The organism is Pseudomonas sp. ef1, assembly GCF_007293365.2.
Classification (GTDB): domain Bacteria; phylum Pseudomonadota; class Gammaproteobacteria; order Pseudomonadales; family Pseudomonadaceae; genus Aquipseudomonas; species Aquipseudomonas siliginis.
In genome coordinates, this window is sequence record NZ_CM129815.1 from 1,835,471 (window position 1) to 1,892,656 (window position 57,186).

The window sequence follows — 57,186 nt, forward strand, 5'->3', positions numbered from 1 at the left end:
ACTTCGATAAAGAGCGAAAAGACTACTGGAAGGCGCGAGCCGAACAGATTGAGAATCAGCGCTGAGGGCGAATCTTATGAAAAAACTTGAACAACTCGTTGATCTCCATCAGGCCAACACCCGGCCAGTAGATACCGCCAGCATCCAGAATCTTGAGGAGAAACTGGGATTCGCACTGTCTGACGAATACAAGCGCTACCTGTCGGCTTTTGGAGTCATTGTCTTTGACGCCTACGAAACGTATGGCCTAGGCGTGCCTGACGACTATTACCTGAATGTCTTTGCCGCATTCTCGGACCTGGGCCGTGACCCGACCTACCCGAAAAATACTGTGCCACTGCTGGAGATTGGTGATGGTCAATACTACCTGTACGACAACCAGGCACGAAAACTTCTGATTTGGGCTACACCGAATGGCGGCATTGTGCGTGTCTTGGAAGACGGGCTGGAAGCCTTTTTGATCAAGCATGTCTTCGCAGGCTAGTTGAACGCAGTTTGCAGACATAGACGTTACTCTTTTTCGTACGGCTACGTGCTGCAAGTTCTATTCGATGAACAGTGTCTTTAGATGGCTGTATCGCTTGAGTCGGCTGCTTGGCACCCTGAGAGGTGGGGGAGCAAGCCCGATGCACAATCCAGGCAGACGACGGTCATGGTTTGGTGATTACTTATCACCTGTTGAAGCTACTTCGTTAGCGTATTGAGACGACCTTCGTGTCTCGGTTGCTCTGGATGGCCGAGATCGAAAGATTGCCGGTAGCTGCTTCTTGGATGTGTTCGCTCCACCACTTCATCATTGGACGCCTGCGCTCGATGTAGTCCGCTCGGTTATAGGCGCTGCGGACCTCGTCTTTATCGACGTGTGCAAGCGCTACCTCAATCAACTCAGGATCCCAGCCGTGTTCGTTGAGAGTAGTGCTTGCCATTGATCGCATGCCATGGCTCACCAACCGACCTTCGAAGCCCATGCGCTTTAGCGCCATGTTGGCGGTCTGGCTGTTGCAATGGGTCCGAGGGTCCCGGTCTGCAGGAAATACATACTCTCGGTGTCCGCTGTAGGGTTTGATTGCCTCCAGCAGTCCCAATGCTTGATCTGTGAGCGGCACGATATGTACGCGGCGTTTCTTCATGCGCTCAGCAGGAATCGTCCAGATCTTCTTCTCGAAGTCGATGTCGACCCAGCGCGTGGTTGCAGCCTCCGCTGGGCGAGTCATGGTATTGAGCTGCCATTCAATCAGACAGCGCGTAGTTCTTTTTATGCTGGCATTAGCAATTGCCACCATGAGCTCTTTCAGCTCATCTGGAGCAAGTGCCGCCATGTTTTTCTTTTTCGGCTTCTTGAAGACGGAGCGAATCCCGCTGAGTGGGTTCGCGTGTATCAGTCCTGAGTTGACCCCGTAAGTCATGATCTCATTGAGTCGCTGTGACAGCCGTTTAACGGTTTCAAGGCTACCTTTGGTTTCGAGTGGTCGAAGAAGGTTGATGACTTGTGGTGCGCTGATTGCTGAAATCTGTGTGGTGGCCAAGTCTGGAAAAACGTGCAGCGTCAACGAACGCCAGATGTCCTCGGCATAAGCTGGTGTCACCGCATCCTTCTTCAGTTCATACCAGGACGTCGCGACATTCTGGAATGTGTGCTCGGTTTCAGCTTGCTTTGCTTGCAGCACTGCATCCCGTTGTTCTTTGGGATCGAGGCCTTGGGCAAGTATTTCCCGAGCTGCAATGGAGCCTTTTCGTGCCAGCGCTAGCGAGACTTCAGGGAAGGTCCCGAGGCCCATGTTGATTCGCTTCTTCGTCACGGGGTGTCGATAGTTGAAGTTCCATAGCTTTGAGCCATTACTTCTCACTCGCATTTGAAGTCCGCCGCCGTCGAACAGGACGTAGTCCTTTTCAGCAGGCTTGGCAGATTTGATTTTGAGTTCAGAGAGGCGAACCGCTTGTGCGCACATTGGCATTCCAGGGTGGGGTTGGCATTCCAAAAATTAGCACTGTTGGGCTTGGAATGCCAATTGGAATGCCATAAAGGGTAGCTGCTCTTGGACGTTCGTGGACGCTGATGGCGCTGAAACCCGCGTATTCACTGGATTCCAGGCATAAAAAAAGACGTCCGTGGACGTCTTTAGATGATAAGGTGGTGGAGCCGGGGGGATTTGAACCCCCGTCCGCCAGTACTCCGCTGTCGGTACTACATGCGTAGCCGTGTCTATTAAGTTAACCCTCAGCGACCCGACGGGCAGGGTGCTTTGGGCGAGTTGTGTAAGTTTTAGCCGCTTCGTCCACAACGTACTGCACGGCGATTCTGTTCTATATGACAATCATTTCGGGTTTACAGACATCCCCTGATGATTGCTGGACCCGAAGGTACCAGGAGCATTGTCAGCTGCAATTAAGCAGCGAGAGCAACACCGTATTGGTCGTCATTGGCAACTATAAGTAGTTGCAACAGTGGATTTACGACTTCTGTTACCAAGTCGGCATGCACCTAGAGTTTCGCAACCGGCGTCGAATCCTAAACGGCCCCGAACTCATTGCCCGGTGAATCTGTTCGGGCAACAAGCGTGCACAGTGTACGTCAAAACGCTTGGCAGGCCAACCCGAAGGTTGGCCTGCGGGACATCAGTTACGCGTCGGGTTACGGATCTGCATCTTGCTGATGATGCCGTTGGTAACCTCGATGCATTCCTTGTCGTTGCCGGACGCCTGGGCCGCAGTGGCTTTTTCCTGTGCTTCCTTGATGTTATTCATGGAGCTTTCAGGAAGGGACGGCTGGCTGGTGACGAAATCTTTGATGCTTTGAAGATTCCCGGCGCAGAGGTCTTTGTCCGCCGCGAACACCGGCGAGGCCAGAAGTGCACCAGTGATAAACAATCCAGCAATTGCAGAATGCTTCATGGGTATCTCCTTGAACGATGGGGGCTCGGTGCTGCCGGACGGTTTGGCCGCGATGCCGAGGTCAAGACAAGCGAGGTCAGTATAGGACCTGTCTGGTTGACCGCTTCGCTGCGCAGGAATTCGGTTTTATTTGCAACGAATGTCAAAAGGCCAGATCGGTCGGCCAGGTGCCGATGCAGCCGACCTGTAAAAGGTCGGCGCATGAATCATTTTTTGGTGTCACCGGTAGCGTTTTGAATGTCCAGCAGGGTTTGCTGTGTTTCAGCGAGGCAGTCGTCAATCTTGCCTTGTGCTTTCAGGGCGCGGGCTTTGCTGACACTGGCCGATACGCGCGCATTCAGGTCTGTCGACGTCAGGTATTGGGATTTTGCGCTATCGATTCTCTGCAGATTGGCATCGCATAAATCGCCAGGTTTTTCAGCGGCGAACGAAGTGGACGCCATCATCGAGGCAGTGACAAACAGACCTAACATTACAGAGCGGTTCATGTGTATCTCCTTGAACTGAGGGTTCAGACTTCGCTGACCGTTGAACAGGCCCCGAATGGTCCGGGGCATGTGCAGTGGACTACCGCCTCGCTCAAGGGTTCTGATTTTTTCTTCAGCGGACTTTGGCCTGTGTCACCCGATCCACCAGATAAACCAGCCCGTGGTAGTCGATGCCACCGTGCTGGGTCAGGCCGATTTCGCAGGTGCGGCTGGTGGAAATGCCCTCGCTGCAGTGCTGCACGGCGTCCTTGAGCGTACGCAGCGAATGGCTGTTCAGCTCCGGTGTGGTGAAGCCTTTGTCGCCGGCAAATCCGCAGCAATGTATGCCTTCGGGAATCACCACGGTGTTGCTGCATTTGCGCGTCAGATCGATCAGCGCCTGGCTTTCGCCCAAGTGCTGAGTGCTGCAGGTCACGTGGACGGCAATCGGCGCTTCCTGGGGTGTGAAGTCCAGACGATCCAGCAGATGCGTACGGATGAAGCGCACCGGATCGTACAGATCCAGTCGTGTTTCGCCGATGTCCTGAACCAGGCGCAACGTACACGGGCTGGTGTCGCAATAGATCGGGTCGAGGCCGCCGCGACTGGCGTGGAGCAGTGCGCTGATCAGCTCCTGACGTTTGTGCTCGGCCTGCTCGGCGTAGCCTTTGGAGGCGAACGGCTGACCGCAGCAGAGGTTGTCCTGATTGTCGGGAAAGACTACCTGGTAACCGGCCTTTTCCAGCAGGCCACGGGTTTTGTCGTACAGCGACATCTGTTCTTTGTCGCCCGCCGCCGGGCCCATGACCCGCGACACGCAAGCTGCCAGATAAACCACGCGCGGGCGCTCGTCCGAAACGCTCGGGCTGAAGCGAATGGCTTTTTCCGGCTGTGGCATGGCCTTGGTCCACAGCGGCACCTGGCCTTTGGACAAGCGCGTCAGCGTCGCCGACAACTTCGCCAGACGCGGTGCGCCGAGCATCATCCGCGCGCCGTTGGCGACATGCAGGGTGAAGCGTGCGCCTTGCAGGGTTTTGGCGAAATTTCCTTCGATCCAGTCAGCGGTTTTCTGATGCGTGGCGTGGCGGCCACGGAGTTTTTTCACCAGCTCGCCGGTGTTGATGCCTACAGGGCAGCGTTGCGCACACAGACCGGTCGCGGCGCAGGTGTCGATGCCTTGGTAGTCGTAGGCTTTTTCCAGTTCGGTGGTGTCGACGCCGGCGCGCTTTTTCGCCTGGATATCGCGCCAGATGACGATGCGCTGGCGCGGGCTCAGGGTCAGGCCTTTCGAAGGGCAGACCGGTTCGCAGAAACCGCACTCGATGCACTTGTCCACAATCTCGTCCGCCGCCGGCAGCGGTTTCAGGTGCTTGAGGTGGATCTGCGGATCTTCGCTGAGCACCACGTCCGGATTGAGAATGCCGTTGGGGTCGAGCAGGCGTTTGAGCTGCCACATCAGTTGATAGGCGTCGCTGCCCCATTCCAGTTCCACGAACGGCGCCATGTTGCGGCCGGTGCCGTGTTCGGCCTTCAGCGAGCCGCCGAATTCCACGGCGACCAGTTGCGCGACGTCGTCCATGAACGCTTGGTAACGTGCGATTTCTTCCGGGCTGTTGAAGCCTTGGGTGAAGACGAAGTGCAGATTGCCTTCCAGTGCGTGTCCGAAAAGGATCGCTTCGTCGTAGGCATGTTTGTCGAACAGCTCGATCAGGCGATTGACGCCGATCGCCAGTTGTTCGACCGGGAAGGTCACGTCTTCGATGATTACTGTGGTGCCGGTTTTGCGCACGGCGCCGACGGCGGGGAAGGTGTCTTTGCGGATGGCCCAGAGGCGGGCGTTTTCCACCGGGTCTTCAGTGAAGTCGACCTGCTTCTCAACGGGGAAATCGCGCAGGGACGCCATGATTTGCGCCAGTTGTTCTTGCAGCAATGTCGACAAAGCGGCGCGGGATTCGATGAGCAGCGCGCAGGCATTTTCCGACAGCAGCTGTACGAAAGCGGGCATGCCTTTTTTGTCCTGCACCGAGCGCAGACTGCGCCGATCAAGTAACTCCACCGCTGACACCGGTTGGCTTTTCAGCACCGTGACCGCGTTGCAGCAGGTTTCGACATCGGGGAACACGATCAGCGCCGAGGCCTTGTTCGGGTGATCGATGACGGTGTCGTAAGTCACCGCGCTGATGAAGCCGAGCGTGCCTTCGGAGCCGACCAGCAGGTGGCTCAGGATATCCACAGGCTCGTCGAAATCCACCAGAGCGTTGAGCGACAGGCCGGTGGTATTTTTCAGACGGTATTTGTGGCGAATTCTTGCGGCCAGTTCGGCGTTGGCGCGGGTCTCGCGGCCTAATGTCGCCAAGCGTTCGAGCAGGTCGCCGTGGCTGGAGCGAAATGCCGCGACGCTGGCAGGGTCTTCGCTGTCGAGGCGCGTGCCGTCGGCCAGCACCAAGCGAATCCCGGCCAGGGTGTGATAGGTATTCTGCGCGGTGCCGCAGCACATGCCGCTGGCGTTGTTGGCGACGATGCCGCCGATCTTGCAGGCATTGATCGACGCCGGATCCGGGCCGATCTTGCGTCCGAACGGTGCCAGCCAGGCGTTGGCCTGCGCGCCGATCACGCCCGGTTGCAGGCGGATCTGCGTGCCCTGGCCGCGAATCTCGCGGGCATTCCAGTTATCCCCGAGCACGATCAGCACCGAGTCGCTGATCGCCTGCCCGGACAGGCTGGTGCCGGCGGCGCGGAAGGTCACCGGCACCTTGTCGCGCTGGGCCAGTTGCAGCAGCGCCACGACTTCGTCTTCGGACTCGACGCGGATCACCAGTTTCGGGATCAGTCGATAGAAACTGGCGTCGGTGCCAAAGGCCAGGGTCGACAGCGGATCGTCGAAGCGCCGCTCTGGCGGAATCAATCGCTCGGCATCACGCAGGAAAGCAGCAGGAAGACTCATTGATCCTCCAGAATCAGCACGACCAGATCTTTTGGGCCATGTGCCCCATACGCCAGGACCTGTTCAATATCGGCGGTTTTCGACGGGCCGGAGACCAGCAGCGCGTTGGTCGGCATGCCTTGCGCCCATTCGAACTCCTCTTGCACCTGATAGAAGTTGTCGCGGATTTCGCTGGCCTTGAGCAGGGCGAAATGCACCGGCGGCACCAGACTCATCAAGCGCGGTTCTTCACGGGTTGGCCAGATGATCAGGCTGCCGGTCGCCGCGATGGCACCGAGGGTGCCGGTGAGGCTGGCCGGGGTGTCGTTGAACAGTTCGGCTTTCCACTCTTCCATCGGCCGGTCGTAGGATTTCAGTGCAGGCAGCTCGGGATTATTCGCCCAGTGCTGTGTGATGCGTTGCCCGTGGGTTGTTGTCGGAGCGATCAGCAGGCTCGGCAATTGGCGGTCGCGCAGCAGTTGCGCCAGTAATGCCGGCCACTCGGCGCCCGAGGTCAGGTGGATTTCGGTGTGCACCGCTTCCATCAGTTTGCGCAGTTGCGGGATGCGTTGCTCGGCGCTGTAGGTGTAGGGCTGGGTGACCAGATCGACATCAAAGGTGTCGGCGATCGGCGTGGTGCCGGTCAGACTTTTCCGCAGCTTGCCGAGGATATTTTGCTTGGCGCTCATCGACGCTCTCCCTGTTTGGCCAGATGCTCGCGGGCCATGTCATGCAGCGAACGCGCGGCCGGTTTTGGCGCGCTGTGGTTTTGCGTCCATGGGCCGACATTGCTCGGCGTAAGGGCGCGCAGCCGCGTGGCGAAAAAAGCGAACAAGCGGTACAGCGTCGGCGAGCTATTGAGTCTGGCCCAGGCGTTCCAGATGAAGCGTTCCTTGCGCGAATACTTGCTGCCCTGACCGCGCATCACCTGATTCGGCGCGTCCGGAGCTTTGACGTTTTCCTCACGCAGACGGCGCAGGATCGCCGGGATCGGAATCTTCACCGGGCAGACTTCACCGCAGGCGCCGCACAGTGAGGACGCGCTAGGGTGGTCCGGGACCTTGGCCAGGCCGACCATATGCGGGGTGATGATTTTGCCGATCGGCCCCGGATAGACCTCGCCATAAGTGTGGCCGCCCACTCGCGTGTATACCGGGCAATGATTCATGCAGGCGCCGCAGCGGATGCAGTTCAGGGTCTGGCGCAATTCACTGTCGGCGAAGGCCTGGCTGCGACCGTTGTCGAGCAGCACCAGATGCACTTCCTGCGGGCCATCGAGTTCGTGTTCCTTGCGCGGGCCGGAGATCATGTTGACGTAAGTGGTGATCGGAATGCCCAGCGCCGAGCGCGTCAGCAATGACAGCAGCGGCACCACGTCGCGCAGGTTTTCCACGACTTTTTCGATGCCGGTGACGGCGATGTGCACCGGGGGAACGGTGGTGGTCATGCGCCCGTTGCCTTCGTTTTCCACCAGCAGCAGGGTGCCGGTTTCGGCGACGGCGAAGTTGACGCCGGAGACGCCGATGTCGGCTTCGAAGAATTTCTGCCGTAGGACCCTGCGACCGATCTGAATGAGTTGGTCAACGTCCTTGGTGTATTCCACGCCAAGTTTGTCGTGGAACAAGGACGCGACCTGACCGGCATTCTTGTGGATCGCCGGCATAATGATGTGTGAAGGCTTCTCGTGGTCGAGCTGGACGATGTACTCCCCCATGTCGGACTCCAGACATTCAATGTCCCGAGCCTCGAGGAAATGGTTCATCTCCATCTCTTCGCTGACCATCGATTTGCCCTTGATCACTTGCCGCGCCTCGTGAGCGCGGATGATCGACAGGACGATGCCATTGGCTTCGTCCACCGTTTCCGCCCAGTGCACTGTCACACCGTTGCGGGTCAGGTTCTGTTCCAGTTGCTCGAGCAGGTCGGGCAACTTGGACAGCGCGCGAGCCTTGATCGAATTGCCCAGTGCGCGCAAGTGTTCTCTTTCGTGGGCATCGCTGAAAGCCGCTGCCCGCTTGGTCATCAGTGAATCCATGGCAGTGCGGAAGTTGTTCCGCAGCTGCTGATCACCCAGGGCGTTGTGTGCCCGGGTGCGGAAATCTTCTTCTACGGCGACCGTAGGAATAATCGTCGAGGTGCTCATTGCGCACCTCCGGTTCGCTGCCAGAGGAAGCTCGCCAGATGTTGCCCGCGCAACGCTTCCTGCTGTTTCTCCAGCGCGCCGTTGATGTTCATCAAGCAGCCGCAGTCGGCACTCAGTACCTTGTGTGCGCCGGACTCTTTCAACGCACGGGTCTTGTCAGCCACCATCGCGCCGGAAATGTCTGGCATACGGACGCTGAATGTCCCACCGAAGCCACAGCATTCGCTTTCGTGGTCGTGATTGACCCGCTCCACATTGCTCAACTGCGCCAACAACTCGCGGCCATGCAGGTGGGTGTTCATTTCGCGGCGTGCCGAACACGAGGTGTGCAGCGCGACTTTCACCGGTTCGCCGCTGTCCTTGAGCTGCACCTTGCAGACGAACAGCAGAAACTCGGCCAATTCATAGGTGCGAGCTGCAAGGGCCTGCACCTGTTTCAACGTTTCCGGCTCGTCCTTGAACAAGTCGGCGTAATGCTCACGCAGCATGCCGGCGCAGGAACCCGAGGGCACCACCACTGGATAATCCCCGGCAAACAACGCCAGTTGCGAGCGCGCTACCGTCCGCGCCTGCTCGGTGTAACCCGAGGTGTAGGCCGGTTGGCCGCAGCAACTCTGCCCCTGCGGATACTCGACCCGGATCCCTTCGCGCTCCAGCAGATGGATCGCGTCCATCCCGGCTTCGGGGTAGAACAGGTCGACCACACACGTGCCGAACAGGTAGACCCGCGACGGTTTCTCGCTGGGGTATTGCCGAGGTTCGGGCAGTGGCGGTGCCACGCGGGTCGCGTTCGGCACGGCGTTGTAAAAAAGCTCGCTCATCAGGCGTGTCTCCGGGTAGGCCCGGTTATCCGTCTGCTGCGGCTGCCGAATATAAAGCGCATTGCTTTCAGCAGCCTTACAGACCCGGTGGTGAATTGCTGACGCCGGATCACGGGCCGGCGTCGGTTATTTCCATACTTCTTGTAGTCTTAGTGCACCAGCATGCCGGTGAACCAGTAAGCCTGAGCCAAGGTGATCAAACCGACAATCGTTGCAAAGAATAGGCTGTGCTTGAGGGTGAAGCGGAACAGATCCGATTCCTTGCCGACCAGACCGGTCGCGGCGCAGGCCACGGCGATCGATTGCGGCGAGATCATTTTGCCGGTCACGCCGCCGCTGGTATTGGCCGCCACCAGCAAGGTGTCGTTGACGCCGATCTGGTGGGCGGTGGTCGCTTGCAACGAACTGAACAGTGCGTTCGACGACGTATCCGAACCGGTGAGGAACACGCCCAGCCAACCGAGGAATGGCGAGAAGAACGGAAACGCCGCACCAGTACCCGCCAGCACCAGGGCCATGGTCGAGGACATGCCGGAGTAGTTGGTGACAAAGGCGAACGCCAGCACCATGCCGATCGACAGGATTGGCCAGCGCAGTTCGTAGAAGGTCTCTTTCAAAGTGGTCAGACCAGTTTTGAAATTGATCTTCAGTACCAGCATCGAAATCAGCGCGGAGAAGAAAATCGCCGTGCCGGTGGCGGAAATCGGGTCGAGTTTGAATACCGCTGGAATGGCGGTCGGGTTGGCCACGATTGGCGCAGTCTTGATCACCAGTTGATCAAGGTGCGGAATCGCGAAGTTGAACACCCAGCTGTACATCGAGCCGCCGGCAGCGAACATGGCTTTGAAAGGCTTCAGCGTCCAGATCGTCACCAGCACAGTGAGGATCAGGAACGGCGACCACGCCTTGAAAATTTCCCCGAGGCTGTAGGGCGAAGCCACGGTAGTGCGCTTCTGGCCGAAACCGCCGACGCTGGCGCTGACCACCGAAGCGGATACGGCGCCAACGATGTGCTGGCCGGCGGCGCGACGTGGTTGCCAGACCTTGAGGAACAGGGTCAGGGAAATCAGGCTGGCCAGTGCCGAGGTGATGTCCGGCAGTTCCGGGCCGATGAAGTTGGAGGTGAAGTATTGGGTAATGGCGAAACTCAAGCCTGCCACCAGCGCGGCCGGCCAGGTTTCGCGCACACCGCGCAGGCCGTCCATCATGAACACCAGCCAGAACGGCACGAACAGCGACAGCAGTGGCAACTGGCGACCGGTCATGGCGCCGATCTTGAAAGCGTCGATGCCAGTGACCTGACCCGCAACGATGATCGGAATCCCCAGTGCGCCGAACGCCACCGGAGCGGTGTTGGCGATCAGGCACAGGCCGGCGGCGTACAGCGGATTGAAGCCCAGTCCTACAAGGAGTGCGGCGGTAATCGCGACCGGCGCGCCGAATCCGGCGGCACCTTCCAGAAATGCGCCGAAGCAGAAACCGATCAGCAACACCTGCAAGCGCTGGTCATCGGTAATCGACAGGACCGAGCTGCGGATGACCTCGAACTGACCGCTCTTCACCGTCAGCTTGTAGAGGAACACCGCCGCGACAATGATCCAGGCAATCGGCCACAGACCATAAGCGAAACCATAACCAGCGGCGGCGAACGCCATGTCCACTGGCATCTGGAAGGCGAAAATCGCCACGGCAATCGAAAGCGCGAGGGTGATGCTGCCGGCCACATGGCCTTTGAGACGGAACACCGCCAGGGCGAGAAAGAAGAACACGATAGGAATGACGGCCGCGAGAGCGGAGACGCCAAGACTGCCGAGCGGACTGTAGAGCTGTTGCCAGGTTTGCATGGTGGGGTGGCCCCTAATTGTTGTTGGTCAGGCACTGTGAGCAATCTTGGATAATTGGTAAGACCAATTTACAAGCGCTGTCGGCTAGGGTAAAAGCCTTGATGTCGGTGTGTCAATTTGCCGCTCTGAAACTTTCGTCGAAGATGCGGTGCAGAGGGCAACTGATCCGCTTTGGCGAAGTGGCGTCTGGCAGGTGTCGGCGGCGCGCGGATAGGCCAGAATAGACACCCCGGCGAGCGGTCGGGATCGTGGAGAAATGAGTTATGGGCTTTGATCAGATACGTCAGCGCCGTTTGTCTGACGATATTGTCGAGCGCCTCGAGGGGATGATCCTCGAGGGCACGCTGAAGTCGGGCGAGCGGCTGCCGGCCGAGCGCACGCTGGCCGAACAATTTGGCGTATCACGCCCGTCGTTGCGCGAGGCAATTCAGAAACTGGCAGCCAAAGGTTTGTTGGTCAGTCGCCAGGGCGGCGGCAATTATGTGGTGGAGGGTCTCGGATCGACGTTCAGCGATCCGCTGTTGCAATTGCTTGAAAGCAATCCCGAAGCGCAGCGTGATTTGCTCGAATTCCGGCACACCCTGGAGGCATCGTGTGCCTACTACGCCGCTTTGCGCGCCACCGATGTCGATCGTGAGCGCCTGACCGCTGCGTTCGAAGAGCTGCAGGATTGCTACTCGCGCCATGAAGAAGTCAGCCGGGCGGAAGAGGGTGCGGCGGATGCCAAGTTTCATCTGGCGATTGCCGAAGCCAGCCACAACGCGGTGTTGCTGCATACAATTCGCGGACTGTTCGATCTGCTCAAGCGCAATGTCGTGACCAACATTGGCGGCATGTACAAACAGCGCACGGAAACCCGCGACATGCTGATCTCGCAGCACCGGGAATTGTATCTGGCGATTATCGAAGGGCGTGCGGAGCAGGCGCGGGAAGTGTCCAGCCGACATATTTTGTATGTGCAGGAGGTGCTGGAAGAGGTGCGTCAGGAGGTGCAGCGCATGGCTCGGGCGGAGCGGCGCAAGGGGATGTGATCAGGTGTGTTTGTGTTGATGCTGAAATAGCTTTCGCGAGCAGGCTCGCTCCCACCTTTGAAATGCATTCCAAGGTGGGAGCGAGCCTGCTCGCGAATTGGCGCTAAAGGAGGAAGATCAGTCTTCCTTGCCCTTGTTGCGCACCGCACGCTGCAATTCACGACCGGCATCGCGCTCGCGCTCGGTGTCACGCTTGTCGTATTCCTTCTTGCCCTTGCCCAGAGCGATCTCGCACTTGACCATGTGCTTGCTCCAGTACCAGGACAGGCAGACGCAGGCGTAACCCTTTTGCTGCACGGCGGCGGCGAGCTTGTCCAGTTCGCGGCGGTTGAGCAGCAGTTTGCGTGTGCGCACCGGGTCGGCGATGACGTGAGTGCTTGCGGTCATCAACGGCGTGATGTGGCTGCCGAGCAACCATGCTTCGCCGTCCTTGAGCAGCACATAGCTGTCGACCAGCTGCAACTTGCTCGCCCGCAGACTTTTTACTTCCCAGCCGGCCAGGACCAGACCAGCCTCGAACTTGTGCTCGATGAAGTAATCGTGTCGCGCCTTTTTGTTCTGCGCGATGGTCCCTGTTGGGTGTTTCTTCTGTTTAGCCATAGGGGCGGCATTATATGGAGTTGTTCGGCTGTCGGCTACGGTGTTGCTGCGTGCTTGAGCAGGTTGAGTGAATCCCGGACAATGCGGCCTCTTTTTCTAACGCTTGGGCGTGATAAACGATGTCGACAGACAAGGTTTCTGTCCACGGCAGTTGGGCTAGCCGCTGGGTATTCATACTCGCCGCGACCGGTTCGGCCGTGGGACTGGGTAGTATCTGGAAGTTCCCCTACATGGTCGGGGTCTACGGCGGCGGCGCCTTCGTGCTGATGTTCCTGGCGTGCATCGCACTCATTGGCGTGCCGGTCATGCTCGCGGAAACCCTGATCGGCCGGCGCGCCCGGCAAAGTCCGGCGAATGCCCTGAAGGTGCTGGCACTGGAAGCCGGACACTCGGCCAAATGGTCGTGGGGCGCGTTTGCCGGGATGATCACGGCCCTGCTGATCCTGTCTTTCTACAGTGTGGTCGGCGGCTGGTCGCTGGATTACATCGTCGACATGGGCCGTGGCGATTTCCAGGGCGCGACGGCCGATCAGGTCGGCGCCTATTTCGGCAATGTCATCTCCAATCCATGGCGCCTGACACTTTGGCACACGATTTTCATGCTGCTGTCGGCCTTCGTGATCGCCAAAGGCGTGGTCGCCGGGCTTGAACGCAGCCTGCGGATCATGATGCCGCTGCTGTTCGTGATGATTCTGGTGCTGCTGGGTTACAGCATGACCACCGGGCATTTCATGGAAGGCGTGCATTTCATGTTCGACTTCCACCCGGAAAAAGTCCTCGACGGTCTGCTGCCAGCGATGGGGCACGCGTTCTTCTCGCTGAGCGTTGGCGTCGGTTCGATCATGATCTACGGCGCCTACATGCCAAAGAACACCTCGTTGTCGGGCACGGTGGTCGGTGTCGCGCTGCTGGATACTTTTGTATCGCTGGTCGCCGGTCTGGCGCTGTTTCCGATTGTGTTCGCTGCTGGCCTGAACCCAAGCGAAGGTCCGGGACTGATGTTCGTCAGCCTGCCATTTGCTTTTGGTAATGTATTTTTCGGCCAGTTGATGGGCGTGGTGTTCTTCGTGCTGGTCGCGGTGGCGGCGTGGAGTTCGGCGATTTCGCTGCTTGAGCCAATGGTGGCTTACCTGGTTGAACGCACTAAAATCAGCCGCATCTGGGTGACGTTCTGGCTGGCGTTCACGTGCTGGTTCGTTGGTCTGGGCACGGTGTTTTCTTTCAATATCTGGAAGGAAGCCAAGTTTTTCGTGAACGAAGGCGGGGCGTTCAGCCTCTATCAATGGGGTGCGCAGAGCGGTCTCGACTTCTTCGGCGTGATCGATTTCTTCACCTCGCGGATCATGTTGCCCCTCGGTGGCTTGTGTTTCGTGCTGTTTGCGGGATGGGTGATGGGGCGTGAAGCGGTGCGGGATGAATTGTCTATCCGTAACCCGGTTCTGTTTGCTCTGTCCCTGTTCTTGATGCGCTACGTGGCGCCTATCGGCATTCTTGTAGTCTTTGCCGCTCAGCTCTGGAAGTAACGCTTACATGACGACACATATCCAACGATCCGCGCTTCTGCCGTACCCGGCGCAATTTCTCTACGACCTGGTCAACGATGTCGCGCGGTACCCGGAGTTTCTGCCGTGGTGCTCGGAGGCTGAAGTGCTGGAAAGCTCGCCGGAACACATGCGCGCCAGTGTCGGCGTAGCGAAGGGCGGCCTCAGTCAGCATTTCGTCACGCGCAATACGCTGGTGCCGGGGCAGTCGATCGAGATGAATCTTGAGGAAGGCCCGTTCACTCAGTTGCACGGCATCTGGGTATTCAAGGCGCTGAACGAGAAGGCCTGCAAGATCAGTCTGGATCTGTCGTTCGATTATGCCGGGCCGCTGGTGCGCGCAACTCTGGGGCCATTGTTCAATCAGGCGGCCAATCAGTTGGTGGATGCTTTCTGCCAGCGCGCCAAGCAGATGCATGGTTGAGCCGGTGATCGAGATAGAAGTCGTGTACGCAGCGGTTGATCGCCAGGTTATGCGTGCGATCAGCGTGGCTGAAGGCGTTAGCGTTCGGGCTGCGGTGCACGAATCGGGCATCGCGGCAGAGTTTCCTGAGCTGAATCTGGCCCAGTGCCCGCTGGGGATTTTTGGCAAGGTCGTGACTGACGCGGATTCTCGCCCTGTTCAGGCGGGCGATCGCATCGAAATTTATCGACCGCTGCTGGCTGATCCCAAAGAGGTTCGACGTTTGCGTGCGGCCAAGGCTGCCGAGGCCAAAGCACGCAATTCTTGATCAGGCCAAACGGCAGGCAATAAAAAACCCGGAATGTCCGGGTTTTTTATTGCCTCGCCTATTACTGCGGCGAGGTGTCCAGCGGCTCTGGTGTCGGAACCGGTACGGTTTCCACGCCATCGACGTCCTTCTGGATCTGATCCAGCAAAGAGCCTGGTTTGGCTGGTTTTTCAGCTTCTGGCTTGTCGGCGTTTTCAGCAGGCGCGGTCACGGTAGTACCGCTGTCCTTGCCGAGAATGGCTTCATCACGGCTCACGCCGGGCATGAAGTCACCGGACAGGCTGACAAGCTGGTCGTTGGAATTGAAGATAACGCTGATTCGTTCCTGCTGGCGTTCACCGCCACCCGGTTGCAGGCTGTACAGATAATCCCAGCGATCGGCATGGAACGTGTCGGCAAGCAGAGGGTTGCCCATGATAAACCGTACTTGCGGCCGGGTCATTCCCGGGCGTAACTGGTCTATCATGTCCTGCGTGACGACATTGCCCTGCTGGATGTCGATTTTGTAAACCCCGGGGAATGAACAACCGGCGAGTGCGAGCAGTCCCACAAAGGTGAAACTGGTTAGCAAGAGCTTGGTGTTTTGCATCGGTGGGCGACTTCCACTATCTTGGCTGGGACAACGTAAACGCCGATCATACCCGCATTAAGAGAAGCTGCGAAGCAGCATCGCGAGAAAGCTGACCATGGTTGAAAATAGCGAACTACGCAAAGCCGGCCTCAAAGTGACCCTGCCACGGGTCAAGATCCTGCAAATGCTCGACTCTACCGAGCAGCGCCACATGAGTGCCGAGGACGTCTACAAGGCGTTGATGGAAGCTGGTGAGGACGTTGGTCTGGCCACGGTTTACCGTGTACTGACCCAGTTCGAAGCGGCCGGCCTCGTGGTCCGCCACAACTTCGACGGCGGCCACGCGGTCTTCGAACTGGCTGACGGTGGCCACCACGACCATATGGTCAACGTGGAATCGGGTGAAGTGATCGAATTCTTCGACGAAGAAATCGAAAAACTTCAGAAATCGATCGTCGAGAAGCATGGCTTCGAGATGGTTGATCACAACCTGGTGCTGTACGTACGCAAGAAAAAGTAAGCATGTCGCGCGAATTTCACATTCGCGAAACGAACGAAGGCGACCCAAGGGTCGCCTTCGTGCTTTCTGCTATTTGTTAAGCCTTGGCGGTCACCACCATTTTTTTCGCGTGAGCCAGGGATTCCTTGGTCAGATCGATGCCGCCGAGCATGCGCGCGACTTCTTCGATTCGCTCGTTCTTCGTCAGCTTCGCGACAGCGGTGTGAGTCGCCTTCTCGTCGCGAACCTTGTGCACGAACAGATGCTGATGCCCTTGCGCCGCCACTTGCGGCAAGTGCGTCACGGTCAGGACCTGGCCGCGATCACCGAGACGGCGCAGTAACTGGCCGACAATCTCGGCAGTCGGACCGCCAATACCTACGTCCACTTCGTCGAACACCAGCGTCGGCACGCGGGAGGTCTGGGCGGTAATGACCTGAATCGCCAGACTGATCCGCGACAGCTCACCGCCGGAGGCGACTTTTGCCAGCGCCTTGAGAGGTTGACCGGGGTTGGCACTGACCAGCAGTTCGACCTGTTCCAGACCATTCGGCAGCAACTCGTCGCTGCTGTTGGCTTTCAGTTCGATGGTGAATCGGCCGCCGGGCATGCCCAGGCGCTGGATTTCCTGCTCCACCGCACTGGCGAGACTGCCGGCCGCCTGATGACGAAGGTCGCTCAGCTCGCGGGCTTTCTCCTGATAGTGGCGGGCATAGGACGCCAGTTCTTCACCCAGACGTTCGACGGATTCATCATTGGCGTTCAGGGTTTCGATTTCATCGAGCAGCTTCTGCTGCATCTCGCCGACTTCGGTCGGTTGAATCCGGTGTTTGCGCGCCAGGGTGTAGATCGCGTCGAGACGCTCTTCCAGGTATTGCAGGCGAGCCGGGTCGGCATCAAAGTTGTCGAGGAAGCGGTTGAGCTCGCCGACCGCTTCTTCTACCTGAATCTGTGCGCTGGTCAGCAGACTGCTGGCTTCACCCAGCGCACCCACCGAACTGTTTACGCTGGAAAGTCGATTGAGGCTGGCGGTCAGCGCATTCAGCACATTCCCGGAGTCGCTTTCGCTGCATTGCTCGACCACTTGCCGGCAAATGCCCAGCAAGGTTTCGGCGTTGGTCAGGTTCTTGTGTTCCTGCTCCAGTTGCTCCAGTTCATTTTCGCCGAGGCCGAGGTTCTCCAATTCCTCAAGCTGATAGCTGAGCAACTGATGACGTGCGCGTTGTTCGTCGCCGGAGTTGGACAGCCGCTCCAGTTCCTGGCGGGTCTGGCGCCAGCGCTGCGCGGCAAGCTGCACCTGACGCGCCAGGTCGGTGGCGCCGGCGTACTCGTCGAGCAGGCGGCGATGAGTATCAGTTTTCAGCAGCGACTGATGTTCGTGCTGGCTGTGGATATCGATCAGCAGCTCGCCGAGGGCTTTGAGGTCGCCAAGCGGGCAGGGCGTGCCGTTGATATAACCGCGCGAACGACCTTCCGAGGTGATGACCCGGCGCAGGATGCACGGCCCGTCGTTTTCCAGATCGCGCTCGGCCAGCCAGGCGCTGGCTTCAGGGATATCAGCGAGATCGAAGGTGGCGAGAATGTCGGCTTTATCAGCGCCCGGGCGAACCACGCCGCTGTCGGCGCGATCACCCAGGGTGAGGCCCAGGGCATCGAGCATGATCGACTTGCCGGCGCCGGTTTCCCCTGTGATCACGCTCATCCCGCGATCAAGTTCGAGATCGAGATGTTCAACGATGGCGTAGTTGTGTACGGACAGGTGCACCAGCATAAAGGCAGCTCCCAGGCTTGAGGTCTGGTTATTTATACAGTGTTTTGTTCAGGCCTGACAATGCCCGCCCTTAGCTCGATTTGCTTGATCGAAAAGTTTTCTTAGCGCATTCAAGAATGAGTATTCAGCACTTTTTTGTAGGGACAATTGTTTTCAGCCCTTGAAGCCTGATTTTGCGGCCCCATATATCGGGGCAGAAGCGCGAGTCAGGCTCGCGGACGAAATTGAAAGGAGAATTCTATGGCTGACGAACAGACAGTAGATACGCAAAACCCAGATGCCAATCAGGCGCCCGAAGGTTCGGGTGACGACCTGGCGACCCGTGTGCAAGTGCTCGAAGAGCAATTGGCCGCCGCGCAGGATCAGTCTCTGCGTGTTGCTGCCGATCTGCAGAACGTTCGCCGCCGTGCCGAGCAGGACGTCGAGAAGGCGCACAAGTTTGCCTTGGAAAAATTTGCCAGCGACCTGCTGCCGATCGTCGACAGCCTGGAGCGCGGCCTCGAGCTGTCGAGCCCGGACGACGAAAGCATCCGCCCGATGCGCGAAGGTATCGAGCTGACCCTGAAAATGTTCCACGACACCCTCAAGCGCTACCAGCTTGAAGCGATCGATCCGCATGGCGAACCGTTCAACGCCGTTCACCATCAGGCGATGGCCATGCAGGAAAGTGCCGACGTCGAGCCGAACAGCGTGTTGAAGGTTTTCCAGAAGGGCTACCAGCTCAATGGTCGCCTGCTGCGCCCGGCGATGGTCGTGGTCAGCAAGGCGCCGGCACCGGTTTCGCCTTCGATTGACGAGCAGGCTTGAAATTAGCCGCAAGGCCCCCATTTAGAAGTCAAGCGTTTAAGTGCTACCGCAGTCAGCCACCACTGCTGCGGCAACAAAATCCAAAGTTTCGGGAGAGTGAACATGGGCAAAATTATCGGTATCGACCTGGGGACTACCAACTCCTGCGTCTCCGTGCTGGAAAACGGCAAAGCCAAAGTTATTGAAAACGCTGAAGGCGCGCGTACCACGCCGTCGATCATCGCTTACGCCAACGATGGCGAAATTCTGGTAGGTCAGTCGGCCAAGCGTCAGGCTGTAACCAACCCGCACAACACCCTGTACGCAGTAAAGCGTCTGATCGGTCGTCGTTTCGACGAAGAAGTTGTGCAGAAAGACATCCAGATGGTCCCTTACAAGATCGTCAAGGCTGACAACAATGACGCCTGGGTAGAAGTGAACGGCCAGAAAATGGCACCGCCACAAATCTCGGCTGAAATTCTGAAGAAGATGAAGAAGACCGCCGAAGACTACCTCGGCGAGGCAGTGACCGAAGCGGTGATCACCGTTCCGGCCTACTTCAACGACAGCCAGCGTCAGGCCACCAAAGACGCCGGCCGCATCGCTGGTCTGGACGTAAAACGTATCATCAACGAACCAACCGCAGCTGCTCTGGCTTACGGTATGGACAAGGCCAAGGGCGATCACACCGTGATCGTTTATGACCTGGGTGGCGGTACTTTCGACGTTTCCGTGATCGAAATCGCTGAGGTTGACGGTGAGCACCAGTTCGAAGTGTTGGCCACCAACGGTGACACTTTCCTCGGCGGTGAAGACTTCGACATTCGTCTGATCGACTACCTCGTTGACGAATTCAAGAAAGAAAGCGGCATGAACCTCAAAGGTGACCCGCTGGCGATGCAGCGTCTGAAAGAAGCCGCTGAGAAAGCCAAGATCGAGCTGTCGTCCGCTCAGTCGACCGACGTCAACCTGCCGTACATCACTGCAGACGCGACCGGTCCTAAGCACCTGAACGTGAAAATCTCGCGTGCCAAGCTCGAAGCACTGGTTGAAGACCTGGTTCAGCGCACCATCGAACCTTGCCGCATTGCCATGAAAGACGCCGGTATCGACGTCAGCGCGATCAACGACGTGATTCTGGTCGGTGGTCAGACTCGTATGCCGCTGGTGCAGAAGCTGGTGACCGATTTCTTCGGTAAAGAAGCGCGTAAAGACGTCAACCCGGACGAAGCTGTTGCCATGGGTGCTGCGATCCAGGGCGCTGTTCTGGCCGGTGACGTAAAAGACGTGCTGCTGCTCGACGTCAGCCCGCTGACCCTGGGTATCGAAACCATGGGTGGCGTGATGACCGCGCTGATCGAGAAAAACACCACGATTCCTACCAAGAAATCGCAAGTGTTCTCGACTGCCGACGACAACCAGGGTGCTGTGACCATTCACGTTCTGCAGGGCGAGCGCAAGCAAGCTGCACAGAACAAATCGCTGGGCAAGTTCGACCTGGCCGACATTCCACCAGCTCCACGTGGCGTGCCGCAGATCGAAGTGACCTTCGACATCGACGCCAACGGCATCCTGCACGTCGGCGCGAAAGACAAGGCTACCGGCAAGACCCAGTCGATCGTGATCAAGGCCAACTCCGGTCTGTCCGACGAAGAAATCGAGCGCATGGTGCGTGACGCCGAGGCGAATGCCGAGGAAGACCGCAAGTTCGAAGAACTGGCCGCTGCCCGTAACCAAGGTGACGCACTGGTGCACTCGACTCGCAAGATGGTCGCTGACGCAGGCGACAAGGTCACCGCCGAAGAGAAGACTGCAATCGAAGCTGCAGTGGTTGCGCTGGAAGCCGCCGTCAAAGGCGACGACAAAGCTGCCATCGAAGCCAAGGTTGAAGAGCTGTCGAAAGTCTCCGCTCCGGTTGCTCAGAAGATGTACGCCGAACAGGCTCAGCCAGCTGATGGCGCAGCCCCGCAAGGCGAATCGGCTGAGAAGGCTGACGACGTTGTCGACGCCGAGTTCGAAGAAGTCAAAGACCACAAGTAAGTTGTTGGTCGCCCGGTTGACTGCCTTGCGGCGGTGACTGGTAGGATGTCGCCGCGCGGGAGCTTGCCTCCCGCGTTGGCGTATCTGGAATACGCGAATTTTTACAGCATGCGACAACGCTCGCGTGTTGATGGTATGGCTGAAAATGCTCCTGCTTTTCGCGCCGCAGATACCGCATCAATCAAGACCAGGATCGTTGAATTGACGTGAGTTGGGTCCGGGCCTTAATGGGGGCTCAACGAGTTTGGCGAGGCTCAGGAGGGGTTTGCCGAACGTCCTTAAGAGTGCAAAGAACTTATGGCAAAGCGTGACTATTACGAAGTATTGGGTGTCGAGCGGGGCACGAGCGAAGCGGACCTGAAGAAGGCCTATCGCCGTCTGGCCATGAAGCACCACCCCGACCGTAATCCCGGCGACAAAGCTTCCGAAGAAGCATTCAAAGAGGCCAACGAGGCCTATGAAGTGTTGTCCGACGCCAGCAAGCGCGCGGCATACGATCAATACGGTCATGCCGGCGTCGATCCGAGCATGGGTGGCGGCGGTGCCGGTTTCGGTGGCCAGAACTTCTCGGACATCTTCGGCGATGTCTTCAGTGATTTCTTCGGTGGCGGTCGCGGCGGTGCCCGTGGCGGCGCTCAGCGTGGCAGCGATCTGCGCTACACCCTGGAGCTGAATCTGGAAGAAGCGGTGCGCGGCACCTCGGTGAATATCCGCGTTCCGACACTGGTCAACTGCAAACCGTGCGATGGCTCCGGCGCCAAGAAGGGCTCCTCGCCGACGACGTGCCCGACCTGCGGCGGCATCGGCCAGGTGCGCATGCAACAGGGCTTCTTCTCGGTGCAGCAGACCTGCCCGCGCTGCCATGGCCAGGGCAAGATCATTTCCGATCCGTGCGACTCCTGCCACGGCGACGGTCGTGTCGAAGAGTACAAAACCCTGTCGGTCAAAGTGCCTGCCGGTGTTGATACTGGCGACCGCATTCGTCTGTCCGGCGAAGGCGAGGCGGGTACCCAGGGCGGGCCGACTGGCGACCTGTACGTTGTGATCAATGTGCGCGAACACGACATCTTCCAGCGTGACGGCAAGCATCTGTTCTGCGAAGTGCCGATCAGCTTCGTCGACGCTGCACTGGGCGGCGAGTTGGAGATTCCGACCCTCGACGGTCGCGTCAAACTGAAAATCCCCGAAGGCACGCAGACCGGCAAGCAGTTCCGCGTACGCGGCAAAGGCGTTGCGCCAGTGCGTGGCGGCGGTGCCGGCGACCTGATGTGTCGTGTCGCTGTGGAAACGCCGGTCAACCTCAACCGTCGTCAGCGTGAACTGCTGGAAGAATTCCGCAGCTCCCTGGCCGACGACAACAGCCACTCGCCGAAAACCACCGGTTGGTTCGACGGTGTGAAGCGTTTCTTCGGCGATTTGTAAGGAGTCGGCATGCGACGTATTGCAGTGATGGGCGCCGCCGGGCGCATGGGCAAGACCCTGATTGAAGCGGTGCAGCAGACGCCGGGCGCCGGTCTGACGGCGGCGGTCGATCGTCCCGACAGCACGCTGGTCGGCGCGGATGCCGGTGAGCTGGCAGCGCTGGGCCGTATCGGCGTGCCGCTGTCCGGTGATCTGGATCGTGTGGTTGAAGAGTTCGATGTGTTGATCGACTTCACTCACCCGACCGTGACCCTGAAGAATCTCGCGTTCTGCCGCAAACACGGCAAAGCGATGATCATCGGCACCACCGGTTTCAGTGTTGAAGAGAAGCAATTGCTGGCCGATGCGGGCAAGGACATTCCGATCGTCTTCGCCGCCAACTTCAGCGTCGGCGTCAACCTGTGCCTGAAGTTGCTCGACACCGCTGCGCGCGTGCTGGGCGACGATGTCGATATCGAGATCATGGAAGCCCATCACCGCCACAAGGTCGATGCTCCGTCCGGTACGGCGGTGCGCATGGGTGAAGTGATTGCCGATGCCCTGGGGCGTGATCTGAAGAAGGTCGCGGTCTACGGTCGCGAAGGCCAGACCGGTGCGCGTGAGCGTGAAACCATTGGTTTCGCCACCGTGCGTGCTGGCGATATCGTCGGTGATCACACTGTGCTGTTCGCTGCCGATGGCGAGCGCGTCGAGATCACCCACAAGGCATCGAGCCGCATGACCTTCGCCAAGGGCGCGGTGCGTGCGGCGCTGTGGCTGGATGGTCGCGAGCCGGGCCTGTACGACATGCAAGACGTGCTCGACCTGCGTTGAGTCGTTGCTGAACCCGGCGCATACGTCCCGTTTTGCGCCGGTTTTTACCGCTTGGCGACGACCTGTCGCATTCTCCGGCCTTTAAGGCTCTTTAGCGGTGGACCAAAAACGCCCTTTTCTGTAAGCTACAGCTTTAGTGTGTCCACTAAAAGCGCGCAGAATAATTTCAGTGAAGAAGCGGGGTGACGTGTCCATACGTCACTCCGCTTTTTTACAACCTGCGATTGCCCTTTCATGCGTTATTTACGGGAGGTCTTCTTGACTAAGCCAGCCATACTCGCCCTTGCTGATGGCAGCATTTTTCGCGGCGAAGCCATTGGAGCCGACGGTCAGACCGTTGGTGAGGTGGTGTTCAACACCGCAATGACCGGCTATCAGGAAATCCTTACCGATCCTTCCTACGCCCAGCAGATCGTTACCCTGACTTACCCGCACATCGGCAACACCGGCACCACGCCGGAAGACGCCGAGTCCGACCGCGTCTGGTCCGCTGGCCTGGTCATCCGTGACCTGCCGCTGGTAGCGAGCAACTGGCGCAACACGATGTCCCTGTCTGATTACCTGAAAGCCAACAATGTAGTGGCAATCGCCGGTATCGACACCCGTCGCCTGACCCGCATCCTGCGTGAAAAAGGCGCTCAGAACGGCTGCATCATGGCCGGCGACAACATCTCCGAAGAAGCGGCCATCGCCGCTGCGCAAGGCTTCCCAGGCCTGAAGGGCATGGACCTGGCGAAAGTCGTCAGCACCAAGACCCAATACGAATGGCGCTCGACTGTCTGGGATCTGAAAACCGACTGCCACGCGACCATCGAAGCTTCCGAGCTGCCATACCACGTGGTCGCCTACGACTACGGCGTCAAGGTCAACATCCTGCGCATGCTGGTCGAGCGCGGCTGCCGCGTCACCGTAGTGCCTGCGCAGACTCCAGCCGCCGATGTGCTGGCGCTGAAGCCGGACGGCGTGTTCCTGTCCAACGGCCCTGGTGATCCGGAGCCATGCGACTACGCGATCCAGGCGATCAAGGAAGTGCTGGAAACCGAGACGCCGGTATTCGGCATCTGCCTCGGTCACCAGTTGCTGGCCCTGGCCTCCGGCGCCAAGACCCTGAAAATGGGTCACGGCCACCACGGTGCCAACCACCCGGTGCAGGATCTGGACACAGGCGTGGTGATGATCACCAGCCAGAACCACGGTTTTGCGGTAGACGAAGCCACCCTGCCAGCCAACGTGCGCGCGATCCACAAATCGCTGTTCGACGGCACCCTGCAAGGCATAGAGCGCACCGACAAGAGCGCGTTCAGCTTCCAGGGTCACCCTGAAGCGAGCCCGGGCCCGAACGATGTTGCGCCACTGTTCGACCGCTTCATCAACGAGATGGCCAAGCGACGCTAAGCGTTCGCCTTGAGACTGTAGAGAGAAGCCCTCGAGGGCGGCCCCGGTTCCGGCGGCCCCTTCGGGACTTCAGAAATCGATCAAGACGGCTTGCCGACTGACCTGCGGATTTGAGTGACAAACCATGCCAAAACGTACAGACATTAAAAGCATCCTGATTCTCGGCGCTGGCCCGATCGTGATCGGCCAGGCCTGCGAATTCGACTACTCCGGCGCCCAGGCCTGCAAGGCCCTGCGCGAAGAGGGTTACCGCGTCATCCTGGTGAACTCCAACCCGGCCACCATCATGACCGACCCGGACATGGCCGACGCCACCTACATCGAACCGATCAAGTGGCAGACCGTGGCCAAGATCATCGAAAAAGAGCGTCCGGACGCCGTGCTGCCAACCATGGGCGGCCAGACCGCCCTGAACTGCGCCCTAGACCTGGAGCGCGAAGGCGTTCTCGAGAAGTTCGGCGTAGAGATGATCGGTGCCAACGCCGACACCATCGACAAGGCTGAAGACCGTTCGCGTTTCGACAAGGCGATGAAATCCATCGGCCTGGCGTGCCCGCGTTCCGGCATCGCCCACAGCATGGAAGAAGCCAACGCGGTCCTCGAAACCCTCGGTTTCCCGTGCATCATCCGTCCGTCCTTCACCATGGGCGGCACCGGTGGCGGTATCGCTTACAACCGTGAAGAGTTCGAAGAAATCTGCGCCCGTGGTCTGGACCTGTCGCCGACCAAAGAGCTGCTGATCGACGAATCGCTGATCGGCTGGAAAGAATATGAAATGGAAGTTGTCCGCGACAAAAAGGACAACTGCATCATCGTCTGCTCGATCGAAAACTTCGACCCGATGGGCGTGCACACCGGCGACTCGATCACCGTAGCTCCAGCCCAGACGCTGACCGACAAGGAATACCAGATCCTGCGTAACGCCTCGTTGGCGGTACTGCGCGAGATCGGCGTCGAGACCGGCGGTTCCAACGTGCAGTTCGGTATCTGCCCGAACACTGGCCGTATGGTCGTGATCGAAATGAACCCGCGTGTTTCGCGCTCCTCGGCACTGGCTTCGAAAGCCACCGGTTTCCCGATTGCCAAGGTCGCGGCCAAACTGGCTGTGGGTTACACCCTTGATGAGCTGTCGAACGACATCACCGGCGGCAAGACCCCGGCGTCCTTCGAACCGTCGATCGACTACGTCGTCACCAAGCTGCCACGCTTCGCCTTCGAGAAATTCGCCAAGGCTGACGCGCGCCTGACCACGCAAATGAAGTCGGTTGGCGAAGTCATGGCCATCGGCCGGACCTTCCAGGAATCCCTGCAGAAAGCCCTGCGCGGTCTGGAAGTCGGCGTTTGCGGTCTGGACGAGAAGCTCGATCTGAGCAACCCGGACAGCATGAGCGTGCTCAAGCGCGAACTGACCGTGCCGGGCGCCGAGCGTATCTGGTACGTGGCTGACGCCTTCCGCGCCGGTCTGTCGGTCGAAGACATCTTCGGCATGAACATGATCGACCCGTGGTTCCTGGTGCAGATCGAAGACCTGATCAAGGACGAAGAGAAGGTCAAGACCCTCGGTCTGTCCTCGATCGACCGCGACCTGATGTTCAAGCTCAAGCGCAAAGGCTTCTCCGATCAGCGTCTGGCGAAACTGCTGGGCGTCACCGAGAAAAACCTGCGTACGCATCGTCAGAAGCTGGAAGTGTTCCCGGTCTACAAGCGCGTTGACACCTGCGCCGCCGAATTCGCTACCGACACCGCTTACCTCTACTCGACCTACGAGGAAGAGTGCGAGGCGGCGCCGTCGGGTCGCGACAAGATCATGATTCTGGGTGGCGGTCCGAACCGTATCGGCCAGGGCATCGAGTTCGACTACTGCTGCGTTCACGCTGCGCTCGCCCTGCGCGAAGACGGCTACGAAACCATCATGGTCAACTGCAACCCGGAAACCGTTTCCACCGACTACGACACTTCCGATCGTCTGTACTTCGAGCCGGTAACCCTGGAAGACGTACTGGAAATCTGCCGCGTCGAGAAGCCGAAAGGCGTGATCGTCCAGTACGGCGGCCAGACTCCGCTGAAACTGGCTCGCGCACTGGAAGCTGCTGGCGTGCCGATCATCGGCACCAGCCCTGACGCGATCGACCGCGCCGAAGACCGTGAGCGCTTCCAGCAAATGGTCGAGCGTCTGAACCTGCGTCAGCCGCCAAACGCCACTGTGCGCAGCGAAGACGAAGCCGTTCGTGCTGCGGCGAAGATCGGTTATCCGCTGGTGGTGCGCCCGTCCTACGTGCTGGGCGGCCGTGCGATGGAAATCGTTTACAAGGAAGACGAACTCAAGCGCTATCTGCGTGACGCGGTGCAAGTGTCCAACGACAGCCCGGTGCTGCTCGACCACTTCCTCAACTGCGCCATCGAAATGGACGTGGATGCGGTCTGCGACGGCAAAGATGTAGTGATCGGCGCGATCATGCAGCACATCGAACAGGCGGGCGTTCACTCCGGTGACTCTGCGTGCTCGCTGCCGCCGTACTCGCTGCCAGCGCACATCCAGGACGAGATGCGCGAACAGGTCAAGAAAATGGCCCTGGAGCTGGGCGTTGTCGGCCTGATGAACGTGCAATTGGCCTTGCAGGGCGAAGACATCTACGTCATCGAAGTCAACCCGCGCGCCTCGCGTACCGTACCGTTCGTTTCCAAGTGCATCGGTGTTTCCCTGGCCATGATCGCTGCGCGCGTGATGGCCGGTAAGACCCTGAAGGAAATCGGCTTCACCAAGGAAATCATCCCGAACTTCTACAGCGTGAAAGAGGCGGTGTTCCCGTTCGCCAAGTTCCCTGGCGTTGACCCGATCCTCGGCCCAGAGATGAAGTCGACCGGTGAAGTGATGGGCGTCGGCGACACCTTCGGCGAAGCATTCGCCAAGGCGCAGATGGGCGCCAGTGAAGTGCTGCCGACCGGTGGTACCGCATTCATCAGCGTGCGCGATGATGACAAGCCACTGGTTGCAGGCGTGGCCCGTGATCTGATCAACTTGGGCTTCGAAGTGGTCGCCACTGCCGGCACTGCCAAGCTGATCGAAGCCGCAGGCCTGAAAGTGCGCCGCGTGAACAAGGTGACCGAGGGTCGTCCGCACGTGGTCGACATGATCAAGAATGACGAAGTCACGCTGATCATCAACACCACCGAAGGTCGTCAGTCGATCGCCGATTCGTACTCCATTCGTCGCAACGCCCTGCAGCACAAGATCTACTGCACCACCACTATTGCTGCGGGCGAAGCGATCTGCGAAGCGCTGAAGTTCGGTCCGGAAAAGACCGTGCGCCGCTTGCAGGATCTACACGCAGGATTGAAGGCATGAGCATAACCAAGTACCCAATGACTGTTCAGGGCGCTCGCGCCCTGGAAGAGGAGCATGCTCACCTGACCAAGGTCGTCCGTCCGAAGCTCAGCCAGGACATCGGTACGGCCCGCGAGTTGGGTGACTTGAAGGAAAACGCTGAATACCATGCTGCCCGCGAACAGCAGGGCATGGTCGAAGCGCGTATTCGTGATATCGAGGGCCGGATTCAGAATCAGGTCATCATCGACGTCACGACCATTCCTCACACCGGTAAAGTGATTTTCGGTACCACCGTCGAGATCGCCAACGTCGAGACTGATGAAAGCGTCACTTACCACATCGTGGGTGAGGATGAGGCTGACTTCAAACTCGGCAAGATCTCCGTCGGTTCGCCGCTGGCCCGCGCCTTGATTGGCAAGGAAGAGGGTGACGTTGTCGCCGTCAAAACGCCAAGCGGCGTGATCGAGTACGAGATTGTTGAAGTTCGTCACATCTGAAAGAAGGCGCCCGCTGCATGCGGGCGCCATGCTTTGGCAACTGACCCAGATGCTTTGGGTCGGTGGCCTATGGTTGATTCATATCGGTTTGCAGCCGGCGCTGGGCCGGATCGGTCTGGCGCCGCTGTTGATCGACGAAGTGGCCAGTGCTTTCGAAGTGCTGGTGGTGGGATTCGCCGCTCTGTGCGTGATCTTTCAGGCTTTGGTGCTGGTACAGGCCGAGGGCCTTGCCAGTCTATGGCGGGATTTTCGCGGGCAGGTGTTGTTGATGGCGTTGTACGCGTGCGCGATGTATGTCGCCGTGCGTGTCGGCTGGCCGGATGCGCAGCGCTGGCAGGTATTCAGTTATCTGGTGCTGGGATTTTCCGGGCTGGTGCTGGTCATGCAGCCGGTGCCGGGATGGGGTGGCAGGGTGCGCGAAGCACACCCTTGACCCTGCGCATCACTTGAAGCGATGAACGTTCGACAGCTGCTTGTTGACGCTGAAGTTCTTGCGGTAGACCAGAGCCATCTTGCCGATGACCTGAACCAGGTCCGCTTTGCCGACCTTGCACAGCTCGGCGATGTGCGCCAGGCGCGACTCGCGATCAAGAATGTTGAGTTTGATCTTGATCAGCTCGTGATCCGCCAGGGCGCGTTCAAGCTCGGCTAAGACACCTTCAGTCAAACCGTTGTCCGCCACCGTCAACACTGGTTTGAGGTGGTGGCCGATGGATTTGTACTGTTTCTTCTGCTCTGGAGTGAGCGGCATAATCTGACCCTTTCGTCTGGATTCTGTAAAATGGCGGCCATTTTACCCGAGGGTTCGTGGATCCGCCCAACTAATCACGACCCTAATTATCGAGGTGCCCAATGGCGCGTTCCAAGACAAGCCTTGGTTGGCTGAAAAGACATGTCAACGATCCTTATGTGAAGCAGGCGCAGAAGGATGGCTACCGCTCGCGTGCAAGTTACAAGCTTCTGGAGATCCAGGAAAAATACAAATTGATCCGCCCGGGCATGAGCGTAGTCGACCTCGGCGCGGCGCCGGGTGGCTGGTCGCAGGTGACCAGTCGGCTCATCGGTGGCCAAGGGCGTCTGATCGCTTCGGACATCCTGGAAATGGACAGCATTCCGGACGTGCATTTTATCCAGGGCGACTTCACGGAGGACTCGGTGCTCGCTGAAATCCTTGAGGCCGTGGGTAATTCGCAGGTGGACCTTGTGATTTCCGATATGGCCCCCAATATGAGTGGTACGCCCGAAGTGGATATGCCCAAGGCCATGTTCCTGTGTGAGCTGGCGCTGGACCTGGCGGAACGGATCCTCAAGCCCGGTGGCAACTTCGTCATCAAGATTTTCCAGGGCGAGGGCTTCGACGTTTATCTGAAGGATGCTCGGAAGAAATTCGACAAGATCCAGATGATCAAGCCAGACTCTTCCCGTGGCAGCTCCCGTGAGCAGTACATGCTGGCCTGGGGTTATCGCGGTGGTGATGCGTAAAACGAGGTTTTTCGGCAGGGCGATAGGTTTTTCATATTTCGCTCTGCGGGCATAAGCGAATATTGTGTAGAAAGTGTTTCACAAAGGGTTACAGACGGCGCCTGCCAGAGTTGTAGGTAATGTAGTAAGTTAGGCCGGTGAATATCATGCGAAGCGCGCGCCAGTAGCGGAGCTTGCTTCAGAGGGTAGTTAATTGAACGATATGGCAAAGAATCTGATCCTGTGGTTGATCATCGCGGCAGTCCTGGTGACGGTGATGAACAACTTCTCCAGCCCTAACGAGCCGCAGACCCTCAACTATTCCGACTTCATCCAGCAGGTCAAGGATGGCAAGGTCGAGCGCGTAGCCGTTGACGGCTATGTGATTACCGGCAAGCGTACCGATGGCGACAGCTTCAAGACCATTCGTCCGGCAATTCAGGACAATGGCCTGATCGGCGATCTGGTCGACAATCACGTTGTGGTTGAAGGCAAGCAGCCTGAACAGCAAAGCATCTGGACCCAGCTTCTGGTAGCCAGCTTCCCGATCCTGGTGATCATCGCGGTGTTCATGTTCTTCATGCGCCAGATGCAGGGCGGTGCCGGTGGCAAGGGCGGGCCGATGAGCTTCGGCAAGAGCAAGGCACGCCTGCTCTCCGAAGATCAGGTGAAAACGACTTTGGCTGACGTTGCCGGTTGCGACGAAGCCAAGGAAGAAGTCGGCGAGCTGGTTGAGTTCCTGCGCGATCCGGGCAAATTCCAGCGTCTGGGCGGTCGTATTCCGCGCGGCGTATTGATGGTCGGCCCACCGGGTACCGGTAAAACCTTGCTGGCCAAGGCAATTGCCGGCGAAGCGAAAGTGCCGTTCTTCACCATTTCCGGTTCCGACTTTGTCGAAATGTTCGTCGGTGTCGGCGCCAGCCGCGTCCGTGACATGTTCGAGCAGGCCAAGAAACATGCACCTTGCATCATCTTCATCGACGAAATCGATGCCGTAGGTCGCCATCGTGGCGCCGGCATGGGTGGCGGTCACGACGAACGTGAGCAGACTCTCAACCAGTTGCTGGTGGAGATGGACGGCTTCGAAATGAATGACGGCATCATCGTGATTGCTGCGACCAACCGTCCGGACGTACTCGACCCTGCGCTGCTGCGTCCGGGCCGTTTCGACCGTCAGGTGGTGGTTGGCTTGCCAGACATTCGCGGTCGCGAGCAGATTCTGAAAGTGCACATGCGCAAAGTGCCAATGGGCGACGACGTTGCTCCGGCAGTGATCGCGCGTGGTACTCCGGGCTTCTCGGGTGCTGACCTGGCCAACCTGGTCAACGAAGCGTCGCTGTTCGCTGCCCGTAGCGGCAAGCGTATCGTCGAGATGAAAGAGTTCGAACTGGCGAAAGACAAGATCATGATGGGCGCCGAGCGCAAATCCATGGTCATGTCCGAGAAAGAAAAGCAGAACACGGCCTACCACGAAGCTGGCCATGCCATTGTCGGTCGCGTTGTTCCTGAGCATGATCCGGTCTACAAGGTGTCTATCATTCCGCGCGGTCGTGCGCTGGGTGTGACCATGTTCCTGCCGGAAGAAGATCGCTACAGCCTGTCCAAACGTGCGCTGATCAGCCAGATCTGCTCGTTGTATGGTGGCCGTATCGCTGAAGAAATGACCCTGGGCTTCGATGGTGTGACTACCGGGGCCTCCAACGACATCATGCGTGCAAGTCAGATTGCCCGGAACATGGTGACGAAATGGGGTCTGTCGGAAAAACTCGGTCCGCTGATGTACGCCGAAGAAGAAGGTGAAGTGTTCCTCGGTCGCGGCGGTGGTGGTCAGGCTGCCAGCTTCTCCGGTGAGACAGCCAAGCTGATCGACTCCGAAGTGCGCAGCATCATCGATCAGTGCTACGGCACCGCCAAGCAGATCCTCACGGATAACCGTGACAAACTGGATGCCATGGCTGATGCGCTGATGAAGTACGAAACCATCGATGCCGAGCAGATTGACGACATCATGGCCGGCCGCACACCTCGCGAACCTCGCGACTGGTCGGGTGGCACCGGTACGCCTCCGCCGCCTGTCGTGCAGGATGAGCGTCCGGAAAAACCGATTGGCGGTCCGGCTGCTGACGTTTAAGGCTTGAAATGACTTCTGTACGGTCCCTGACCCGGTTGCCTTGCGGCAACCGGGTTCTTGATTTGGCCCAGACGCATGTCATGGGCATTCTCAATGTCACTCCTGATTCCTTTTCCGACGGCGGCCGCTACAGCCAGCTCGATGCGGCTTTGCGCCATGCCGAAGCCATGGTGCTGGCTGGCGCGACGCTGATTGATGTCGGCGGCGAATCGACCCGGCCAGGCGCGCGAGCGGTTTCTCCTCTGGAGGAGCTCGAGCGCGTCGCGCCGATTGTCGAGCTGATCAATCGCGAGTTGGATGTCATCATCTCGGTCGATACTTCCACCCCGGCAGTCATGCGCGAAACCGCACGGCTCGGTGCCGGCCTGATCAACGATGTGCGTTCGTTGCGTCGCGATGGCGCGCTGGATGCGGCGGCGGCTACCGGATTGCCGGTCTGCCTCATGCACATGCTCGGCGAACCGGGCGATATGCAGGATAATCCGCAGTATCAGGATGTTACTCGCGAGGTCGCTGAGTTTCTCGCCGAGCGCATGGAGCAGTGCGCGCAGGCGGGTATTCCCGCCGAGCGGATCATTCTTGATCCCGGCTTCGGCTTCGCCAAGACCTTGCAGCACAATCTAAGCTTGTTCAAACACATGGAGGCTCTGCATGCGCTGGGACGGCCATTGCTGGTAGGTGTTTCGCGCAAGAGTATGATTGGCCACGCGTTGAACCGTCCTGTGGGCGAGCGCCTGCACGGCGGACTGGCGCTGGCGGCGCTGGCGTCAGTTAAAGGCGCACGTATATTGCGCGTCCACGATGTGGCGGAAACCGTCGATGTTGTGCGAATGATCGCGGCCGTTGAATCAGCCGAATAAGAATGATGGAGCACTTATGAGCAAGAAATATTTTGGTACCGACGGCATTCGCGGTCGTGTTGGTGAATACCCGATCACGCCTGACTTCATGCTCAAGCTCGGCTGGGCGGCTGGCATGGCTTTCCGCAAGATGGGGGCCTGCAAGGTGCTGGTCGGCAAGGACACGCGGATCTCCGGTTATATGTTCGAATCGGCACTCGAGGCCGGGCTGACCTCGGCGGGCGCCGATGTGATGCTGCTCGGCCCGATGCCGACGCCTGCCATCGCTTATCTGTCGCGTACGTTCCAGGCTGAAGCCGGTATCGTGATAAGTGCCTCGCACAACCCGCATGATGACAACGGCATCAAGTTCTTCTCCGGTAAAGGCACCAAGCTGCCGGATGAGTTGGAGTTGATGATCGAAGAGTTGCTCGATACGCCAATGACCGTCGTCGAGTCGAGCAAGATCGGCAAGGTGTCGCGAATCAATGACGCATCGGGTCGCTACATCGAGTTCTGCAAAAGCAGCGTTCCTACTGGCTCCAATTTCGCCGGCCTGAAGATCGTCATCGACTGCGCGCATGGTGCGACTTACAAGGTTGCACCGAGCGTCTTCCGTGAGCTGGGTGCCGAAGTTGTCGTGCTATCTGCCCAGCCGAATGGGTTGAACATCAACGATAACTGCGGTTCCACGCATATGGGGCCGTTGCAGGCCGCCGTTCTGGCTGAGCATGCGGACCTGGGTATCGCCTTCGACGGTGATGGTGATCGGGTACTGATGGTCGATCACACCGGCGCCATTGTTGATGGTGACGACCTGCTGTTTATCATTGCCCGCGATCTGCATGAGCGTGGCAAGTTGCAGGGTGGCGTCGTCGGTACGTTGATGAGCAATCTTGGTCTCGAACTGGCCCTTGCGGATCTGTCGATCCCGTTCGTTCGCGCCAATGTCGGTGACCGCTACGTGATTGCCGAACTGCAAGAGCGCAACTGGCTCGTTGGTGGGGAAAACTCCGGGCATGTGGTCTGCTTCAATCACACCACCACGGGCGATGCGATCATCGCGGCCTTGCAAGTGTTGATGGCTCTGAAATCCCGCAACGAAGGCTTGGCACAAACCCGGCAGGCGTTGCGCAAGTGCCCTCAGGTGCTGATCAACGTTCGCTTTGGCGGCGGTGAAAGCCCCCTGGAGCATCCGGCTGTCAAGGAAGCCAGTGCCCGTGTAACTCAGGCGATGGCGGGGCGCGGTCGCGTGCTTCTGCGCAAGTCCGGCACAGAGCCTTTGGTGCGCGTAATGGTCGAAGGCGAGGACGAAAACCAGGTTCGCGGCTATGCCGAAGAGCTGGCAAAACTGGTAACCGAAGTTTCTGCCTGATACGGCTTGCAAGCCATGATTGTGTTGGGTAACATCTGCGCCCACTTTGACCGACGAGGTACAGCATGCGTCGCCCTATGGTAGCTGGTAACTGGAAGATGCACGGTACCCGCGCCAGCGTCGCTGAGCTGATCAACGGCCTTCGTCATCTGGCCTTGCCTAGCGGTGTTGATGTCGCGGTGTTCCCGCCTTGCTTGTATATCAATCAAGTGATTGATGGCTTGAAAGGCAAGTCGATTTCGGTCGGCGCGCAGAATTCTGCGGTGGAAGCCATGCAAGGTGCGTTGACTGGTGAGATTGCTCCCAGCCAACTGGTGGATGCAGGTTGTTCCCTGGTGCTTGTCGGGCACTCCGAACGCCGCCAGATTCTCGGCGAGCGAGACGGGATGCTGAATCGCAAGTTCGCAGCGGCACAGGCATGTGGCTTGATTCCGGTGTTGTGTGTAGGGGAGACCCTCGAGCAGCGCGAAGCCGGAAAGACTCTTGAAGTTGTCGGGCGTCAGCTGGGCAGCATCATCGAGGAGCTGGGTGTCGGTGCCTTTGCCAAGGCAGTTATTGCTTACGAGCCGGTCTGGGCCATTGGTACCGGGCTGACTGCAACGCCGCAACAGGCTCAGGATGTGCATAAGGCCATTCGCGAGCAGTTGGCGGCAGAGAATTCTGAAGTCGCACGAGGTGTGCGGCTTCTATACGGCGGCAGCGTGAAGGCGGCCAATGCGGTCGAACTGTTCGGCATGCCGGATATCGATGGGGGGCTCATTGGTGGAGCTTCCCTGAATGCAGATGAGTTCGGTGCGATTTGTCGCGCCGCGGGAAACTGAAAAAATGCTGGAAACAGTCGTAGTCGTTTTTCATCTGCTGGGTGCATTGGGCGTAGTTGCTCTGGTTTTGCTGCAGCAGGGTAAGGGTGCGGACGCTGGCGCGTCTTTCGGAGCAGGTGCTTCAAATACTGTGTTCGGAAGCCAAGGTTCCTCTACCTTTCTTAGTAAGTTTACTGCTATACTTGCCGCCGGTTTCTTCATAACCAGCTTGGGGTTAGGTTACTTTGCTAAAGAGAAAGCTCATCAGCTGACTCAAGCAGGTCTTCCAGATCCGGCAGTGTTGGAAGTACCTAAGCAACAACCGGCTTCTGATGATGTCCCGGTGCTTCAAGAGCAAAAGTCGGCTACTCCAGCGACTGACGTGCCTCCAGCTCAAGAGCAGAAGTAAGAAGGGTTTCAAACGTAGTATTGCCGAGGTGGTGGAATTGGTAGACACGCAACCTTGAGGTGGTTGTGCCCATAGGGTGTAGGGGTTCGAGTCCCCTTCTCGGTACCAATTAGTCAGGAGAGCCCGCTGTTGCGGGCTTTCTTGCAGGTGGAAGGTTACATTGACCCTAAGAGGGATCGGTCGTATACTTCCGCCCCAGCTTTGTCGCGGGGTGGAGCAGTCTGGTAGCTCGTCGGGCTCATAACCCGAAGGTCGTCGGTTCAAATCCGGCCCCCGCAACCAGTTTCAGGAGCCCCTTTTAAGGGGCTTTTTGTTAGCTGGATACTTTCAACGCCGCTGTTCGACGGCGTTTCAAGGATGGGCGTTATGCCCATTTTTTTATTTTGCAAAGCATGCACATATCATGCACTAGGGGGTTCAGGTGTCGAGCAAGCTAGAAGAGTTGCAGGCCTTGCTGGCCCCGGTGGTCGTGGCCCTGGGCTATGAATGCTGGGGTATCGAGTTTTCGGCTCAGGGTCGTCACTCGATGTTGCGCGTTTATATCGATAAAGAGGGTGGCGTGCTGGTGGACGATTGCGCCATTGTCAGCCGTCAGATCAGCGGCGTTCTGGATGTTGAAGATCCGATCTCCGTTGAATACACCCTTGAAGTTTCCTCGCCTGGCATGGAGCGCCCGCTGTTCACTCTTGAGCAGTTTGCCAAATTTGCCGGTGAACAAGTGAAGATCAAGCTGCGCTCGCCTTTCGAAGGTCGACGCAACTTTCAGGGCCTTCTGCGCGGTGTAGAAGAGCAGGACGTCGTGGTGCAGGTAGAAGACCACGAGTTCCTGTTGCCGATCGATATGATCGACAAGGCCAACATTATTCCCAGTTTTGACTGAGACGCGGATCCCGCGGATCCAATGGCTTGCGAAAGGCGAGGCGTACGATGAGCAAAGAAGTACTGCTGGTTGTTGAGTCGGTATCCAATGAAAAGGGTGTACCGGCAAGCGTAATTTTTGAAGCGCTGGAGCTGGCTCTGGCCACTGCTACCAAAAAGCGTTTTGAAGACGAAGTGGACCTGCGTGTGGAAATCAACCGCCACACCGGTTCTTACGAAACCTTCCGTCGCTGGACGGTCGTCGAAGAGAATGATCTCGACGATCCGGCCATCGAGACCTGGCCAAGCAAGGTTGCCGAAACGCATCCTGGTGCCAAGGTCGGTGACGTCGTCGAAGAGAAAATCGAATCCATCGAGTTCGGCCGCATCGCTGCACAGACTGCCAAGCAGGTCATCGTGCAGAAAGTTCGCGAAGCCGAGCGCGCTCAAGTGGTTGACGCCTATCGCGAGCGCCTGGGAGAAATCATCTCTGGCACCGTGAAAAAAGTTACCCGCGACAACGTGATCGTCGATCTGGGCAACAATGCTGAAGCATTGCTGGCCCGTGAAGACATCATTTCTCGCGAAACCTTCCGTGTCGGCGTGCGTTTGCGTGCGCTGCTCAAGGAAATCCGCACCGAGAACCGCGGCCCGCAGCTGATCCTGTCGCGTACCGCGCCGGAAATGCTGATCGAGCTGTTCCGTATCGAAGTGCCGGAAATCGCCGAAGGCCTCATCGAGGTCATGGCTGCCTCCCGTGATCCGGGTTCGCGTGCCAAGATCGCCGTCCGTTCCAAGGACAAGCGCATCGACCCGCAAGGTGCCTGTATCGGTATGCGCGGTTCGCGCGTTCAGGCGGTATCGGGTGAGTTGGGCGGTGAGCGTGTTGATATCGTGCTGTGGGACGACAACCCGGCCCAGTTCGTGATCAACGCCATGTCCCCGGCCGAGGTTGCGGCAATTATCGTTGACGAAGATGCCCATGCCATGGACATCGCCGTTGGCGCAGACAATCTGGCTCAGGCCATCGGTCGCGGTGGTCAGAACGTGCGTCTGGCGAGCCAGTTGACTGGCTGGACCCTGAACGTGATGACCGAATCGGACATCCAGGCTAAGCAGCAAGCAGAAACCGGCGACATCCTGCGCAACTTCATCGACGAGCTGGAAGTCGACGAAGAACTGGCTCAGGTGCTGGTAGATGAAGGCTTCACCAGCCTGGAAGAGATTGCCTACGTACCGGTGGAGGAAATGCTCAACATCGACGGCTTTGACGAGGACATCGTCAACGAGCTTCGTGCTCGCGCCAAGGATCGCTTGTTGACCAAAGCCATCGCTACTGAGGAAAAGCTGGCAGACGCCCATCCGGCCGAAGACCTGCTCTCGCTTGAGGGTATGGACAAGGATTTGGCGATGGAACTGGCGGTGCGCGGCGTAATTACCCGCGAAGACCTGGCCGAGCAGTCTATTGACGACCTGCTCGACATCGACGGCATTGACGATGATCGTGCCGGCAAGTTGATCATGGCCGCCCGAGCCCACTGGTTCGAGTAATTAGGCGCGGCCTGAGGAGAGAAGTGCATGACGCAAGTCACGGTGAAACAACTGGCCGATGAGGTCAAAACACCGGTAGAGCGCCTGTTGCAGCAGATGCGTGAGGCAGGTCTGCCGCACACCGCCGCCGACGAAAATGTGACTGACAGTGAGAAGCAATCCCTGCTGACTCACTTGAAGAGCAGTCACAAGGCGAAAGTGGAAGAACCACGCAAGATCACGCTGCAGCGTAAAACCACCAGCACCCTGCGTGTGGCTGGTAGCAAGAGCATCAGCGTTGAAGTTCGCAAGAAGAAAGTTTTCGTACAGCGCAGCCCGGAAGAAATCGAAGCCGAGCGCAAGCGTGAACTGGATGAGCGTCGCGCAGTAGAAAATGCTGCCCGTCAGAAGGCTGAAGAAGAAGCCAAGCAACGCGCCGAAGAAGAAGCGCGTCGCCAGCCTGCTGCTGCGCAAACCGCTGCCAGCGACGCCGTTGCGGCACCGGCTGCTGCCGAACCTGTTCGCGAAAGCGCACCGGTGGCTGCTGCTCCTGCTCCATCGGCTGACGTTCGCAACAAGCAGAACGAACAGCGCCGTCCGGACAAGCCACGTGCCGACGATAACAACCGTCGCAGCGGCGGCGGTGATGGCGAGCGCAAAAACGCTCCGCATCGCGCATCGGTCAAAGAAAAAGCCCCGGCACCACGTGTGGCGCCACGCACTACCGACGAAGAAAGCGATGGCTTCCGTCGTGGTGGTCGCGGCAAGGCCAAGCTGAAGAAACGCAACGCCCACGGTTTCCAGAGCCCGACCGGCCCTGTCGTGCGTGATGTGCAGATCGGCGAGACCATCACGGTTGGCGATCTGGCCAATCAGATGTCGGTCAAAGCGGCTGAAATCATCAAGTTCATGTTCAAACTGGGTACCCCAGCGACCATCAACCAGGTGCTTGATCAGGAAACTGCTCAACTGGTAGCCGAAGAACTGGGCCACAAAGTGACCCTGGTCAGCGACACCGCTCTGGAAGATTCCCTGGCCGAGTCCCTGAAGTTTGAAGGTGAGTCGTTCTCCCGTGCACCAGTCGTGACCGTAATGGGCCACGTTGACCACGGTAAGACTTCCCTGCTCGACTACATCCGTCGTGCCAAGGTAGCTGCTGGCGAAGCCGGCGGTATCACCCAGCACATCGGTGCGTACCACGTTGAGACTGATCGCGGCATGGTCACTTTCCTCGACACCCCGGGTCACGCTGCGTTTACCGCAATGCGTGCCCGTGGTGCCAAGGCGACCGACATCGTGATCCTCGTGGTTGCAGCGGACGACGGCGTGATGCCGCAAACCATCGAAGCGGTTCAGCATGCGCAGGCAGCTGGCGTGCCGCTGGTGGTTGCAGTGAACAAGATCGACAAGCCGGGCGCCGATCTCGATCGCATCCGCAGCGAGCTGTCGGTTCACGGCGTGACTTCCGAAGACTGGGGTGGCGACACGCCATTCGTACCGGTTTCGGCGAAGATGGGTACTGGCGTGGACGAGCTGCTTGAAGCCGTTCTGCTGCAGGCCGAAGTTCTCGAACTGAAAGCTACTCCGTCGGCTCCTGGCCGTGGTGTGGTGGTTGAATCGCGTCTCGACAAAGGTCGCGGCCCGGTGGCAACCGTGCTCGTTCAGGACGGTACGCTGCGTCAAGGCGACATGGTTCTGGTCGGTTCGAACTACGGCCGTGTACGTGCCATGCTCGACGAGAACGGCAAGCCGATCAAGGAAGCCGGTCCTTCCATCCCTGTCGAGATCCTCGGCCTGGACGGTACCCCGGACGCTGGCGACGAGATGAGCGTGGTTGCCGACGAGAAGAAAGCCCGTGAAGTGGCTCTGTTCCGTCAAGGCAAGTTCCGCGAAGTCAAACTGGCTCGCGCTCACGCCGGCAAGCTGGAAAACATCTTCGAAAACATGGGTCAGGCCGAGAAGAAGACGCTCAACATCGTCCTCAAATCCGACGTCCGTGGTTCGCTGGAAGCGTTGAACGGTGCCTTGAATGGCCTGGGCAACGACGAAGTACAAGTGCGCGTCGTGGGTGGCGGTGTCGGTGGTATCACCGAATCCGACGCCAACCTGGCACTGGCTTCCAACGCTGTACTGTTCGGCTTCAACGTGCGTGCCGATGCCGGCGCTCGCAAGATCGTCGAGCAGGAAGGTCTGGATATGCGTTACTACAACGTGATCTACGACATCATCGAAGACGTCAAGAAAGCCCTGACCGGCATGCTCGGCAGCGATGTTCGCGAGAACATCCTGGGTGTGGCCGAAGTGCGTGACGTGTTCCGTTCGCCGAAGTTTGGCGCGATCGCCGGTTGCATGGTGATCGAAGGTGTCGTGCACCGTAACCGTCCGATCCGTGTACTGCGTGAAGACATCGTTATCTTCGAAGGCGAGCTGGAATCCCTGCGCCGCTTCAAGGATGACGCTTCCGAAGTGCGTGCCGGCATGGAATGCGGTATCGGCGTGAAGAGCTACAACGACGTCAAAGTTGGCGACAAGATCGAAGTCTTCGAGAAGGTTCAGGTTGCTCGCAGCCTCTGACTCGCGCACTTCAAGGGCCACGATGGGCCGTAGCATGCAAATGCACGGCACAGCGTCCGGACTCTAAACGCAACGCCCGGTCTGGCTTTTGTCAGGCCGGGCGTTTGCCGCTTTCAGACCTTGCGGGTTTCACCGCTGGGCAGTAACAGGTAACAAATCATGGCAAAAGAATACAGCCGTACCCAACGTATCGGCGATCAGATGCAGCGCGAGCTGGCGCAACTGATCCGTCGCGAAGTCAAAGACCCGCGCGTCGGCCTGGTCACCATCACCGCTGTGGAAGTGTCCCGTGACGTCGGTCACGCGAAGATTTTCATCACCGTGATGGGGCAGGACAACGCTGAAGACATCGCGCAAAGCATCAAGGTGCTCAATGCCGCCGCAGGCTTCCTGCGCATGCAATTGGCCCGCGAAATGAAGCTGCGCAGCGTGCCGCAACTGCACTTCCACTACGACGAATCCGTCGTGCGTGGCGCGCACCTGTCGGCGCTGATTGAGCGCGCCGTCGCTGAAGACAATCAGCACGTTGCCGCTCCAGCACCTGAAGACACCAAGGAGTAATTCGGTGGCTCAGGTCAAACGTATCCGTCGTAACGTCAGCGGTATCATCCTGCTCGACAAGCCATTGGGGTTCACCTCCAACGCTGCCTTGCAGAAGGTGCGCTGGCTGCTCAATGCCGAAAAGGCCGGGCACACCGGCAGCCTCGACCCTTTGGCCACCGGTGTGTTGCCGCTGTGCTTCGGCGAGGCGACCAAGTTCTCGCAATACCTGCTCGATTCCGACAAGGGCTATGAGACTCTGGCGCAACTGGGCAAGACCACCACCACGGCCGATGCCGAAGGTGAGGTTTTGCAGGAGCGTCCGGTGACCGTTGGTCGCGCCGATGTCGAAGCGGTTCTGCCGAAATTTCGCGGGCAAATCAGTCAGATACCGCCAATGTACTCGGCACTCAAGCGTGATGGCCAGCCGCTGTACAAACTGGCACGTGCAGGCGAAGTAGTGGAGCGCGAACCGCGTTCTGTTACTATTGCGCGCTTGGAATTGCTGGCCTTCGAAGGCGATACTGCGCGGCTTGCGGTGGACTGCAGCAAGGGCACCTATATTCGGACCCTGGTGGAGGATATCGGTGAGCAACTCGGTTGTGGTGCGTACGTCGCAGAATTGCGTCGGACCCAGGCCGGGCCTTTTACCCTGGCGCAGACCGTGACCCTCGAAGAGCTGGAAGCGGTACATGCCGAAGGCGGCAACGAAGCGGTCGATCGCTTCCTGATGCCATCGGACAGCGGCCTGCAGGATTGGCCGCTGCTGCATTTCTCGGAAGCGAGTGCGTTCTACTGGCTCAACGGCCAGCCGGTACGTGCCCCGGATGCACCGAAGTTCGGCATGGTACGAGTACAGGATCACAATGGTCGCTTTATCGGTATCGGTGAAGTGAGCGAAGACGGGCGTATCGCGCCGCGTCGCTTGATTCGGTCAGAATGACCGGAACCGGTCTGCGTTAAGCGGGCCGGCGAGTGTGGCTGTTAACAGGCATGGTCACTACTCATTTATAGATACAGGGATTTGTCCCTGGCCTGTTGAAGCTGTTTCCCTGAAACAGTTTCCTGATAAGGAAGGATTGCCTCATGGCTCTCGACGTTCAAGAAAAAGCTCAAATCGTTGCTGACTACCAGCAAGCTGTTGGTGACACTGGTTCGCCAGAAGTGCAGGTTGCACTGCTGACCGCCAACATCAACAAACTGCAAGGTCACTTCAAGGCCAACGGTAAAGATCACCACTCCCGTCGTGGTCTGATCCGCATGGTTAACCAGCGTCGCAAGCTGCTGGACTACCTGAAAGGCAAGGACGTAAGCCGGTACGCCGCGCTGATCGCTCGCCTGGGTCTGCGTCGCTAATCAGCGATTGCGCTATGAGGTTGGTGGTCTGTCGGGCGTCAGCGGTTTTCCGCTGGCGTCTTGCAGGCTCCCAGCCTCAAGTTTTATCTGCAGCATGGCTTTACCTGTAGCACCCGGACAATTGCCATCGGGCCGATTCCCGAGATTGCCCAAGAATTCGCAAGAAACCGTTTCCCCCAAGAGCCACAAAGAAGGTAGGACACCGTGAACCCGGTAATCAAAAAATTCCAGTTCGGTCAATCGAGCGTTACCCTCGAGACAGGCCGTATCGCCCGTCAGGCCTCCGGCGCAGTATTGGTCACCGTTGACGACGACGTCAGCGTGTTGGTGACTGTTGTCGGTGCAAAGCAAGCCGATCCGGGCAAGGGTTTCTTCCCTCTGTCCGTGCACTACCAGGAAAAGACTTACGCTGCCGGTAAGATCCCTGGCGGTTTCTTCAAGCGTGAAGGCCGTCCTTCCGAGAAAGAAACCCTGACTTCCCGACTGATCGACCGTCCGATCCGTCCGCTGTTCCCAGAAGGCTTCATGAACGAAGTGCAGGTTGTCTGCACCGTCGTTTCCACCAGCAAGAAGACCGATCCGGACATCGCTGCGATGATCGGTACCTCGGCTGCCCTGGCCATTTCCGGCATTCCATTCGACGGCCCGATCGGCGCCGCTCGCGTGGCTTTCCACGAAAGCACCGGCTACCTGCTGAACCCGACTTACGAGCAGCAGGCCGCTTCGAGCCTGGACATGGTCGTTGCCGGTACTTCCGACGCCGTGCTGATGGTTGAATCGGAAGCCAAAGAGCTGACCGAAGACCAGATGCTAGGCGCGGTACTGTTCGCTCACGACGAATTCCAGGTTGTGATCAACGCTGTTAAAGAACTGGCTGCCGAAGCTGCCAAGCCAACCTGGAACTGGGCTCCTGCGCCAGAAGCCACCGAACTGCTGGGCGCTATCCGTGCCGAGTTCGGCGAAGCGATCTCCCAGGCTTACACCATCACCATCAAGGCCGACCGTTACGCTCGCCTGGGTGAGCTGAAGGACCAAGTGGTCGCCAAGCTGTCCGGTGAAGAAGGCCAGCCAAGCGCTGCTGAAGTCAAAGCTGGCCTTCGGCGAAATCGAATACCGCACCGTTCGCGAAAACATCGTTAACGGCAAGCCACGTATCGACGGTCGCGACACCAAGACTGTACGTCCGCTGAACATCGAAGTCGGCGTCCTGCCAAAGACTCACGGTTCGGCTCTGTTCACCCGTGGCGAGACCCAGGCACTGGTTGTTGCAACACTGGGCACCGCCCGTGATGCGCAACTGCTGGACACCCTGGAAGGCGAAAAGAAAGACCCGTTCATGCTGCACTACAACTTCCCGCCGTTCTCGGTAGGCGAGTGTGGTCGCATGGGTGGCGCCGGTCGTCGCGAAATCGGTCACGGCCGTCTGGCCCGTCGTTCGGTTTCGGCCATGCTGCCAGCCGCTGACGTGTTCCCGTACACCATCCGCGTGGTATCGGAAATCACCGAATCCAACGGTTCGAGCTCGATGGCTTCCGTGTGCGGTGCTTCCCTGGCACTGATGGACGCTGGTGTACCGATGAAGGCACCGGTAGCCGGTATCGCCATGGGTCTGGTTAAAGAAGGCGAGAAGTTCGCCGTCCTGACCGACATCCTCGGCGACGAAGATCACCTGGGCGACATGGACTTCAAGGTAGCCGGTACCGCCAAAGGCGTTACTGCGCTGCAGATGGACATCAAGATCAAGGGCATCACCGAAGAGATCATGGAAATCGCTCTGGGCCAGGCCCTTGAAGCGCGCCTGAACATCCTCGGCCAGATGAACCAGATCATTGGCCAGTCGCGTACCGAACTGTCGGCCAACGCTCCGACCATGATCGCGATGAAGATCGACACCGACAAGATCCGTGACGTTATCGGTAAAGGTGGCGCGACCATCCGTGCGATCTGCGAAGAAACCAAGGCTTCGATCGACATCGAAGACGATGGCTCGATCAAGATCTTCGGCGAAACCAAGGATGCCGCAGAAGCAGCGCGTCAGCGCGTTCTGAGCATCACGGCAGAAGCCGAGATCGGCAAGATCTACGTCGGCAAGGTTGAGCGCATCGTCGACTTCGGCGCATTCGTCAACATCCTGCCGGGCAAGGACGGTCTGGTGCACATCTCGATGCTGAGCGACGCTCGCGTTGAGAAAGTGACCGACATCCTGAAAGAAGGCCAGGAAGTGGAAGTGCTGGTATTGGACGTGGACAACCGCGGCCGTATCAAGCTGTCCATCAAAGACGTGGCAGCTGCCAAGGCTTCGGGCGTTTAATCACCCCAACGCTTTAGCGCAATGAAGATGCCCCCGCCGTGCAAACGGCGGGGGCATTTTTTTATCTGAAATAAAGAAATTGTGGTTCTCAAAAGAAAACCATCAGACAACCCACAAATTTGCCGCAGCTCGAGACCGGTGCTAGGTTTAGCCCACCGCCCGTGTAGCTCAGCCGGTAGAGCAGCGCACTCGTAACGCGAAGGTCGCAGGTTCGATTCCTGTCTCGGGCACCAACTCCTCAGCGCGCCACATCGATTCATGTTCCGCAGGTCAGCTTTTTGTGCAAGAGATGTAAAGAGCCGTGTAATTCGTCATGCAAACGTCCTATATTCGGTGCCTGCATGAGCATCGCTTAGCAGTTTTCAGATGATCCCGAATGGTTCCGAAGGCCGGCCAGTCCGCGTCAGAGAGATCCTTGATGATCCAGATCCATCCTCCATTCCTAAGATCAGCGAGAACCCCATGACTGAATTGACCCAAGAGCAACGCCACGAACAAGCGCTGGAAAAATACCTTCTGGATGTGCCGGACCTGAAGGATGAGATCAAGGACCTGAGTCCCGATGATCAAAAAGACCAGATCCAGTGGGCCTTCGAAGATGAAGCCGAAGCGCAGGGCTTGCAGCCGTGGGAGCTGACCCTCAAGTACACGAGCTCGCCGGAAGAGTTCGAGGCGCAGCGCCTCGTGCTGCACAAGGAAGCGGCAGAAGTATTGGGTGTCGAGTGGGAAGAGTACTGCGAGATGAACAATCTCGTCGTTTAAAAGCAGCTACAAGTTTTAAGCTGCAAGCTACAAGTAAAAGCACAATCGCTCAGCTTGCAGCTTGTAGCTTGTAGCTTGTAGCTTGCAGCTTGTAGCTTGTAGCTTGTAGCTTGTAGCTTGTAGCTTGCAGCTTGCCGCTTGCCGCTGCGTTTAGAGGCTTAGTCGCATCGACAGATCCACCGCTTTGACATCCTTGGTCATCGCGCCGATCGAGATGTAATCCACGCCCGTTTCGGCGATCGGTAGCAGCGTGCTTTCGTTGATGCCGCCGCTGGCTTCCAGTTTCGCTTTGCCGGCGGTCAGGCGTACGGCTTCACGCATGTCGTCCAGGCTCAGTTCGTCGAGCATGATGATGTCGGCGCCGGCTTCCAGCGCTTGCTTCAATTCCTCAAGACTTTCCACTTCGATTTCCACCGGTTTGCCCGGGGCGATCTTGTGTGCGGCGGCCACGGCTTCGGCGATGCCTCCGCTGGCGGCGATGTGGTTTTCCTTGATCAGGAAGGCGTCGTACAGACCGATTCGGTGGTTGTGACAGCCGCCGCAGGTCACCGCATATTTCTGTGCCAGGCGCAGGCCGGGCAGGGTTTTGCGGGTGTCGAGCAACTTGACCTGCGTTTCGCCGACGAAGTCCGCCAGGTACTGCGCGCGCGTCGCTACGCCGGACAGCAACTGCAGGAAGTTCAACGCGCTGCGTTCACCGGTCAGCAGTGAGCGCGCCGGGCCTTCCAGGTGAAACAGCGGCTGATTGGCTTTGACCCGCTGGCCGTCGACCACTTGCCAATGCACCGCCACGCGCGGATCGAGCTGGCGAAACACCGCATCGACCCACGCGGTGCCGCAGATGACGGCGTCGTCACGGGTGATGATGGTGGCTTTGGCCAGGCGTTCGGCCGGGATCAGTTGCGCGGTGATGTCGCCGCTGCCGACGTCTTCGAGCAACGCACGGCGCACGTTGTTTTCGATTTCGGCGGTCAGATCGGCGAGACGTAGATTCGGCATAACGGACTCCACAAACAAAGTGGTTCGATTATAGGGGCAGGGCGCGAGCCAACCCAAGGCGAGAACGTTCGTGCCTGACGCATCTGGTCGATTTTCCTGCGCTGAGTGCGAGGTGTATGGCGTATAGGGGAAACCCTGAGGCCTATAGCATCGCTGGCCTGTTTTGCCAGATAATCCGCCTTGTATTTGACGTCATGGCTTTGACGAACGAGTCCAGTTGGGCAGTGTCAAAGCGACGAACCGAATCACCGTTCCAGGAGGCTTGGATGCGCAACGACGGGAAAGTGGTGCCTTTGCACCGGGCGACTGCCGATCTGGCGGACCACTCGCCGCTTGCCCGCTTGCCGGTGATTCTGCTGCAGGTTCGCGACAAGGCTGCCCAGCAGCTGCGCCACGATTTGCAGGAGCTGTTCGATAACGCCGACGACACGCTGTTCGAAATGGCCGACCGGGCGCGCAACGACGTCGATCAGAACATCTTTTTCGAAGCCATGCGTGACCTGCGCCTCAAGCGCAAGAATATCGAGCGCGGCTTTCTGGAACTGTTCTTTGAAGCCTTCGCCGGCCTTACCCAATACGACCCCGCCGCCAACTCCCTGCCACGCACGCCGGTGGTCGAAGAGTCGGCGCCGCGCACCGATGCCATGGAGCGTACCGTGGCCGTGCAGACCATGGTCAGCCGCGTGCTCAAGCGCGACGGCTTTGCTCTCGATCAACTGACCGCACGCTTCAGCTCGATGCTCGGCAAGCGTCTGGACGATCAGCACAATCCGCTGAGTCCGGCGATGCTCTGCGAATATTTCCTGCAGGCCGGGCGTAACCTCGGCGTCGAGATCAAGGTCAAGCTGATCCTGCTCAAGCTGTTCGAACGCTATGTGCTGGCTGACACCGAACAGTTGTATGGCGAGGCCAATCAGTTGTTGCTCGCCACCGGCGTGTTGCCACATCTGAAACCCGCCGTGGCTCGTCGCATGGTCGAGCCTGCGGACAGCGACACATTGATTGAAGATCTCGATGAGCCGCCAGCGGACGAAGGCATCGAGGAAGTGTTCGCCGCGATGCAGCAATTGCTCGCCCAGGTCCGCGGCCGCGTCACACCGACCCTGGAGCCCGGCGCACCCGCGCATCCGATCAACACCCGCGACCTGCTGCGGTTGTTGTCGCACTTGCAGCAATACGTACCGGCGCTCGAGGCTCAGGAAGATTTCGATCTGCGTCATCAGCTCGAACAGTTGCTGACCCGGGTCAGCGTCCGAAGTGGCCGCTCCCGCGTTGTCGCGACTGCCGACGAAGATGTGATCAACCTGATCGCCATGGTTTTCGACTGCATCCTCGACGATCGCAATGTGCCCGATGCGCTCAAGGCGCTGATCGGCCGATTGCAGATTCCGATGCTCAAGGTTGCGGTGCTGGACAAGAGTTTCTTCAGCCGCAGCACGCACCCGGCGCGGCGCCTGCTCAACGAAATCGCTGAGGCCGCAATGGGCTGGAGCGATTGCGACGGCGCTGAGCGCGACAACCTCTATGTGCGCATCGAGCAAGTGGTACAGCGCTTGCTCAGCGAGTTTGTCGACGACCCGGCGATCTTTTCCGAACTGCTCGCCGACTTCCTCGCCTTCACTCAGGAAGAGCGCCGCCGCACTGAACTGCTGGAACAACGCTTGCGTGATGCCGAGGAAGGCCGGGCAAAAGCCGAACTGGCTCAGCATCGCGTTGCACAGGCGTTGCAGCAGGCTCTGCTGGGCCTGGTGCTGCCGGCGACGGTGGTCAGTTTCGTCCAGCAGGCCTGGAGCAAAGTGCTGTTGCTGACCTGCCTCAAGCACGGCGATCAGTCCGCCGAATGGCATGCCGATGTGCAGACCATGGAACAGTTGGTCTGGAGCGTGCAACGCCATGACGACGGCGAATCCAGCCTGCGCCTGCTGGCACTGGTGCCGGGTTTGCTCAAGTCGCTGCGCGATGGCCTGAGCAGCACCGCGTTCGACCCCTTTGCCACCAGTGAATTTTTCGGTGAGCTGGAGGCTCTGCACGTGCGCGTGCTGGAGCGTTCCGACGATGCCGATCACAGCGCCATGCCGTTGATCGAAATTACCCCCGAGCTCTTGCAGCACAGTGCCGGCCAGACGCCAGCGACCCCGGCGCCGCGCCTGGCGCAAGACGATGCCGCTCTGTCTCAGGTCGAGCAGTTGCGAGTGGGCAACTGGGTGGTGTTCGATGAGGACGACGAACAGAGCTTGCGTTGCAAGCTTGCCGCGATCATCGAAGAGACCGGCAAATATGTCTTCGTCGACCGCACCGGGACGAAAGTGCTGGAGCACAGCCGCACCGACCTCGCCTTGGCTTTCAGCCGTGGCGTCGCGCGCGCACTGGATGACACCTTGCTGTTCGACCGCGCACTGGAATCGGTGCTGGGCGACCTGCGGCGACTCAATCGCGGCAAGTGATCGCGCGGTGAGGGCGGATCGCGGCATACTGGGCGCCCACATGGTCGGCGTTGAAGGAATCGGTATGCAGTTGGATCCCGCGAGCGGGTGGTGTCATGGCGTGCAGATCTGCCCGTCGCCCAACTTCAATGAGCGCCCGGCGGGCGAAGTGTCCCTGTTGGTCATCCACAACATCAGCCTGCCCCCGGCGCAATTCGCCACGGGCAAGGTGCAGGAATTTTTCCAGAATCGTCTGGATGTCACCGAACACCCGTACTTTGCAGGCATCGCTGACCTGCGTGTCTCGGCGCACTTTCTGATCGAACGTGACGGCAAGGTCACCCAGTTTGTCTCTTGTCTTGCGCGGGCGTGGCATGCCGGCGTTTCAATGTTCGAAGGCCGTGAAACCTGCAACGATTTTTCCGTGGGCATCGAGCTGGAAGGCACCGATGATCTGCCGTTCACCGACGAACAATATTGCTCGTTGACTGCGCTGACCCGGCAGTTGCAGAAACGCTTTCCAGCGATCACCGATCAGCGTATCTGCGGCCACAGCGATATCGCTCCGGGGCGCAAGACCGATCCGGGACCGGCATTCGACTGGGCACGCTACCGCGCCGCCCTGGCAAAAGAGGAAGGACAATGAGTTTTCTGGTGTTACTGCTGGCGCTGTGGATCGAGAAGTTTTCGGCCCTGCGCCATCGGCTTCAACGCGACGGCGGATGGATCCGCGAACTGCACAAACTCGAAAACAGCAAACGGCTGGCCAGGCAACCGTGGCTGGTGCTGACGATTCTGGTGCTGTTCCCGGTGGCGTTGCTGGCGCTGTTGCTGCTGGTGCTGGAACCTGTGGCTTACGGTTTGCTGGCGCTGCCGGTGCATTTGCTGGTGGTGATCTACAGCCTCGGACGCGGCGATCTGCTCGGCGGCCTCGGCCCGTTCCGCGATGCCTGGCGCCGTGAGGATCTGCAAGCGGCGGCCCACGTGGCCAAGCGCGACCTGGACATCTGCGCCGACAACGGCGAGCAGTTGCTCGAGCGGGTGCAAGGGCATCTGCTGTGGCAGGCCTATCAGAGTTTCTTCGCGGTGATCTTCTGGTACTTCCTTCTCGGCCCCGTGGCGGCATTGGCCTATCGTTTGCTGGCGCTGGCCGAAGAGCACGGCTGCAATCCGGCGCTGGTCGAGCGTGCTGCGCAATTGCGTCACGCTTTCGATTGGGTGCCGGTTCGTTTGCTGGCGGCAAGTCTTGCGTTGGTCGGCAACTTCGTCGCGGTCAGCCGAGTGATGCTGCATGAGCTGCTCAACTGGAACATCAGCGCTGCGCAGTTGATCAACAAGGTCGGCCTGGCCGCCGGGGAAGTTCCACCGCCAGTGGTCGGCCCGGACGGCATCAACACCCTCGATTGCCTGTGGGAACTGCTGCTGCGCGCGGCGGTGCTGTGGTATGCCGGGTTTGCCTTGTGGACGGTTCTGGTTCACTGATTCGCTGATTTACAGAAAGATCAAAAGATCGCAGCCTTCGGCAGCTCCTACCTTGGAACGCATTTCCCTGTAGGAGCTGCCGAAGGCTGCGATCTTTTTGCTTTTGATTTGGCGATCACTGCATTGCCATTAACCTTAAGTTACAAAACCTCCCGCCGATTTACGCTATACAGAGATAGCGCCCGATAGTGGCTATCTGCTCTCGTCCCGCGCCCGCCAATAAAAACAAGAAAAACCAAGGGAGACTTCCAGTGAAGAGCTTGCTCTATCCCGCCGTCTCGCTGATGAACCGTCTGAGCTTCGGCATGAAGTTCAGCCTGATCAGCGTGCTGTTCCTGGTGCCGATGCTGGTGACCAATTTCTATCTGGTACGCGATTCCTATCGCGAATTTCAGGGCACCCGCGTCGAATTGCAGAGCCTCGACCTGCTGGGCAGCAGCCTGACCCTGCGCGGGGATCTGGAGACCCTGAACAATCTGGTGCAGATCGACGTCACCCTCGGCCAGTCCGGCAAGGCCGGCAATGTCGAAGCGCAGATCCAGACGCTGGAGCAGGCTTTGCTCGCGCGGCTCGAAGGGCTGACGGCGATGACCGAAGACCCCGAGCAGATCAAGCAATTCGAGGCCAAGCGCGATGAAATGATCGCCGCGTTCAAGGCCCAGCAAGCAGAGAGCTCGCTGCAAAGCAAAAGCGCGTTGATCGGCAAGTTGCTGGCCAGTGCGCAGATTTTCAGCCAGATCATCACCAGTCAGGCCGGGTTGAGCCGCGACAACCAGAGCGACATTCGTCAGCTCAGCGAACTGGTTACGCTGATCACCCCCAGCGTCACGCAAACCCTCGGCGAAGGCCGGGCGATGGGTTCGTATTCGTTGGGCCAGGGCTTTCTCAACAGTTCCTCGAGCACGCGTTTCGACGAGTTGCTGGTGCAGATCGAAAAACTCCAGGCCGAGTACGCCCTGAAACTGCAAGACGCCCTCGGCTCCAGCAACGCCGCGCGCGAATCCCTTAGCGCGCAGGCTGAGAACAGCAAGGCCTCGCTGAAGCAGGCCAGCGAGCTGTTCGAAGAACAAGTGGTGATGGCCGACACCCTCGATGCGCCGTGGCAGGCATTCTACGATCAGGTCACCGGGCTGATGGAACACACCTACCAGCTCAATCAGGCCACGCTGAAATTTCTCGACAACCAGTTGCAGCAGCGTCTGGCGCAGAACCGCACGCACATGATTCTGCAAGCCTCTGCGCTGTCGGTGGTGTTTGTGCTGATTTTCTATCTTTATGGCGGTTTCTACGCCTCGACCCGGACCACCCTGAAAAGCCTGGGCGCGATGATGGACAAGGTCGCGGCCGGTGACATGACCGTCAACTTCAAGGCCAGCAGCCGTGATGAACTGGGCGAGTTGGGCGAGGTGTTCAACGGTACGGTGAAGAAGATTCACGACTTGATCGAACGTGTCGGGCATACCGTGGGTGAGGTCGAGCGGCAGGCCGGGCAGGTGGAGAGCGTGTCGGCGCAGAGCAATCAGGCTGTTGCTGGGCAGCGCTCGCAGATCGAACAGGTGGCGACGGCGATGAACCAGATGTCGGCGACCTCAATGGAAGTCGCCCGCAGTGCTGCGGCCGCGGTGAGCAGCGCCCACAGCGTCAACGACGAAACCCTCAGCGGACGCGGGCTGGTGGAATCGCAGCAGGGCAGCATTGCCGCGCTGGCCAGCGAGATTGATCAGTCGGTGCTGGTGATCAATCAACTGGCCAGCGACAGCCAGTCGATCAGCCGTGTGCTTGAGGTGATCAAGAGCATCGCCGAACAGACCAACCTGCTGGCGCTCAATGCGGCGATCGAAGCGGCGCGAGCCGGCGAGCAGGGGCGCGGTTTTGCCGTGGTCGCTGATGAAGTGCGCACGCTGGCCAAGCGTACCCAGCAATCGACCGAAGAAATCGAGCAGATGATCGCCAAACTGCATGGCGGCGTCGGCGCGGCGGTGAAGGCCATGGGCGTCAGCCATCAGATGGCCAACGGCACGGTGGGCCAGTCGGAGAAGGTCCAGCAGGCGCTGGAAAACATCCTTGGCGCGGTGGGCATGATCGTAGACCAGAACCAGCAGATCGCCGCTGCCGTCGAACAGCAGACCGCCGTGGCCCACGACATCGATCAGAACATCGTCGAGATCAACCGCGCTGGCGAACGCACAGCGCAAGGCGCGCACCAGACCGAAGATGCCAGCCGCGCGCTGTCGGCGCAGGTGGTTGAGCTCAAACAACTGATCAGCGCGTTTCGCGTCTGAGCCCCAAACAATCCTTGTAGGAGCTGACGAGTGCAACGAGGCTGCGATCTTTTGACTTTGCCTCTGAAGATCAAAAGATCGCAGCCTCGTTGCACTCGTCAGCTCCTACCCGGGTACGTGTTACCGGCCGAAGACTTCGCAGCAGTTGGCGGTGCTGGCAGCGGCGAGTTGTTCAGGCGTTATATTCATCAGCTCGGCCAACGCAGCGCAAATCGCCGGCAGATGTGCCGGGCTGTTGCGCTGGCCGGGGAACATGGCGGGGGCCATGTCCGGTGAGTCGGTTTCCAGCACCACCGATTGCAGCGGCAGTTCCGGCAGGTCGTTGCACAGCCGAGACCCAGTTTGAGTCCCGCTTGATGTATTACCCTGCCTCCTCGCTCGCTATCTAGAAACCCATCGCAGTTTTCCGTTTTCGCGTTCAGCGCAAGCATCTTCGTAGATTCTTGGTTTCGGCACGGCTGAGTGAAGCCGCTCGTCGGGACTGTCAGGTTTTACAGTAGGACGAGTTGGGTCAATCGGATTTACTAAATTGGCCTGAATGACCCAACGTATTTTCATCTTGTCTTTACTATGTTTTAAGGAGCGATCATGAAAGCAAGTAACAGATTTTCCGGTGGCAGACCTGCGCCTGGTGTAGAGAACGTTTCTGAAAAAAATACTATCACCAAAGAGGATTTTGAAAGGCTTAGCAAGAACGCGACTTTATATGACGGGGAGCTTCATGCGGTGAAGGGAGCTTACCGTGGAAAAATAAGATACAGATATTGGTGGAGTAGCGATGGAAGTATTTTTTACTGTTATTCCACAGAGTACACAATTAATGATCCAGATTATTTTGGAAGGCATAAGGCCAACATACATTTCAGTTTTGATGATGTTCAATGGTGGGGTATTGATTCTCCAGACAGTATGCGACAGGACGATAAGTGGAACGAGTGGGCTGTCGGAGGGTATGTAGGGGCAAATAAAAAAGCTCGAGTGTATGTCAGGTTTGATTTTGATCTTCCTTTCTTTGATGAGAGCGGGGAAAATTCCGTCTACTATACTTTTCCCGGAAAGTGACTTGCTGTTAGAAGTAGACAGGTTAAATCAAAATTTGGCCGTGGTATGTGCTGCTCTGTGCCCTCCGCTTTGTGGTCTTGGTCAAATTCCTTGAACTTATTGGAATATCGAAGATTTCGCAGTAGTGGGCTGAAAGCACTAAGTGATTACATCATTTAGCACAATCTAGAATGTAGGGGTGAGCCTGTTCGTAATAGCGGTCTGTCTGAAAGATAGCTGTAACTGACACACCGCTTTCGCGAGCAGGCTCGCTCCCACAGGGGATTGCGGTGCTACCAGCCGAAGACTTCGCAGCAGTTGGCCGTGCTGGCAGCGGCGAGTTGTTCAGCAGTGATATTCATCAGCTCGGCCAACGCCGCGCAAATCGCCGGCAGATGCGCCGGGCTGTTGCGCTGGCCGGGGAACATGGCGGGGGCCATGTCCGGTGAGTCGGTTTCCAGCACCACCGATTGCAGCGGCAGTTCCGGCAGCACCCGATGCATGCGCAACGCCTGCGGCCAGGTCGGTGCGCCGCCGAGGCCCAGTTTGAAACCAAGCTTGATGTATTCCCGCGCTTCTTCGCGGCTGCCGGCGAAGGCGTGGATGATGCCGGCGCGCTTGAGTTTGAAGCGCTTGAGCGTGGCGATCACCGCCGCGTGGCTGCGGCGTACGTGGATCAGCGCCGGCAGCTCGAAGTCCGCCGCCAGTTGCAGCTGCGCTTCGAACAACGACTGTTGCCGCTCGCGATCGAGGTCTTCGAGGAAGTAATCCAGGCCTATCTCGCCCACCGCACACAACTGCCGATGCCCGCGCAGGCGTGTCAGCCAGTCACCCAGTGCGAGCAAATCCTCGGAGCGATGCTGATCGAGGAACACCGGATGCAGACCGAACGCCGCATACAGGTCGGCATCGCTCTGCACCAGGTCCCACACCCGTTGCCAGTTACCCTGATGCACGCCCAGCACGACGATGCGCCGCACGCCGAGGGCGCGGCTTTCGGCCAGCAACTCTGCGCGATCGGCGTCGAAGTCGGGGAAGTCGAGGTGGGTGTGGCTGTCGATCAGCTCCACGCTTCAGTCCCGATGAATACGCTGCTTGAAGGTCCGCGCAATGGCTTGCACGCCCGGTTGGTAGTCGTCCTGCTCGACGGCGGCCAGGGCCAGTTCCAGGGCCTTGTCGGCGATCAACTGGTGTTGCTGGGACATGGCGTTGACCGGCAACGGCAGGAAATCCAGCAACTGCGTGTCGCCGAACGTGCCCAAGCGCAGCGGCCGCGATTTCAGCGGGAAATCATGCAGCGCATCGAACACGCCTTGCAGCAGCACGTAGGACGTTGTCACCAGCGCGTCAGGCAAATGCCCCAGACGCTGCAGGAGTTCTTCCATCAATTGCCTGCCGCACTCACGGCTGAATGACTCGGCGTGCTCGACCAGCACCTCACCTTTGAAGTCTTTGAGCGCTGCGCGGAAACCGGCAGCACGCTCCTGGCTGATGCTCAGCTCCGGCCGTGCGCCGAGCAGCACGATCTGCTTTGGCTGCGGATCGAGCAGGCTCTGGGTCAGATGCAGGCTGGCCTCGCGGTCGTCGCTGATCACCGAGCAGAAATGCTCCGGTTCCATGACCCGGTCGATGGCGATGATCGGCAGACCCTTGGCCTGCAACTGGCGATAGCTGTCATCACCGGCCGGCAGGCAACTGGCGACGATCAGCGCATCGCAACGGCGGGCGCGGAACAGTTGCAGCAACTGGCGCTCGCTGTCCGGCGCATCGTCGGAGCTGGCGATCAGCAATTGATAGCCGCGAGCCCGCGCGCCTTGTTCGAGCAACTTGGCGATCCGCGCGTAACTGGGGTTTTCCAGATCCGGCAGGATAAAGCCCAGGGTGCGCGTGTGCCGACTGCGCAGGCCGGCCGCTTGCGGATTGGGCGTAAAGCCGTGCAGATCGACCACCGCGCGCACGCGCTCGACGGTCGCGTTGCTGATGCGTTGCTGTTCGGCCTTGCCGTTGATGACGTAGCTGGCGGTGGTGACGGAGACGCCGGCCAACCGCGCAATATCACTGAGTTTCAACCCGGTATTTCCTTGTTTTTTCGAGCATGCCGCGACATTTTCGCCAATCCTACCCGATAAGGGCAGCCGACTTATTGCCTGGGCAGATCCGACCAGTTGGACTTCAAGGATGAGACATTATCGAGTAACGTGCCGATCAATCTAGATTAAACGTTTCAGCAAGCGTATTTTCTACGTTTTAGACGCCTTTGGCCGGTCCTGCCGTGAAACCGCCAAAACTGCCGCTGAAAAGCGCGGCAGAGCGCCTAAGCTGTGAACCATTCAAAACAATACCTGGCGTTGAACTGCGCCAAAAAGGAGATCGCATGCTCGAGCTCACTATAGAGCAGATATCCATGGGCCAGTCGGCCGTGGATAAACCCGCTGCCCTGCAATTGCTGGCCAGTCATCTGGTCGCCGATGGTCTGGTAGCCGACGGCTACCTCGCCGGCCTGCAGGCCCGGGAAGCCCAGGGCTCGACCTTTCTCGGTCAAGGCATCGCCATTCCCCACGGTACGCCGGAAACCCGCGATCAGGTATTCGCCACCGGCGTGCGCCTGATGCAGTTTCCCGACGGCGTCGATTGGGGCGATGGCCAGATCGTTTATCTGGCGATTGGCATCGCGGCGAAATCCGATGAACACCTGCGCCTGCTGCAACTGCTGACCCGCGCCCTCGGCGAGACCGATCTGGGCCAGGCCCTACGTCGCGCCAGCTCGCCCGAAGCGCTGTTGAAACTGCTGCAAGGCGCGCCGCAGGAACTGGCGCTGGACGCGCAGATGATCGGCCTCGGCGTGTCGGCCGATGATTTCGAAGAACTGGTCTGGCGCGGCGCACGTCTGCTGCGTCAGGCCGATTGTGTGAGCAACGGCTTTGCCGGCGTGTTGCAGCAGGTTGAAGCGCTGCCACTGGGCGACGGCCTGTGGTGGCTGCACAGCGAGCAGACCGTGAAGCGTCCGGGACTGGCGTTCGTCACCCCGGACAAACCGATGCGCTACCTCGGCCAGCCGCTTAGCGGACTGTTCTGCCTGGCGAGTCTGGGCGAAGCGCATCAGGCGCTGCTCGAGCGTTTATGCGCGTTGCTGATCGAAGGTCGTGGCCACGAACTGGGCCGCGCCACCAGCAGTCGCAAAGTCCTTGAAGTGCTCGGCGGTGAATTGCCTGCCGACTGGCCGAGTGCACGTATTGCCCTGGCCAATGCCCACGGTCTGCACGCACGGCCGGCGAAGATCCTCGCGCAACTGGCGAAAAGTTTTGATGGCGAAATCCGCGTGCGCATCGTCGACAGCCAGGACAGCGCCGTATCGGTGAAGAGCCTGAGCAAACTGCTGAGCCTCGGCGCCCGGCGCGGTCAGGTGCTGGAGCTGATTGCCGAACCGAGCATCGCCAGCGATGCCTTGCCGGCCTTGCTCGCGGCGATTGAAGAAGGCCTCGGTGAGGAAGTCGAGCCGCTGCCGGCCGTGAGTCAGCAGCGCGAAGTGATCGCCGACATCGCCGAAGTGCTGATCGCCCCGGCCTCCGGCAGCCTGTTGCAGGCGATTCCTGCCGCACCGGGCATCGCCATCGGCCCGGCGCACATTCAGGTCCTGCAAGCCATCGATTACCCGTTGCGCGGCGAGTCGGCGGCAATCGAGCGCGAGCGCCTCAAGCAAGCGCTGAGCGACGTGCGCCGCGACATCCAAGGCTTGATCGAACGCAGCAAGGCCAAGGCCATTCGCGAGATTTTCATTACTCACCAGGAAATGCTCGACGACCCGGATCTGACCGACGAAGTCGACACCCGCCTCAAGCAAGGCGAAAGCGCCGAAGCGGCGTGGATGGCAGTGATCGAAGCCGCCGCCAAACAGCAG

At 58.9% G+C, this 57,186-nt stretch carries 49 protein-coding genes, 3 tRNA genes, 1 other RNA gene and 2 pseudogenes (2 of these 55 only partly in view); 38 read left to right on the forward strand and 17 right to left on the reverse strand.

Annotated features, from left to right (window positions below):
- Positions 1-65 carry the end of an HNH/ENDO VII family nuclease gene (locus FEE99_RS08255; protein WP_057406260.1) on the forward strand. The gene continues 523 nt to the left of window position 1, outside the view, so only the last 65 of its 588 coding nucleotides appear in the window; the start codon falls outside the window, past its left edge; it ends in the stop codon at positions 63-65.
- Between the two features lie 11 nt (positions 66-76).
- Positions 77-484 carry an SMI1/KNR4 family protein gene (locus tag FEE99_RS08260; protein ID WP_143979015.1) on the forward strand — a complete coding sequence of 136 codons (408 nt, stop codon included), beginning with the start codon at positions 77-79 and terminating at the stop codon, positions 482-484.
- Positions 485-692: 208 nt separating this feature from the next.
- On the opposite strand, the gene FEE99_RS08265 is transcribed toward FEE99_RS08260, so the two are convergent.
- The 9 genes from FEE99_RS08265 to FEE99_RS08305 all read right to left on the reverse strand — a co-directional run bounded on the left by FEE99_RS08265 (position 693) and on the right by FEE99_RS08305 (position 11,090).
- Positions 693-1,949 carry an integrase domain-containing protein gene (locus FEE99_RS08265; RefSeq protein ID WP_143979014.1) on the reverse strand — a complete coding sequence of 419 codons (1,257 nt, stop codon included), beginning with the start codon at positions 1,947-1,949 and terminating at the stop codon, positions 693-695.
- A gap of 183 nt (positions 1,950-2,132) precedes the next feature.
- Positions 2,133-2,521: a transfer-messenger RNA gene (gene ssrA / locus FEE99_RS08270) on the reverse strand.
- A gap of 95 nt (positions 2,522-2,616) precedes the next feature.
- Positions 2,617-2,892: a hypothetical protein gene (locus FEE99_RS08275; protein WP_016771781.1), complete on the reverse strand. Its 276-nt coding sequence runs from the start codon at positions 2,890-2,892 to the stop codon at positions 2,617-2,619.
- Between the two features lie 206 nt (positions 2,893-3,098).
- Complete coding sequence (locus tag FEE99_RS08280; protein WP_041477921.1) at positions 3,099-3,380, reverse strand: hypothetical protein; 282 nt, start codon at positions 3,378-3,380, stop codon at positions 3,099-3,101.
- 112 nt (positions 3,381-3,492) lie between these two features.
- The gene (locus tag FEE99_RS08285; RefSeq protein WP_041477922.1) at positions 3,493-6,303 is read right to left on the reverse strand and encodes an FAD-binding and (Fe-S)-binding domain-containing protein; all 2,811 of its coding nucleotides are present in this window, start codon (positions 6,301-6,303) and stop codon (positions 3,493-3,495) included.
- Positions 6,300-6,971 carry a LutC/YkgG family protein gene (locus tag FEE99_RS08290; protein ID WP_041477923.1) on the reverse strand — a complete coding sequence of 224 codons (672 nt, stop codon included), beginning with the start codon at positions 6,969-6,971 and terminating at the stop codon, positions 6,300-6,302. The genes FEE99_RS08285 and FEE99_RS08290 overlap by 4 nt, the downstream gene beginning before the upstream one ends.
- The gene (locus FEE99_RS08295; RefSeq protein WP_041477924.1) at positions 6,968-8,425 is read right to left on the reverse strand and encodes a LutB/LldF family L-lactate oxidation iron-sulfur protein; all 1,458 of its coding nucleotides are present in this window, start codon (positions 8,423-8,425) and stop codon (positions 6,968-6,970) included. Before FEE99_RS08295 ends, FEE99_RS08290 begins: the two co-directional genes overlap by 4 nt.
- Positions 8,422-9,246 carry a (Fe-S)-binding protein gene (locus FEE99_RS08300; RefSeq protein WP_041477925.1) on the reverse strand — a complete coding sequence of 275 codons (825 nt, stop codon included), beginning with the start codon at positions 9,244-9,246 and terminating at the stop codon, positions 8,422-8,424. Before FEE99_RS08300 ends, FEE99_RS08295 begins: the two co-directional genes overlap by 4 nt.
- A gap of 149 nt (positions 9,247-9,395) precedes the next feature.
- Positions 9,396-11,090, reverse strand: coding sequence for a lactate permease LctP family transporter (locus FEE99_RS08305; protein ID WP_016771776.1), 1,695 nt, complete (start codon positions 11,088-11,090; stop codon positions 9,396-9,398).
- A 263-nt stretch (positions 11,091-11,353) separates the two neighbouring features.
- Between FEE99_RS08305 and FEE99_RS08310 the strand changes: the two genes are divergently transcribed.
- Positions 11,354-12,121, forward strand: coding sequence for an FCD domain-containing protein (locus FEE99_RS08310; protein WP_016771775.1), 768 nt, complete (start codon positions 11,354-11,356; stop codon positions 12,119-12,121).
- Positions 12,122-12,238: 117 nt separating this feature from the next.
- Here FEE99_RS08310 and smpB read toward each other — a convergent pair whose 3' ends face one another.
- Positions 12,239-12,721: an SsrA-binding protein SmpB gene (gene smpB, locus FEE99_RS08315; protein ID WP_007953781.1), complete on the reverse strand. Its 483-nt coding sequence runs from the start codon at positions 12,719-12,721 to the stop codon at positions 12,239-12,241.
- Positions 12,722-12,840: 119 nt separating this feature from the next.
- Between smpB and FEE99_RS08320 the strand changes: the two genes are divergently transcribed.
- The 3 genes from FEE99_RS08320 to FEE99_RS08330 are packed head-to-tail and all read left to right on the forward strand — an operon-like array spanning position 12,841 to position 14,993.
- The gene (locus FEE99_RS08320) at positions 12,841-14,244 is read left to right on the forward strand and encodes a sodium-dependent transporter (protein ID WP_016771774.1); all 1,404 of its coding nucleotides are present in this window, start codon (positions 12,841-12,843) and stop codon (positions 14,242-14,244) included.
- Positions 14,245-14,251: 7 nt separating this feature from the next.
- Positions 14,252-14,686, forward strand: a complete 435-nt coding sequence (locus tag FEE99_RS08325; protein WP_016771773.1) for a type II toxin-antitoxin system RatA family toxin — start codon at positions 14,252-14,254, stop codon at positions 14,684-14,686.
- Positions 14,679-14,993: an RnfH family protein gene (locus FEE99_RS08330; RefSeq protein ID WP_041477926.1), complete on the forward strand. Its 315-nt coding sequence runs from the start codon at positions 14,679-14,681 to the stop codon at positions 14,991-14,993. The genes FEE99_RS08325 and FEE99_RS08330 overlap by 8 nt, the downstream gene beginning before the upstream one ends.
- 61 nt (positions 14,994-15,054) lie before the next feature.
- Here the strand turns inward: FEE99_RS08330 and FEE99_RS08335 are convergent, their stop codons facing one another.
- Positions 15,055-15,582: an outer membrane protein assembly factor BamE gene (locus FEE99_RS08335; RefSeq protein ID WP_016771771.1), complete on the reverse strand. Its 528-nt coding sequence runs from the start codon at positions 15,580-15,582 to the stop codon at positions 15,055-15,057.
- Positions 15,583-15,679: 97 nt separating this feature from the next.
- Here FEE99_RS08335 and fur point away from each other — a divergent pair, with 97 nt between their 5' ends.
- On the forward strand, positions 15,680-16,084 hold the full coding sequence (gene fur, locus FEE99_RS08340; RefSeq protein WP_016771770.1) for a ferric iron uptake transcriptional regulator: 405 nt from the start codon (positions 15,680-15,682) through the stop codon (positions 16,082-16,084).
- A 76-nt stretch (positions 16,085-16,160) separates the two neighbouring features.
- Here fur and recN read toward each other — a convergent pair whose 3' ends face one another.
- Entirely contained in the window at positions 16,161-17,834 is a 1,674-nt protein-coding gene (gene recN, locus FEE99_RS08345) for a DNA repair protein RecN (protein ID WP_041477927.1), read from the reverse strand.
- A 240-nt stretch (positions 17,835-18,074) separates the two neighbouring features.
- On the opposite strand from recN, the gene grpE reads away from it, so the two are divergent.
- The 8 genes from grpE (at position 18,075) to FEE99_RS08385 (ending at position 28,548) form a co-directional block, all read left to right on the forward strand.
- The gene (gene grpE / locus FEE99_RS08350; RefSeq protein WP_039759570.1) at positions 18,075-18,641 is read left to right on the forward strand and encodes a nucleotide exchange factor GrpE; all 567 of its coding nucleotides are present in this window, start codon (positions 18,075-18,077) and stop codon (positions 18,639-18,641) included.
- Positions 18,642-18,743: 102 nt separating this feature from the next.
- Positions 18,744-20,660, forward strand: a complete 1,917-nt coding sequence (dnaK, locus tag FEE99_RS08355; protein ID WP_024011565.1) for a molecular chaperone DnaK — start codon at positions 18,744-18,746, stop codon at positions 20,658-20,660.
- 297 nt (positions 20,661-20,957) lie between these two features.
- Positions 20,958-22,082 (forward strand): molecular chaperone DnaJ, encoded by a 1,125-nt coding sequence (gene dnaJ, locus FEE99_RS08360; RefSeq protein ID WP_016771767.1) that lies wholly within the window; start codon positions 20,958-20,960, stop codon positions 22,080-22,082.
- A 9-nt stretch (positions 22,083-22,091) separates the two neighbouring features.
- The gene (gene dapB, locus FEE99_RS08365; RefSeq protein ID WP_041477928.1) at positions 22,092-22,895 is read left to right on the forward strand and encodes a 4-hydroxy-tetrahydrodipicolinate reductase; all 804 of its coding nucleotides are present in this window, start codon (positions 22,092-22,094) and stop codon (positions 22,893-22,895) included.
- Between the two features lie 258 nt (positions 22,896-23,153).
- Positions 23,154-24,290, forward strand: a complete 1,137-nt coding sequence (carA, locus tag FEE99_RS08370; protein WP_143979013.1) for a glutamine-hydrolyzing carbamoyl-phosphate synthase small subunit — start codon at positions 23,154-23,156, stop codon at positions 24,288-24,290.
- Between the two features lie 124 nt (positions 24,291-24,414).
- On the forward strand, positions 24,415-27,636 hold the full coding sequence (carB, locus tag FEE99_RS08375; protein WP_016771764.1) for a carbamoyl-phosphate synthase large subunit: 3,222 nt from the start codon (positions 24,415-24,417) through the stop codon (positions 27,634-27,636).
- Between the two features lie 2 nt (positions 27,637-27,638).
- Complete coding sequence (greA, locus tag FEE99_RS08380; RefSeq protein ID WP_038861135.1) at positions 27,639-28,115, forward strand: transcription elongation factor GreA; 477 nt, start codon at positions 27,639-27,641, stop codon at positions 28,113-28,115.
- 28 nt (positions 28,116-28,143) lie between these two features.
- Entirely contained in the window at positions 28,144-28,548 is a 405-nt protein-coding gene (locus FEE99_RS08385; protein ID WP_041477929.1) for a hypothetical protein, read from the forward strand.
- 9 nt (positions 28,549-28,557) lie between these two features.
- Here the strand turns inward: FEE99_RS08385 and FEE99_RS08390 are convergent, their stop codons facing one another.
- On the reverse strand, positions 28,558-28,866 hold the full coding sequence (locus tag FEE99_RS08390) for a YhbY family RNA-binding protein (RefSeq protein ID WP_003221534.1): 309 nt from the start codon (positions 28,864-28,866) through the stop codon (positions 28,558-28,560).
- A 101-nt stretch (positions 28,867-28,967) separates the two neighbouring features.
- Between FEE99_RS08390 and rlmE the strand changes: the two genes are divergently transcribed.
- The 17 genes and pseudogenes from rlmE to FEE99_RS08475 all read left to right on the forward strand — a co-directional run bounded on the left by rlmE (position 28,968) and on the right by FEE99_RS08475 (position 45,061).
- Positions 28,968-29,597 (forward strand): 23S rRNA (uridine(2552)-2'-O)-methyltransferase RlmE, encoded by a 630-nt coding sequence (rlmE, locus tag FEE99_RS08395; RefSeq protein ID WP_016771760.1) that lies wholly within the window; start codon positions 28,968-28,970, stop codon positions 29,595-29,597.
- Between the two features lie 202 nt (positions 29,598-29,799).
- Positions 29,800-31,707: an ATP-dependent zinc metalloprotease FtsH gene (ftsH, locus tag FEE99_RS08400; protein ID WP_016771759.1), complete on the forward strand. Its 1,908-nt coding sequence runs from the start codon at positions 29,800-29,802 to the stop codon at positions 31,705-31,707.
- An 8-nt stretch (positions 31,708-31,715) separates the two neighbouring features.
- Positions 31,716-32,567 carry a dihydropteroate synthase gene (folP, locus tag FEE99_RS08405; protein WP_041477930.1) on the forward strand — a complete coding sequence of 284 codons (852 nt, stop codon included), beginning with the start codon at positions 31,716-31,718 and terminating at the stop codon, positions 32,565-32,567.
- Positions 32,568-32,583: 16 nt separating this feature from the next.
- Positions 32,584-33,921, forward strand: a complete 1,338-nt coding sequence (glmM, locus tag FEE99_RS08410; RefSeq protein WP_041477931.1) for a phosphoglucosamine mutase — start codon at positions 32,584-32,586, stop codon at positions 33,919-33,921.
- Between the two features lie 65 nt (positions 33,922-33,986).
- Positions 33,987-34,742, forward strand: a complete 756-nt coding sequence (gene tpiA / locus FEE99_RS08415) for a triose-phosphate isomerase (RefSeq protein WP_041477932.1) — start codon at positions 33,987-33,989, stop codon at positions 34,740-34,742.
- 4 nt (positions 34,743-34,746) lie between these two features.
- Positions 34,747-35,130: a preprotein translocase subunit SecG gene (secG, locus tag FEE99_RS08420; protein ID WP_016771756.1), complete on the forward strand. Its 384-nt coding sequence runs from the start codon at positions 34,747-34,749 to the stop codon at positions 35,128-35,130.
- Positions 35,131-35,152: 22 nt separating this feature from the next.
- Positions 35,153-35,238 (forward strand) — tRNA-Leu (locus FEE99_RS08425).
- Between the two features lie 97 nt (positions 35,239-35,335).
- Positions 35,336-35,412, forward strand: a tRNA-Met gene (locus FEE99_RS08430).
- 139 nt (positions 35,413-35,551) lie between these two features.
- A complete protein-coding gene (rimP, locus tag FEE99_RS08435; RefSeq protein WP_007973115.1) occupies positions 35,552-36,010 on the forward strand; it encodes a ribosome maturation factor RimP in 459 nt (152 codons plus the stop codon).
- Positions 36,011-36,057: 47 nt separating this feature from the next.
- Complete coding sequence (nusA, locus tag FEE99_RS08440) at positions 36,058-37,539, forward strand: transcription termination factor NusA (protein ID WP_024011569.1); 1,482 nt, start codon at positions 36,058-36,060, stop codon at positions 37,537-37,539.
- Positions 37,540-37,566: 27 nt separating this feature from the next.
- Positions 37,567-40,092, forward strand: coding sequence for a translation initiation factor IF-2 (infB, locus tag FEE99_RS08445; RefSeq protein ID WP_041477933.1), 2,526 nt, complete (start codon positions 37,567-37,569; stop codon positions 40,090-40,092).
- A 159-nt stretch (positions 40,093-40,251) separates the two neighbouring features.
- Positions 40,252-40,653 carry a 30S ribosome-binding factor RbfA gene (rbfA, locus tag FEE99_RS08450; RefSeq protein ID WP_016771753.1) on the forward strand — a complete coding sequence of 134 codons (402 nt, stop codon included), beginning with the start codon at positions 40,252-40,254 and terminating at the stop codon, positions 40,651-40,653.
- Positions 40,654-40,657: 4 nt separating this feature from the next.
- Positions 40,658-41,575, forward strand: coding sequence for a tRNA pseudouridine(55) synthase TruB (truB, locus tag FEE99_RS08455; protein WP_024011571.1), 918 nt, complete (start codon positions 40,658-40,660; stop codon positions 41,573-41,575).
- A gap of 143 nt (positions 41,576-41,718) precedes the next feature.
- Positions 41,719-41,988 (forward strand): 30S ribosomal protein S15, encoded by a 270-nt coding sequence (rpsO, locus tag FEE99_RS08460; RefSeq protein ID WP_016771751.1) that lies wholly within the window; start codon positions 41,719-41,721, stop codon positions 41,986-41,988.
- Between the two features lie 204 nt (positions 41,989-42,192).
- Positions 42,193-44,299 (forward strand): annotated as a pseudogene (gene pnp, locus FEE99_RS08465) (polyribonucleotide nucleotidyltransferase).
- Between the two features lie 157 nt (positions 44,300-44,456).
- A tRNA-Thr gene (locus FEE99_RS08470) sits at positions 44,457-44,532 on the forward strand.
- 229 nt (positions 44,533-44,761) lie between these two features.
- A complete protein-coding gene (locus FEE99_RS08475) occupies positions 44,762-45,061 on the forward strand; it encodes a DUF6388 family protein (RefSeq protein ID WP_041477935.1) in 300 nt (99 codons plus the stop codon).
- A 150-nt stretch (positions 45,062-45,211) separates the two neighbouring features.
- On the opposite strand, the gene nadC is transcribed toward FEE99_RS08475, so the two are convergent.
- On the reverse strand, positions 45,212-46,060 hold the full coding sequence (nadC, locus tag FEE99_RS08480; protein ID WP_016771747.1) for a carboxylating nicotinate-nucleotide diphosphorylase: 849 nt from the start codon (positions 46,058-46,060) through the stop codon (positions 45,212-45,214).
- Between the two features lie 266 nt (positions 46,061-46,326).
- On the opposite strand from nadC, the gene FEE99_RS08485 reads away from it, so the two are divergent.
- The 4 genes from FEE99_RS08485 to FEE99_RS08500 all read left to right on the forward strand — a co-directional run bounded on the left by FEE99_RS08485 (position 46,327) and on the right by FEE99_RS08500 (position 52,247).
- Positions 46,327-48,504 carry a DUF1631 domain-containing protein gene (locus tag FEE99_RS08485; protein ID WP_041477936.1) on the forward strand — a complete coding sequence of 726 codons (2,178 nt, stop codon included), beginning with the start codon at positions 46,327-46,329 and terminating at the stop codon, positions 48,502-48,504.
- A gap of 64 nt (positions 48,505-48,568) precedes the next feature.
- Positions 48,569-49,129 carry a 1,6-anhydro-N-acetylmuramyl-L-alanine amidase AmpD gene (gene ampD / locus FEE99_RS08490; RefSeq protein ID WP_041477937.1) on the forward strand — a complete coding sequence of 187 codons (561 nt, stop codon included), beginning with the start codon at positions 48,569-48,571 and terminating at the stop codon, positions 49,127-49,129.
- Complete coding sequence (gene ampE, locus FEE99_RS08495) at positions 49,126-49,965, forward strand: regulatory signaling modulator protein AmpE (protein ID WP_041477938.1); 840 nt, start codon at positions 49,126-49,128, stop codon at positions 49,963-49,965. Before ampD ends, ampE begins: the two co-directional genes overlap by 4 nt.
- 1,592 nt (positions 49,966-51,557) lie before the next feature.
- Positions 51,558-52,247 (forward strand): methyl-accepting chemotaxis protein, encoded by a 690-nt coding sequence (locus FEE99_RS08500; protein ID WP_370695133.1) that lies wholly within the window; start codon positions 51,558-51,560, stop codon positions 52,245-52,247.
- Positions 52,248-52,367: 120 nt separating this feature from the next.
- Here the strand turns inward: FEE99_RS08500 and FEE99_RS08505 are convergent.
- A pseudogene (locus tag FEE99_RS08505) lies at positions 52,368-52,639 on the reverse strand (TatD family hydrolase); the annotation flags it as partial.
- A 196-nt stretch (positions 52,640-52,835) separates the two neighbouring features.
- Between FEE99_RS08505 and FEE99_RS08510 the strand changes: the two are divergent.
- Positions 52,836-53,309: a hypothetical protein gene (locus tag FEE99_RS08510; RefSeq protein WP_081932429.1), complete on the forward strand. Its 474-nt coding sequence runs from the start codon at positions 52,836-52,838 to the stop codon at positions 53,307-53,309.
- Between the two features lie 272 nt (positions 53,310-53,581).
- On the opposite strand, the gene FEE99_RS08515 is transcribed toward FEE99_RS08510, so the two are convergent.
- Both FEE99_RS08515 and cra read right to left on the reverse strand, forming a co-directional pair.
- Entirely contained in the window at positions 53,582-54,358 is a 777-nt protein-coding gene (locus FEE99_RS08515) for a TatD family hydrolase (protein WP_041477941.1), read from the reverse strand.
- 3 nt (positions 54,359-54,361) lie between these two features.
- Positions 54,362-55,357: a catabolite repressor/activator gene (gene cra / locus FEE99_RS08520; RefSeq protein ID WP_041477942.1), complete on the reverse strand. Its 996-nt coding sequence runs from the start codon at positions 55,355-55,357 to the stop codon at positions 54,362-54,364.
- Between the two features lie 305 nt (positions 55,358-55,662).
- Between cra and ptsP the strand changes: the two genes are divergently transcribed.
- On the forward strand, positions 55,663-57,186 hold the 5' portion of the coding sequence (gene ptsP, locus FEE99_RS08525; RefSeq protein ID WP_041477943.1) for a phosphoenolpyruvate--protein phosphotransferase. Its footprint extends 1,338 nt past the window's final position; the window shows 1,524 of its 2,862 coding nt (coding positions 1-1,524); it begins with the start codon at positions 55,663-55,665; the stop codon falls past the right edge of the window.

What these genes read in the sequence shown, in the direction of transcription:
- FEE99_RS08260 (WP_143979015.1), top strand. Translation starts at nt 77, where the DNA reads ATGAAAAAACTTGAACAACTCGTTGATCTCCATCAGGCCAACACCCGG.
- FEE99_RS08265 (WP_143979014.1), bottom strand. Translation starts at nt 1,949, where the DNA reads ATGTGCGCACAAGCGGTTCGCCTCTCTGAACTCAAAATCAAATCTGCC.
- FEE99_RS08275 (WP_016771781.1), bottom strand. Translation starts at nt 2,892, where the DNA reads ATGAAGCATTCTGCAATTGCTGGATTGTTTATCACTGGTGCACTTCTG.
- FEE99_RS08280 (WP_041477921.1), bottom strand. Translation starts at nt 3,380, where the DNA reads ATGAACCGCTCTGTAATGTTAGGTCTGTTTGTCACTGCCTCGATGATG.
- FEE99_RS08285 (WP_041477922.1), bottom strand. Translation starts at nt 6,303, where the DNA reads ATGAGTCTTCCTGCTGCTTTCCTGCGTGATGCCGAGCGATTGATTCCG.
- FEE99_RS08290 (WP_041477923.1), bottom strand. Translation starts at nt 6,971, where the DNA reads ATGAGCGCCAAGCAAAATATCCTCGGCAAGCTGCGGAAAAGTCTGACC.
- FEE99_RS08295 (WP_041477924.1), bottom strand. Translation starts at nt 8,425, where the DNA reads ATGAGCACCTCGACGATTATTCCTACGGTCGCCGTAGAAGAAGATTTC.
- FEE99_RS08300 (WP_041477925.1), bottom strand. Translation starts at nt 9,246, where the DNA reads ATGAGCGAGCTTTTTTACAACGCCGTGCCGAACGCGACCCGCGTGGCA.
- FEE99_RS08305 (WP_016771776.1), bottom strand. Translation starts at nt 11,090, where the DNA reads ATGCAAACCTGGCAACAGCTCTACAGTCCGCTCGGCAGTCTTGGCGTC.
- FEE99_RS08310 (WP_016771775.1), top strand. Translation starts at nt 11,354, where the DNA reads ATGGGCTTTGATCAGATACGTCAGCGCCGTTTGTCTGACGATATTGTC.
- smpB (WP_007953781.1), bottom strand. Translation starts at nt 12,721, where the DNA reads ATGGCTAAACAGAAGAAACACCCAACAGGGACCATCGCGCAGAACAAA.
- FEE99_RS08320 (WP_016771774.1), top strand. Translation starts at nt 12,841, where the DNA reads ATGTCGACAGACAAGGTTTCTGTCCACGGCAGTTGGGCTAGCCGCTGG.
- FEE99_RS08325 (WP_016771773.1), top strand. Translation starts at nt 14,252, where the DNA reads ATGACGACACATATCCAACGATCCGCGCTTCTGCCGTACCCGGCGCAA.
- FEE99_RS08330 (WP_041477926.1), top strand. Translation starts at nt 14,679, where the DNA reads ATGGTTGAGCCGGTGATCGAGATAGAAGTCGTGTACGCAGCGGTTGAT.
- FEE99_RS08335 (WP_016771771.1), bottom strand. Translation starts at nt 15,582, where the DNA reads ATGCAAAACACCAAGCTCTTGCTAACCAGTTTCACCTTTGTGGGACTG.
- fur (WP_016771770.1), top strand. Translation starts at nt 15,680, where the DNA reads ATGGTTGAAAATAGCGAACTACGCAAAGCCGGCCTCAAAGTGACCCTG.
- recN (WP_041477927.1), bottom strand. Translation starts at nt 17,834, where the DNA reads ATGCTGGTGCACCTGTCCGTACACAACTACGCCATCGTTGAACATCTC.
- grpE (WP_039759570.1), top strand. Translation starts at nt 18,075, where the DNA reads ATGGCTGACGAACAGACAGTAGATACGCAAAACCCAGATGCCAATCAG.
- dnaK (WP_024011565.1), top strand. Translation starts at nt 18,744, where the DNA reads ATGGGCAAAATTATCGGTATCGACCTGGGGACTACCAACTCCTGCGTC.
- dnaJ (WP_016771767.1), top strand. Translation starts at nt 20,958, where the DNA reads ATGGCAAAGCGTGACTATTACGAAGTATTGGGTGTCGAGCGGGGCACG.
- dapB (WP_041477928.1), top strand. Translation starts at nt 22,092, where the DNA reads ATGCGACGTATTGCAGTGATGGGCGCCGCCGGGCGCATGGGCAAGACC.
- carB (WP_016771764.1), top strand. Translation starts at nt 24,415, where the DNA reads ATGCCAAAACGTACAGACATTAAAAGCATCCTGATTCTCGGCGCTGGC.
- FEE99_RS08385 (WP_041477929.1), top strand. Translation starts at nt 28,144, where the DNA reads ATGCTTTGGCAACTGACCCAGATGCTTTGGGTCGGTGGCCTATGGTTG.
- FEE99_RS08390 (WP_003221534.1), bottom strand. Translation starts at nt 28,866, where the DNA reads ATGCCGCTCACTCCAGAGCAGAAGAAACAGTACAAATCCATCGGCCAC.
- rlmE (WP_016771760.1), top strand. Translation starts at nt 28,968, where the DNA reads ATGGCGCGTTCCAAGACAAGCCTTGGTTGGCTGAAAAGACATGTCAAC.
- ftsH (WP_016771759.1), top strand. Translation starts at nt 29,800, where the DNA reads ATGGCAAAGAATCTGATCCTGTGGTTGATCATCGCGGCAGTCCTGGTG.
- folP (WP_041477930.1), top strand. Translation starts at nt 31,716, where the DNA reads ATGACTTCTGTACGGTCCCTGACCCGGTTGCCTTGCGGCAACCGGGTT.
- glmM (WP_041477931.1), top strand. Translation starts at nt 32,584, where the DNA reads ATGAGCAAGAAATATTTTGGTACCGACGGCATTCGCGGTCGTGTTGGT.
- tpiA (WP_041477932.1), top strand. Translation starts at nt 33,987, where the DNA reads ATGCGTCGCCCTATGGTAGCTGGTAACTGGAAGATGCACGGTACCCGC.
- secG (WP_016771756.1), top strand. Translation starts at nt 34,747, where the DNA reads ATGCTGGAAACAGTCGTAGTCGTTTTTCATCTGCTGGGTGCATTGGGC.
- nusA (WP_024011569.1), top strand. Translation starts at nt 36,058, where the DNA reads ATGAGCAAAGAAGTACTGCTGGTTGTTGAGTCGGTATCCAATGAAAAG.
- infB (WP_041477933.1), top strand. Translation starts at nt 37,567, where the DNA reads ATGACGCAAGTCACGGTGAAACAACTGGCCGATGAGGTCAAAACACCG.
- rbfA (WP_016771753.1), top strand. Translation starts at nt 40,252, where the DNA reads ATGGCAAAAGAATACAGCCGTACCCAACGTATCGGCGATCAGATGCAG.
- rpsO (WP_016771751.1), top strand. Translation starts at nt 41,719, where the DNA reads ATGGCTCTCGACGTTCAAGAAAAAGCTCAAATCGTTGCTGACTACCAG.
- FEE99_RS08475 (WP_041477935.1), top strand. Translation starts at nt 44,762, where the DNA reads ATGACTGAATTGACCCAAGAGCAACGCCACGAACAAGCGCTGGAAAAA.
- nadC (WP_016771747.1), bottom strand. Translation starts at nt 46,060, where the DNA reads ATGCCGAATCTACGTCTCGCCGATCTGACCGCCGAAATCGAAAACAAC.
- FEE99_RS08485 (WP_041477936.1), top strand. Translation starts at nt 46,327, where the DNA reads ATGCGCAACGACGGGAAAGTGGTGCCTTTGCACCGGGCGACTGCCGAT.
- ampD (WP_041477937.1), top strand. Translation starts at nt 48,569, where the DNA reads ATGCAGTTGGATCCCGCGAGCGGGTGGTGTCATGGCGTGCAGATCTGC.
- ampE (WP_041477938.1), top strand. Translation starts at nt 49,126, where the DNA reads ATGAGTTTTCTGGTGTTACTGCTGGCGCTGTGGATCGAGAAGTTTTCG.
- FEE99_RS08500 (WP_370695133.1), top strand. Translation starts at nt 51,558, where the DNA reads ATGGAAGTCGCCCGCAGTGCTGCGGCCGCGGTGAGCAGCGCCCACAGC.
- FEE99_RS08510 (WP_081932429.1), top strand. Translation starts at nt 52,836, where the DNA reads ATGAAAGCAAGTAACAGATTTTCCGGTGGCAGACCTGCGCCTGGTGTA.